The organism is Ornithinimicrobium sufpigmenti, from assembly GCF_004322775.1.
GTDB classification, from domain to species: domain Bacteria; phylum Actinomycetota; class Actinomycetes; order Actinomycetales; family Dermatophilaceae; genus Ornithinicoccus; species Ornithinicoccus sufpigmenti.
Map to the genome: position 1 here is coordinate 2,619,036 of NZ_CP036403.1, position 57,314 is coordinate 2,676,349.

Here is a 57,314-nt window from a genome sequence, read left to right on the forward strand (position 1 = left end):
CAGCCCGCTCACCTCGGCGAGGGCGTCGGCGGTGCCGGCGGCCCGGGCCAGGTCGCTGCTGACCAGCCGGGCGGGACTGCGCTGCGTGAGCGCCGCGGCGGCCTGGGCGGCCTGCTCCCGTCCGCGCACCGAGAGCGCGGAGTCCAGGTGCCCCTGGTAGACCCCCGCCGCGTTCTGCTCGGTCTCCCCGTGCCGCCAGACGATGACGCGCCGCATACCCCTAGGCCCGCTCAGCCGAGGTCGACACGACGCTCAGCCCACACCGGGCGCAGCAGCACCCGGCGCGGTGCCGTCCGCGTCGCCGTCCGGCAGCACCACGGGCGGGCAGTCCTTCCACAGCCGTTCCAGACCGTAGAACTCCCGGTCCTCGCTGTGCATGACGTGCACGACGATGTCGCCGAAGTCGAGCAGCACCCACCGGCCCTCACGCTGGCCCTCGCGGCGCAGCGGCTTGGTCCCGAGCTGGGCCAGCCGCTCCTCCACGGCCTCCACGATCGCGCCGACCTGCCGCTCGTTGGGGGCCGAGGCGATGACGAAGACGTCGGTCAGGGCCAGCTGGGCGGAGACGTCGAGGCCGACGACGTCGGAGGCGAGCTTGTCGTGGGCCGCGGCGGCGGCCGCCTGGGCCAGCTCGACGGCGCGGGGGGTGGCGCTCACGTGATGTTCTCCCGGTAGAGGTGGTGCTTGCCGATGTACTGGACGACGCCGTCCGGCACGAGGTACCAGACGGGTTCGCCGTCGTTGACCCGGTCGCGGCAGTCGGTGGAGCTGATCGCCATGGCGGGGACCTCGAGCAGCGTCACCCGGTCCTGGGGAAGCCCTGCGCCGGACAGCTCGTGCCCGGGCCGGGTGACGCCCACGAAGTGGGCCAGCCGGAAGAGCTCGTCGGCACCCTTCCAGGACAGGATCTCGGCCAGCGCGTCGGCGCCGGTGATGAAGTAGAGCTCGTCGTCGGGCCGCTCGGCGTGCAGGTCGCGCAGGGTGTCGAGGGTGAAGGTGGGGCCCTGGCGCTCGATGTCGACCCTGCTCACCGCGAAGCGCGGGTTGGAGGCGGTCGCGATCACCGTCATCAGGTAGCGGTGCTCGGCCGGGCTGACCCGGGTGACGTCCTTCTTGTAGGGCTTGCCGGTGGGCACGAAGACGACCTCGTCGAGGCCGAGGAGGTGCGACGCCTCGCTCGCGGCCACCAGGTGGCCGTGGTGGATGGGGTCGAAGGTCCCACCCATCACTCCGAGTCGCATCAGTGCGCGCTGGTGCCCCGGGCGGTGTCCGGGTCGTGCTGCCCCTCGGCCAGCCCGTGCGGGTCGAGGGCGAGGCTGTTGCGGAAGGACCAGAGCAGACCCAGCGCGGCCAGGAAGAGCACCAGGGCGATGACCCCGAACATGATCGGGGGGAACGGCAGCTGGTTGACGATCGCGTGGCCACCCTCGGCGGCGAACAGGCTCGGCTCAGACATGGGTGCCACTCTACCTGCCCTCAACGGATCTGCCCGTCCCCCTCCACCACCCACTTGGTGGTGGTCAGCTCCGGCAGCGCCATGGGTCCGCGCGCGTGCAGCTTCTGGGTGGAGATGCCGATCTCGGCGCCGAAGCCGAACTCCCCGCCGTCGGTGAACCGGGTCGAGGCGTTGACCAGGACCGCGGCGGCGTCCACCTCGGTGGTGAACCGCCGGGCGGCGGCCCGGTCCGCCGTGACGATGGCCTCGGTGTGCCCGCTGGTGTGCTCCTGGACGTGCGCGATCGCCGCGTCCAGGTCGTCGACCACCCGGGCCGAGATGTCCAGGGACAGGAACTCGGTGTCGTCGTCCTCGTCGGTCACCGGCACGTGGGCGGCACCCGCGGCCTCGGCGTAGCGCTGCATCTCCGCATCGCCGTGCACCGTGACCCCCGCGGCGGCCAGCTGGTCCATGATCGCCGGCAGGACCCGCTCCGCGGCCTCGCGGTGGACCAGGAGCGACTCGGCCGCGTTGCACACCGAGGTGCGGTGGGTCTTGGAGTTGGTGACGATCGACACCGCCATCCCGGTCTCGGCGCTGGCGTCGACGTAGACGTGGCAGTTGCCGGTGCCGGTCTCGATGACCGGCACCGTCGACTCGGTGACCACCGTGTGGATCAGCCCCGCTCCCCCGCGTGGGATGACGAGGTCGACCAGCCCGCGCGCGGTCATCAGCGCACGAGCGGCGTCGTGCCCGCCCTCCGCCAGCAGGTTGACCGCGTCCGGGTTGAGACCCTGCGCGGACAGGCCCTGGCGCATGACCTCGACCAGCGCGGCGTTCGTCGACGCCGCCGCGGAGCCTCCGCGCAGGATGACGGCGTTGCCGCTCTTCAGCCCCAGGCCGGCGGCATCGACGGTCACGTTGGGGCGGGCCTCGTAGATCATCCCCACGACGCCCATCGGCACCCGCACCTGGCGGAGCTGCAGACCGTTGGCGAGCGTCGAGCCGCGCACCACCTCTCCCACCGGGTCGGGCAGCGCCGCGACCTCGCGCAGGGCGCCCGCGACCGCGTGCACCCGCGCCTCGTCCAGCCGCAGCCGGTCGATCAGGTTGACGGGCAGGCCGTTGGTCTCGCCCCGCTCGATGTCCTCGCCGTTCGCGGCGACCACGGCCGCGGTGGCCGCGTCGATCGCGTCGGCCAGCGCGAGCAGCGCCACGTCCTTCTGCGCCCGGGTCAGCAGCGCCAGCTCGCGGGCGGCGACGCGGGCACGGCGGGCGACGGCGTGGACCTGGTCGACGACGTCGGGGGCGATGGTGCTCATCAGTACTTCTCCTCGTTCCAGCGGGTCAGTCTCAGGGTAGGTCGGGACCGGGTCAGAGAACGACCAGGTCGTCGCGGCGCACGACGGGCCGGGAGGCCGGTGCCCCCGCACGCAGCCCGGCGCCGCGCTCGAGCCGCTGGCCCACGAGCGGCCGCAGCTCCTCGGCGTCGTAGCTGACCAGCCCGCGGGCCACGACCGTGCCGCGCGGGTCGACCAGGTCGACGGTGTCCCCGGCCGTGAACCGGCCCTCCACCCGGGTGATACCCACGGGGAGCAGGGAGGTCTGCCGACGCACGACGGCCTCGACCGCGCCGTCGTCCAGGACCACCCGTCCGGAGGAGTGGCTGGCGTGCGCCAGCCACCGGCGACGGGCAGGGCTCTTGGTCCCGATCGGGGTGAACAGCGTCCCGACGTCCTCGCCGGCGAGCGCGAGACCGGCCTGCGCGGCACTGGTGAGCAGCACCGGGATGCCCTCGGCGACCGCCATCCGCGCGGCCTCCAGCTTGGTCTGCATACCCCCGGTGCCGACCGCAGAGCCCACCCTGGAGACGTCGACCCCGGTGAGGTCACCCGGGCCGCGGACCACCGGGACGCGCCGGCTCTCCGGGTCGGAGGGGTGCCCGGTGTAGAGGGCGTCCACGTCGGAGAGCAGGACCATGGCGTCGGCGTCGACCAGGTGCGCGACGAGCGCGGCGAGCCGGTCGTTGTCGCCGAAGCGGATCTCGTCGGTGGCGACCGTGTCGTTCTCGTTGATGATCGGCACCACCTCCAGCTCCAGCAGCCGCTCCAGGGTGCGGGAGGCGTTGACGTAGTGGCTGCGGCGGTGCATGTCGTCGGCGGTCAGCAGCACCTGCCCCACCTGCACCCCGTGCATGGTGAAGACCCGGGTGTATGCCGTCATCAGCGCCCCCATGCCGGTGCTCGCGGCGGCCTGCTGGGTGGCCAGGTCCTTCGGCCTGCGGGTCAGCCCGAGCGGGACCATGCCCGCGGCGATCGCGCCCGAGGAGACCAGCACCACCTGGGTGCCGGCCAAGGCTTTCTTGGCCAGCAGGTTGGCCAACGCCTGGAGCTGGTAGCCGTCCAGGCCGCCGGCCGGCCTCGTCAGCGACGAGGAGCCCACCTTGACCACGATGCGGTGGGCATCACGGATCGCGGACCGGTCAACAGGCATGGACGAATACTATTCCACGCGACCGCATACTCATGCATCCCTCCCCCGGGAAGGGGTCTCCGCACCCCGGGAGGCGGGGACCGCGCAGGTGCGGTCCTACTCCGGCTCGGTCCACTTGCCGGCGCGCCGCTCGGCCGCCATCTCCTGGCGGGCCCGCTCGGCCGCGGTCATCTTGTCGTGGAAGGCCTCGCGCTTCTCCGCCCGGGTGGGCCGGGTGCGCTCGTCGAGCCGCAGGTCGCTGCCGCGGGAACCCAGCAGCTCAGCACCCCCGGCCATCGTGGGCTCCCAGTCGAAGACGACGGCGTCGTCCTCGGGGCCGATGAGCACGGTCGAGCCGGCCACGGCACCCGCCTTGAGCAGCTCGTCCTCGACCCCGAGCCGGTTGAGCCGGTCGGCCAGGTAGCCCACGGCCTCGTCGTTGGCGAAGTCGGTCTGCCGCACCCACCGGGTCGGCCGGTCGCCCACGACGCGGAAGACCTCCCCGTCGGAGGTGTTCTCCCGCACCACCCTGAAGCCCTGGTCGTCGATCGCCTGGGGACGGACGATGACCCGCGCCGGCTCGATGACGATCTGCTCCTCGCGGGCCTTGCGGACGTGCGCGGCCAGGGCGTACCCGAGCTCCTTCAGCCCCTGGTGCGCGACCGCGGAGACGATGTGCACCTCGTACCCCTGCTCCTGCAGGTCCGGACGCACCATCTCGGCCAGCTCACGCGCCTCGGGCACGTCGGCCTTGTTGAGCACGACCACCCGCACGCGCTCCGCGAGGGGGATGCCGCCCAGCTGGCCGTGCGGCACGTACTCCGCCAGCTCGTGCTCGATGACCTCGAGGTCGGTGAGCGGGTCGCGGCCCGGCTCCAGGGTGGCGCAGTCGATGACGTGCACCAGCACGTGGCAGCGCTCGACGTGCCGCAGGAACTGCAGGCCCAGACCCTTGCCCTCGCTGGCACCGGGGATGAGCCCGGGCACGTCGGCCATCGTGAAGCGGTGGCCACCGGCGGTGACCACGCCCAGGTTGGGCACCAGCGTGGTGAACGGGTAGTCGGCGATCTTCGGCTTGGCCGCCGACATGACGCTGACCAGCGACGACTTGCCCGCGGACGGGAAGCCGATGAGGGCGACGTCGGCGAGCGTCTTCAGCTCCAGCAGGACCTCGACCTCTTCGCCGGGCTCCCCGAGCAGCGCGAAGCCGGGCGCCTTGCGCCGGGTGCTGGCCAGGGCCTTGTTGCCCAGGCCGCCGCGGCCACCGCGGGCCACGACATACTCTGTGCCGTCACCGACCAGGTCCGCGAGCACCTCCCCCGCCCGGGTGGTGACGACGGTGCCGCTGGGGACCGGCAGGACCAGGTCCTCCCCCTGTGCCCCGTGCCGCTCGCCGCCCTCGCCGGGCTTGCCGTTGGGCGCGGTGCGGTGCGGTCCGTGGTGGTAGTCGACGAGTGTGGTGACCTGGGGGTCGACCCGCAGGATGATGTCTCCCCCGCGCCCGCCGTTGCCGCCGTCAGGACCTCCGAGCGGCTTGAACTTCTCCCGGTGCACCGAGGCGACGCCGTGGCCGCCGTTGCCAGCGCGCAGGTGCAGCACGACGCGGTCGACGAAGTTGGCCATGGGGTGATCCTCTCAGGGACATGCGGGACTTGCGGGACATGCGGGGTATGCGGGACGTGCTCGGTATGCGGGAGGTGCGGGGGCCTGCGGTGCGGGGGCCTGCGGTGCCGTGAGCGCCGGCCGGCCGGGCCGGATGCTGCGCGGCGTGTCCATCGGCTCGGACAGACGACGACGCCGGTGGGGCAAGCCCCACCGGCGTCGTGCCTGTCAGTGTTGTGCGCGTCAGGCGTCGACGGTCGCGTCCGCCCCGACGATGTTCACGGTCTTGCGGCCGCGCTTGGAGCCGAACTCCACGACGCCCGGGACCAGGGCGAACAGCGTGTCGTCCTTGCCACGGCCCACGCCCTCGCCGGGGTGGAACTTGGTGCCGCGCTGACGGACGAGGATCTCGCCGGTGCCGACGACCTGACCGCCGAAGCGCTTGACGCCGAGGCGCTGTGCGTTCGAGTCGCGACCGTTCTTGGTCGAGGACGCACCCTTCTTGGTTGCCATCTACTGCCTCCTGGGCTCAGTCTCGGTGCGCCGGCGCTCAGGCGTCGATCGCGGTGATCTTGACCTGGGTCAGCGGCTGGCGGTGGCCCTGCCGCTTCTTGTACCCAGTCTTGTTCTTGTACTTCTGGATGATGATCTTGGGGCCCTTGGTCGCGCCCAGGACCTCGGCGGTGACCTTGATCTTGCCGAGGGCATCGGCGTCGGTGGTCACGGCGGAGCCATCCACCAGCAGGACCGGGGCGAGCTCGACGGTGTCGCCGGCCTGAACCTCGACCTTGTCGATGGTCAGCACGTCGCCGACGGAGACCTTTTCCTGACGGCCGCCAGCACGGACGATCGCGTACACGTTGAACTCACTTCCTACGGTCTGGGTGGGGTATGCAGCACCTGGTCGGCCAGGTGAGGGTCGAGCCGACGCATGCTGCGCCGTCTGCGAGACCCGCCTGTGGGAACCAGGGCGAACCGACGCACTAGCCTAGCGCGCCGACCGCCCTGGCACCAAACCGGCGGGGCCGGTGCCGAGAGGGGCTCCTACTCGCCCGTCGGCGGCCCGGCGGGGGCCACGACCCGGCCCCGGCGACGACGCCTGGGGGCGGGCTCCGGCTCGGCCTGCGGGGCAGGCGTCGGCTCCGCCTGGGCCACCGGCACCGGCTCGCTCTGCGGGGCGGGCTCTGCCTGGGCCTGCGGGGCCGGCGTGGGCTCGCTCTGCGGGGTGGGTGTCGGCTCCGGCTGGGTCACCGGGGCGGTGACTGCGGCCTTGCCCCGGCGGCGCCGGGCCGGTTTCGTCGGCTCGGGCCCGGGCTGGGCGGACGTCGCGGCCGATGCCGTGTCGCCAGCCATGCTCGTCGCCCCCTGCGTGGCGGTGTCGCCGTCGGCAGATGCGACAGCGCTGGTGACGACGTCCTCGGCCACCTCGTCGGCGACCGCCTTGGCCGTGTCGGAGCTGGCTCCCGCGCTGAGCGCGGCGGCGTGAGCGGCTGCGGCGATCTGGGCCGGTGTGGGGCCGTTGGGGTTGGGCGGCGGCAGGACGTTCTTGCCCTCCATCGAGGAGGCCGGGGTGGAGCCGCCGTTGCCGCGGCCGTTCTGGGTGCGGCCGCGCCCGCGGCGGGAGCCGCCGTTGGCGCCACCGGAGGGCTCCTCGGGGCTCCCGCCCTTGCCGACCGGCTCGGACTGGACGGTGATCCCGCGTCCGGAGCAGTGGGTGCAGGTCTCGGAGAAGACCTCGATCAGCCCGGAGCCGACCCGCTTGCGGGTCATCTGGACCAGCCCCAGCGAGGTGACCTCGGCCACCTGGTGCTTGGTCCGGTCCCGCCCCAGGCACTCCAGGAGCCGCCGGACCACGAGGTCACGGTTGCTCTCCAGGACCATGTCGATGAAGTCGATGACGATGATGCCGCCGATGTCGCGCAGCCGCAGCTGACGGACGATCTCCTCGGCCGCCTCGATGTTGTTCTTGGTCACCGTCTCCTCCAGGTTGCCGCCGGAGCCGGTGAACTTGCCGGTGTTGACGTCGACCACGGTCATCGCCTCGGTGCGGTCGATGACCAGCGATCCGCCGGAGGGCAGCCAGACCTTGCGGTCCATCGCCTTGGCGATGGCCTCGTGGACCCGGTGCACGGTGAAGACGTCGGTGGTGCCGGTGTACTTCTCGACGCGCTCTGCCAGGTCGGGCGCCACGTCGTCGATGTAGCGGCTGACCTCCTTCCAGGCCTGCTCGCCGGAGACGATCAGCTTGGCGAAGTCCTCGTTGAAGACGTCACGGATGACGCGGACCGTCATGTCCGGCTCCCCGTGCAGCAGCGCAGGGGCGTTGGCGGTCTTGGCCTTGGTCTGGATCCGTTCCCACGCCTTGGTCAGCCGCTCCACGTCCGCCCGCAGCTCGGCCTCGGACGCCCCCTCCGCCGCGGTGCGCACGATGACACCCACGTCGGCAGGGACGACCTCCTTGAGGATCTTCTTCAGGCGCGCACGCTCGTTCTCCGGCAGCTTGCGGGAGATGCCGGTCATCGAGCTGCCCGGCACGTAGACCAGGTAACGGCCCGGCAGGGAGATCTGTGAGGTCAGGCGGGCACCCTTGTGCCCGATCGGGTCCTTGGTCACCTGCACCAGGACCGACTCGCCGGACTTCAGGGCGTTCTCGATGCGGCGGGGCTCGTTGCCGACCAGTCCGGCCGCGTCCCAGTTGACCTCGCCGGCGTAGAGGACGGCGTTGCGTCCCTTGCCGATGTCGACGAAGGCGGCCTCCATCGAGGGCAGGACGTTCTGCACCCGGCCCAGGTAGACGTTGCCGGCCATCGTGCTCTGGGCGGAGCGGGAGACGTAGTGCTCCACGGGTACCCCGTCCTCGAGCACCGCGATCTGGGTGCGGTCCTCCAACCCGCGCACGACCATGACCCGCTCCACGCTCTCGCGCCGGGCCAGGAACTCCGCCTCGGTGATGATGGTGCGTCGGCGGCCCGCCTCGCGTCCCTCCCGGCGGCGCTGGCGCTTGGCCTCTAGCCGCGTCGAGCCCTTGACCGAGGTCACCTCGTCCTGGGCCGACCGCTCCGTCTGGCCGTTGCGGCTGCGACGGCGTCGCCGCCTCGTGGAGGACGCGTCGTCCTGCTCGCCCCCGGGCTGCTCGGTGCTGTCGGGGCCGCTGTCGTCGGCACGTTCCGTCTGCGCCTGGCCTGAGCCCTGGGCGCCGCTCCCGCTACTGCTGCCGCGTCCCCGGCGGCTGCGGGTGCGGGTCCGGGTGCCTGTGGACGAGCCGTTCTGGCCGCCCTCAGCCTGGGAGCCGGCGCCACCGGCGTCACCCTCCTGCGGCTGAGAGCCGTCCTCGCCGGCCTGCTGCACGTCGTCGTCGGCCTGGTCGGAGTCGGGCCCTCCGCGCGTGCGGCGGCCCTTGCCCCCACGGCGGCGGCGACGGCCGCGCGCGCCACCCTCACCGTCATCCTCGCCCTGGCCAGACCTGGTGTCAGCGTCGTCGTCGTCGACGTCCCCCTCGTCGACCTGTCGGTCACGCGGGAGGTCCTCGTCGGCGGGCCGCTCCACCGGCGTCACGGGCGCGGAGGTGGCCCGGCGGCTGCGGCGACGGGGCAGGTCGCTCAGGTCGGGTGCCTGGAAGACCAGACCGAAGGACGGCAGGGCCGGCGCCGCCGGGGCGGCCTCGTCCTGGTCGTCCTCGTCGTCCTCGTCATCCTCGTCGAACTCGTCGTCCTCGGACTGGTCGGACTCGTCGTCCTCGGACTGGTCGTCGTCATGGTCGACGACGGCGACGACCGGCACTCCACCCAGCTCGTCGGAGTCGTCGGAGTCGTCGGAGCCGTCGTTCTCCTCGTCGGCGCCGGCGGCTTCGGCACTCTCGGCGCTCTCGGCCGTGCCGCCGTCGCCGGTGTCGCCGGTGTCGTCGGTGTCCTCACCGAGGTCATCGCCGGTGCCGTCCCCGGCCGCGTCCTCCCCGTCCGCACTGCCGCGGTCTGCGTCGTCGGTGCTGCCCTGCCCTGCCCCGAACAGGGCCTGGGCCTCAGCCGCGAGCTGGGCGGCCCGCGCTGCGCGTTCCTGGGCCTCGTCGGTGGTGGTGCTGTCGTCAGACACGTGGTGTCCTTCCAGGCCCTACGGGTAGCCCACACCACGGGATCCGTATCGGATCCGCTACCCGCACGGCGGGTGCGTCGTCCGGGCCGGTCGGCCGGACGGAAGTCGTCCTGTCACCCGGGTCAGTTCGCGCGTCGCGCGGCACCGAGGGGTGCGGTGGAGCGGGCTCGACGCTCAGCGTGGGCGTCGCGCGTGCCGGCCGGAGGCCGCACAGCGTGGGACTCGCACCGGGCCGGGCAGCGGTGTGGCGTTCTGACCGACCACGATGAAGTATCGCACACGCCCCGCCTCTCACCCAGCCAGCGACGCGGCGACCTCCGCCCCCTGCAGGGGCCCTTGACGCAGCCGGGTGCTGACCGGTCGGCGCAGCTCCAGCCCCCCCACCTGGCGTAATGCACCCCAGATCTCCTCGGGCCGCACGGTCGGGGTGGTATGCCGAACGGTGGCCAGGACGACCACGTCCCCGGGCGCGGCGGGCACCTCGGGCGGCACGTCCCCGGGCACGGTCATCGCCAGGACCGCGCCGCGCACATCCAGCTCCCGCGGACCCTTCTTCATCATCCGCGTGACGTGCAGCTCCTCGGTGCCCAGGAAGGCCTGGACCGCGGACTCGACGGCGTCCCGCCCGGGCTCCTCCCCCGCCCCCCGGAAACGCAGTGCCCACAGGCTGCCTTGCAGGTGGTCGGCCAGGGCACCGGGCAGCTCCGCCGCGTCCGCCACCTCGACGACGTCCAGCCCCTCGGGCAGCGCCGCGTCCAGGTCCGCCCGCACCGACTCCGGCTCCACGGAGCTGGTCAGCGAGATCTCCACGTACTCCGCCTCGGACGCCGCCCCGGTCGGTGCCGCGTTGGCGTAGGAGATCTTGGGGTGGGGATGGAAGCCGGCCGAGTACGCCATCGGCAGCCCGGCCTTGCGCACCGCCCGCTCCAGCGCCCGCTGGAAGTCGCGGGTCGAGGTGAACCGCATCCGCCCGCGCTTGGCGTAGCGGATGCGCAGCTTCTGCACCGCAGGATCGGGTGCAGGCCCCTCGGGCACACGTCGAGATCCGACCATGGTCGGCACCCTAACCCGTCCCCCCACCCGGCCCTTCCCCCGCAGAACAGGCGACGGGGCCGCATCGAGGTCGCGGACCCGCCCACGCCCGACCTGGGGCAGGAGCACCCCGCACTTGACGGTAGGTTAAGGCGTCGTGCGCGTCTACAACTTCTCCGCCGGCCCTGCCACCATGCCCCTCGAGGTCCTCGAGCGAGCCCAGTCCGAGCTGACCGACTGGCGCGGCTCCGGTATGTCGGTGATGGAGATGTCGCACCGCAGCAAGGAGTTCGTCTCCATCGCGGCGCAGGCCGAGGCCCGGATGCGTTCCCTGCTCGCGGTGCCCGAGGAGTATGCCGTCCTCTTCCTGCAGGGCGGCGCGACCGGGCAGTTCGCCGGCGTCCCGCTGAACCTCGCCGCTCCCGGCGCGCCGGCGGCCTACGTGAACACCGGCTCGTGGAGCGCCAAGGCCATCGACGAGGCCAGCAAGTACGTCGACGTTCGCGTGATCGCGGACGAGAAGGAGTCCAACTACGCGACCGTGCCCGCCGAGGACAGCCTGGAGGTCCCGGGTGACACGGCATACCTGCACCTCACCCTCAACGAGACCATCGGCGGGGTGGAGTTCCCGTACATCCCGGACACCGGGGCGGTCCCGCTCGTCACCGACGCCAGCTCGACGATCCTGTCCCGCCCGCTCGACGTGTCGAAGTTCGGGGTGATCTACGCCGGTGCGCAGAAGAACCTGGGCCCGTCCGGGCTCGTGGTCGTCATCGTCCGGCGTGACCTGCTGGGCCGTGCCCGGCCCGAGGTGCCCGCGGCGCTGGACTGGACGGCGATGGCCAAGGCCGACTCGATGCTCAACACCCCACCGACGCTGGCCTGGTACCTCGTCGGGCTGGTGCTGGAGTGGGTCGAGGAGCACGGCGGGCTCAGCGCCATGGCCGAGCGCAACCGTGCCAAGAGCGAGCTGCTCTACGGCGCCATCGACGCCTCCGACTTCTACTCCAACCCGGTCCAGCCGGCCGCGCGGTCCTGGATGAACGTGCCCTTCCTCGTGCCGGACCCGGCCCTGGAGAAGCCGTTCGTCGCCGCGGCGCAGGAGGCTGGGCTCTCCGGGCTGGCCGGCCACCGCAGCGTGGGCGGCATGCGCGCCTCCATCTACAACGCGATGCCGATCGAGGGCGTACAGGCCCTCGTCGACTTCATGACCGACTTCGAGCAGGAGAACGGCTGACCATGAGCAACGGCAGATTCCCGATCCAGACCCTCAACGCCATCTCCCCGGTCGGTCTGCAGCGGCTCGACCGCGACATCTTTGACCTCGGCACGGACATCGCCGAGCCCCGCGGGATCCTCGTGCGCTCGGCGGACCTGCACGACCGCCCGGTCCCGCGGAGCCTGTATGCCGTCGCCCGGGCCGGTGCCGGGACCAACAACATCCCGGTGGACAAGCTGGCCGCCCTGGGCATCCCGGTCTTCAACACCCCCGGCGCCAACGCGAACGCGGTCAAGGAGCTGGTGATCGCCGGCATGCTGCTGGCGGCCCGCAACCTCTACCACGCGGCCGACTACACCCGGGACCTGGTCGCGACCCAGGGGCTGTCGGGCAAGGCCCTGGACGAGCAGGTCGAGGCCGGCAAGAAGCAGTTCGCCGGCTTCGAGCTGCCCGGCAAGACGCTGGGCGTGATCGGGCTGGGCTCGATCGGTGTGCTGGTCGCCAACGCCGCGCAGTCGCTGGGGATGAAGGTGCTCGGCTACGACCCCGCGGTGACGATCAAGAACGCCTGGCAGCTCTCCCCCAACGTCGAGCGGGTGGAGAGCGTGGAGGAGCTGTTCGCCCGCTCCGAGCTGATCACGCTGCACGTCCCGCTCGTCGACGGCACCAAGGGGCTGGTCAGCGCCGAGCGGATCGCGAGCATGCCCCGTGGTGCGGTGGTGCTTAACTTCGCCCGTGGGGGCGTGGTGGACGAGGCCGCCGTGATCGAGGCGCTCGACTCGGGCCACCTGCACGCCTACGTCAACGACTTTCCCACCGAGGCCGGTGCCGTCCACCCACGGGTGATCACCCTGCCCCACCTGGGCGCCTCCACCGGTGAGGCCGAGGACAACTGTGCGGTGATGGCGGTCGACCAGCTGCAGGACTTCCTGCTCAACGGCAACATCCGCAACGCGGTGAACTTCCCCGAGGTCGTCATGGCCCGGACGCCGGGCACCACCCGGCTGGGCATCTTCAACGAGAACAAGCCGAACATGATCGGCCAGATCACCGCCGTGCTGGCCGAGGCGGGCCTCAACGTCGCGGAGTTCACCAACAAGTCCAAGGGTGACTACGCCTACACCCTCGTGGACGTCGAGGGCGAGGTCCGCGACGAGCTCAAGGCGCAGATCCTGGCCATCGACGGCATCGTCCGGGCCCGCAAGCTCTGACCGGGCGGGCTACGCCGAGGCGTCGGCCTCGGCGCGCCCGGCGAGCCGGTCGACGGAGGACTGCAGCATGTCGGCCGTGGTGCTGCGTGCCCGGTCCATGCGGGCGGGGTCGGTGAGCCCGCTCCAGTCGTAGGTGTGCGTCACCCTGGTGGTGCCGTCCGCCTGCGGCTCGAGCGTCCAGCGCCACAGGTGACCGGCCGGAGGCTCACCCGGCGACGCGGGCTTCCAGGCCAGCAGGCGGTCCTCCTCGAACTCCACGACGTGGTTCTCCCGGGTCTTGCCGTTGGTCAGCGCCATCGTGAACACGTCGCCGACCTGGTGCACCCGCTGCCCGGCGGGTGCCTCGACGAGGTTGTCGTTGCCGTCCCACTCGGGCTGCCTGGCGGGGTCGGCGATCAGGGCGAAGATGGTGCGGGGCGGGGCGTTGACGTCGCGGCTCGCCTGGACGATCTGGGTCGTCGGATCCTGGTCTGCGTCCATAGGCCCATCCCATCACAGTGCGTGGGGCCAGGACGCAGGAGCGGCTCGGAGCGACCTCGAGCCTCAGGGCCGGCTCAGGAGCGGAGCACGGTCAGGGGCAGCAGCGTCTTGCCGGTGGGGCCGATCTGGATCTCGGTGTCCAGCTGTGGGCACACGCCGCAGTCGAAGCACGGGGTCCACCGGCAGTCCTCGACCTCACGCTCCTCGAGAGCGTCCAGCCAGTCCTCCCACAGCCACTCCTTGTCCAGCCCGGAGTCGATGTGGTCCCAGGGCAGCACCTCGTGCTCGCCGCGCTCGCGGGTGGTGAACCAGTCGACGTCCACGCCGGTGCCCTCCAGCCCCCGCTCCGCGGCCGTCATCCACCGCTGGTACGAGAAGTGCTCGCTCCAGCCGTCGAACCGGCCACCGGCGCGCCATACCTCCTCGATCACCGCGCCCAGGCGACGGTCGCCGCGCGAGAGGAGGCCCTCGACGATCCCCGGCTGGCCGTCGTGGTAGCGGAAGCCGATCGCCGAGCCGTAGCGCCGGTCCGAGCGGACGGCCTCGCGCAGCTTGGCCAGCCGTGCGTCGGTCTCCTCCCAGCCCAGCTGGGCGGCCCACTGGAAGGGGGTGTGCGGCTTGGGCACGAACCCGCCGATGGACACGGTGCAGCGGATGTCCCGCCGCCCGGAGACCTCGCGCCCGGTGTCGATGACCTTCTTGGCCAGGTCGGCGATCGCCAGCACGTCCTCGTCGGTCTCGGTCGGCAGCCCGCACATGAAGTAGAGCTTGACCTGTCGCCAGCCGGCCGCGTACGCGGCGGTGACGGTGCGGATGAGGTCCTCCTCGCTGACCATCTTGTTGATCACCTTGCGCATCCGCTCGCTGCCGCCCTCGGGTGCGAAGGTCAGGCCCGAGCGGCGGCCGTTACGGGTGAGCTCGTTGGCCAGGTCGATGTTGAAGGCGTCCACCCGGGTCGAGGGCAGCGAGAGACCGGTCTGGGTCCCCTCGTAGCGGTCGGCCAGGCCCTTGGTGATCCCGGCGATCTCGGAGTGGTCGGCCGACGACAGCGAGAGCAGGCCGACCTCGTTGAGGCCGGTCGAGCACAGCCCCTGCTCGACCATCTCGCCGATCCCGGTGATCGAGCGCTCCCGCACGGGGCGGGTGATCATCCCGGCCTGGCAGAACCGGCAGCCGCGCGTGCAGCCGCGGAAGATCTCCACGCTCATCCGCTCGTGCACCGACTCGGTCACCGGCACCAGCGGCGTCTTCGGGTACGGCCAGGCGTCGAGGTCCATCACCGTGTGCTTGGAGACCCGCCACGGCACCCCGTGCAGGTCGGCGCGCGGGGCGACCCGCTGGATCCGCCCGTCGGGCAGGTAGGAGACCTCGTAGAACGCCGGCACGTAGACGCCGCCGGTGCGAGCCAGCTCCAGCAGCAGACCCTGCCGTCCCTCGGGGCGGCCGGCGCGCTTCCAGGCGTTGATGATCCGGGAGGTCTGCAGCACCGCCTCCTCGCCGTCGCCCACGATCGCGGCGTCGATGAAGTCGGCGACCGGCTCGGGGTTGAAGCTGGCGTGCCCGCCGACCAGCACGATCGGATGCTCGTCGCCACGCTCGCGGCTGTGCAGCGGGATCCCCGCCAGGTCGAGCGCGGTGAGCAGGTTGGTGTAGCCCAGCTCGGTGGAGAAGCTGACCCCGAGGACGTCGAAGTCGGCGACCGCGCGGTGCCCGTCCACGGTGAACTGCGGCACGCCGCGCTCGCGCATGAGCTGCTCCATGTCCGGCCACACCGCGTAGGTCCGCTCGGCCAGCGCGTCCGGCTGCTCGTTGAGCACCTCGTAGAGGATCATCACGCCCTGGTTGGGCAGCCCGACCTCGTAGGCGTCGGGATACATCAGCGCCCACCGGGCGGTGCTCGCTCCCCCGCAGTCCCACTCCTTGACCTGGGAGTTCAGCTCACCGCCGATGTACTGCACCGGCTTGCTGACCTCCTCCAGCAGCGGCTCGAGGTCGGCGAGCAGCGACCGGCCGGGCGCGCGGACAGGGGTGACAGGTGCTGCGGACATACCCCCAGGGTATGCAGTGCGCCGCGGCCGACCCAACGGCGCCACGCGGCGCGGTGGGTCGGCCGGGCGGCTCAGGCGTCGGCGTAGAACTCGTCGAGCTTGTCGCGGTACTTCTCGGTGACCTTCTTGCGCTTGAGCTTCATGCTCGGGGTCAGGTCGCCCTCCTCGACGGAGAGGTCGTGGTCGAGGATGTGGAACTTCTTGATCTGCTCGTGCCGGGCCAGCCTGGTGTTGAGCTCGTCGACATAGCCCTGCACCATCTCGCGCGCCTTGTCGGAGGTGACGATCTGGGCGTAGGAGTCGCCGGCCATGCCGTTCTTGGCACCCCAGTCGGTGATCGAGTCGGGGTCCAGGGTGATGAGCGCGGAGACGAAGTTGCGGTGCTCGCCCTCGACGATGAGCTGGCTGGCGTAGGGACAGACGCCCTTGAACATCGACTCGATGTGCGAGGGGGCGACGTACTTGCCGCCGGAGGTCTTGAACAGGTCCTTCTTGCGGTCGGTGATCCGGACGTAGCCGTCCTCGTCGATCTCGGCGATGTCACCGGTGTGCAGCCACCCGTCCTGCAGGGCCTGCCCGGTGGCCTCCTCGTTGTCGTGGTAGCCGGTCATGATGCCGGGACCGCGCATGAGCAGCTCGCCGTCCTCGGCCACCTTGACCTCGGTGCCGGGCAGCGGCCAGCCGATGCTGCCGATCCGGTTCTTGGCGTGCTCGGGGCGGTTGACCAGGGAGGCCGCGCTGGACTCGGTGAGTCCGTAGCCCTCGATGATCATCAGGCCCATCGCGTCGAACCACCGGCCGATCTCGGGGTTCAGCGCGGCGGAGCCGGAGATGAAGAAGCGCACCCGCCCGCCGAACCGGTCGCGGATCTTGGACAGGACGAGCTTGTCGGCCAGCCGGTACTGGGCCGCGAGCAGCCCCTTGGGCTCGGCGCCGGTGGCCCGGACCTCCGAGACCCGCTTGCCGACCCCGCTGGCCCAGGTGAACAGCTTGGCCTTGATGCCGCCACCGTCGGCCATCATCGTGGTGATCCGGCCGTAGGCCTTCTCGAAGATGCGCGGTGCCGCGCCCATGAAGGTCGGCTGGACGACCGCCAGGTTCGGGACGATCTTGTCGACCCGGCCGTCGACGGCGGTGGCGAAGCCCATCTGCAGGGGCAGCATGAGCAGCAGCTTGCCGAAGACGTGCGCCAGGGGCAGCCAGAGGTACTGCAGGTCGTCCTCGGAGAGGATCTGCACCGCGTCGACCGCCGCGGCCTCGTAGGTCCACGCCGAGTGCGGCAGCCGCACGCCCTTGGGGCGTCCGGTGGTGCCGGAGGTGTAGATGATCGTCGCCAGGTGCTCGGGGGTGAGACCGTCGATCCGGGCGTCCACGATCCCCGGCTCGGCCTGCAGCCGGGCCCGGCCGAGGTCCTCCAGCTCGGCGAAGGTGATGACGTCCTGGTTGTCGCCCGAGGCGCCGTCGATCACGACGATCTTGAGCACGCCGCCGAGCTGGTCGCGGTGCTCGAGCACCTTCTGGACCTGCTCCTGGTCCTCGGCGATGACGACCCTGCTGTCGGAGTCGGTGACGACGAAGCGGACGTCCTCGGACAGCATGGTCGGGTAGACGGTGGTGGTCGCCGCGCCGGCGCACATCACGGCCAGGTCGGAGAGCACCCACTCCAGGCGGGTCGAGGAGGCCAGCGCGACCCGCTCCTCGGGCTGCACCCCGAGCTCGATCAGGCCCGCCGCCAGGGCGTAGGCCCGGTCCTTGGTCTGGGCCCAGGACAGCGAGGGCCACTGCTCGCCGTCGGGGTAGAGGAAGGCGTCTCGGTCGGGGCTCTTGGCCACGCGGTCACGGAACAGGTGACCTACGCTCGGCGCACGATTCTGCAGAATCGTCTCGTCGTAGGTCTCGTCGGCCAGTCGGGCCATCGTCAACTCCTTCGTCGGCAGGTCCTCGGTGCATCTTCTCAGGTGGTGGGGCGCGTTACCAAGCGCCACGCCCTCGGAAGGTGGGCTGCTGGGCGCAGGAGAGCAGTCCCAGCGCGAGCCAGCAGGCCAGCATGGAGGACCCGCCGTAGGACAGGAACGGCAGCGGCAGCCCGGTGACGGGCATCAGCCCGAGGTTCATCCCGACGTTCTGGAAGGTCTGGAAGGCGAACCAGCAGGCGACGCCGACCGCGACGAGACGTCCGAAGGGGTCCTCGCAGCGCAGCCCGACGAGCAGGGCCCGCACCACGAGGAAGCCGAGGAGGGCGACCAGCCCCAGGCTGCCGAGCAGGCCCAGCTCCTCCCCCGCGACGGAGAAGATGAAGTCGGTGTGCTGGAAGGGGATGAACCCGCCCTGCGTCTGCGGCCCCTGACCGAGACCGGTGCCGGACCATCCCCCGGAGCCGATCGCCAGGCGCACCTGGGTGGTCTGGTAGCCGATCCCTTCCGGGTCCAGCGCGGGGTTCTGGAAGGCGAGGAGCCGGTTGACCTGGTACGGGTCCAGCAGCGGCACCCTGACGGCGGCCACCACGGCCGCGACCGTGCCGCCGACCGCGGCGGCCGTCCACCGCCACGAGGCCCCGGAGGTGGCCACGACCCCGATCGTCAGCACGCCGAAGACCAGCGCGCTGCCGAGGTCGGGCTGCAGCATGATCAGCGCGACCGGGAGCGCCGCCAGCACCCACGCCAGCAGCACCTCCCGCCAGCCGGGAGGCCGGTAGGGGTCGTGCCCCTCGGCCAGGATCATGGCCAGCCCCACGACGAGGCCGATCTTGGCCAGCTCGGAGGGTTGCAGCGAGAACCCGCCGGGCAGGAACAGCCAGGACCGGGATCCGTTGACGGTCTCCCCCAGCGGGGTCAGCACCAGCAGCAGCCCGAACAGCCCTGCGAGGTAGACCCACGGCGCGAGCGCCCGCAGCCAGCGCACGTCGACCGCCGCCACCGCCAGGGCGAGGGTGATCCCGATGGCGGCGTTGACCAGGTGCCGGACGGCCAGCGCGCTGCCCGCCCACCCCTTGGTCGAGGACCAGATGAGCAGGGCGCCGACGACGGTGAGGCCGAGCGCGGCGACGAACGGGGCCCAGTCGGTGCGGGCGTAGCGCGCGCCGACGGTGCGGGCGCGGCTCGCCATACCGTCCTCGACCGTCCTCGACCGCTTCGCTCAGGCCAGCAGTGCGCGGGTGCGGTCCACGTCCTGCGCCATCTGCTCCATGAGGTCCTCGACCGAGGCGAAGCGCACATTGCCCCGCAGCCGCTCGACGAAGTCGACCCACACCACCTCGCCGTAGAGGTCGAGGTCGTCCCGGTCCAGGACGTAGGCCTCCACCGTGCGCCGCACCACGTCGTCGAAGGTGGGGTTGGTGCCGACGGAGATCGCGGCGGGCAGCCGACGGTCGGGGTGCCCGGGCGGCAGGGAGGGCCGCTCCAGCCAGCCTGCGTAGACACCGTCGGCGGGGACCATCCCCTCGCTGCGGGTGGACAGGTTGGCCGTCGGGTAGCCCAGCTCGCGGCCCCGCTTGTGCCCGTGCACCACCTCGCCGGAGACCCGGTGCTCGCGGGCCAGGATCTCGGTCGCCGTGTCCATGTCCCCGGTGGCCAGCGCCTCGCGCAGGGCGGTGGAGGACCAGGCCCGCCGCCCGCGCTCGAACTCTCCCTCGGTCTGCTGCACCACGACCTCGAAGCCGTAGCGCTCCCCCAGCTCGCGCATGGTCTCTACGTCACCGCTGTTGTGCAGGCCGAAGCGGGTGTCCTGGCCCACGACCACGACCTGGGCCCGCAGTCCCTCGACGAAGGTCTGGACCACGAAGTCCTCGGGCGTGAGCTGCGCGTACTCGCGGGTGAACTCGATGACCACCACGCCGTCGAGCCCGACCTCCTCCAGCAGCGCCAGCCGGTGCTCGAGCCCGACGATCGCCTCCGGCGCCCGCTCGGGGTGCAGGACGGCCACCGGGTGGGGGTCGAAGGTCACCGCCACGGCCGCCAGACCGCGTCCCGCCGCCAGGTCCACGACGGTGCCCAGCACGGCCCTGTGCCCGCGGTGGACGCCGTCGAAGTTGCCGAGGGTGGCTACGGTCGGACCGAGGTCGGTGGGGACGTCGTCCAAGCTGCTCCAGCGATGCACGGGCGTCACTCTAACCGCCGTCGGCGGGCGCAAAGACCACGAGCGCCCTGGCGAGAGGTTCGCGCTTTCGCGACTCGTCCAGCACGGCGACGAGCCGTCCGTCGGGGCCGATCGCGGCCACGGGACGGGGCCGGCCCGGCTGCTCGGCGGGGATCCGCTGGCCGTAACCCAGCGCGCGGGCCTCGGGCTCGGTGAGCTCGCGCACGGGCAGGGCGGCCCGCGCGGCGCTGGCCAGGTCGACCAGGTATGCCGTGGGGCCGGGCCCCTGCTCGGGGTCAAGTTGGTCGAGGGTGACCGCCGTGTCCAGGTCGAGGTCGCCGACCCGGGTGCGCCGCAGCGCCGTCAGGTGGCCGCCGACGCCGAGGCTGGCGCCCAGGTCCCGGGCGAGGGCACGCACGTAGGTTCCGGAGGACACCTCGACCTCGACGTCCAGGTCGACGACCGGGGTGCCGTCCGCCAGCTGCTCGTCGCGCCGCCGGAGCACGGTGAACCGGGAGACGGTCACCGGCCGGGCGGGCAGGGTGACGTCCTCCCCGCCGCGCACGCGGGCGTAGGAGCGGCGGCCGTCGACCTTGATGGCGCTGACGGCGCTGGGGACCTGCTCGATGGGTCCGGTCAGCGCCGCCACCGCCTCGGCGATCTGCTCGTCGCTGACCTGGCCGGCGGGCGTGGTCGCCGTGGCCTCACCCTCCGCGTCGTCGGTCAGGGTGGCCTGGCCGAGCCGCACGGTGGCGGCATACCCCTTGTCGTGGCCGACGAGGAAGGTGAGCAGCTTGGTGCCACGGTTCACGCCGAGCACCAGCACCCCCGTCGCCATGGGGTCCAGGGTGCCGGCGTGCCCGACCCGGCGGGTGCGGCACAGCCGGCGGACCCGCCCGACGACGTCGTGGCTGGTCCAGCCGGCCGGCTTGTCGACGACGAGGAGCCCGTCGCCGACGGGCGGCTCAGCGCTCATCCGGGGCGTCGGTCCCGCTGACGGACCCCGCCTGGGCGTCCAGCTCGTCCTGCCGGTCCAGCTCGTCCTGCCGGTCCTGCTCGTCCCGCTCGGCCCGCTCGTCCTCGGCCTGCTCGGCCTCGGTCCGCGGCTTGCGGTAGGGGTCGGGCTCGCCGGCGTAGCCCTTCTCCGCGCGGGCGGCCGCGAGCTCGGCATCCCGGGCGGCGACCTGGGCCAGCAGCTCGTCCAGGTGCTGGGCGTCCTCCGGCAGGGCGTCCAGGATGAACTCCAGGCTGGGCGTGAGCCGGATGCCCAGACCCTTGCCGACGAAGGAGCGCAGACGGCCGCGGTAGTTCTCGAGGATCTCCGCGGCGGTCGCCCGGTCCTCGTCGGTGCCAAGCACCGTGTAGAAGACACTGGCGTGCTGCAGGTCGCCGGTGACGCGGACGTCGGTGATCGTGATGAACCCCACCCGCTCGTCCTTGACGACCTGGGACATTCCCTGGGTCACCAGCTGCTTGATCCGCTCGGCAATCCTGCGGGCGCGTGCCTGGTCGGCCATGAGGTCCTCCTGTTGTCGTCGGGGCTTGTCGTCGGGGCTTGTCGTCGGGGCTTGCTCGTCGGGGCTTGCTCGTCGGGCTCGTCGTTGGTGCGGGTCCGCTCGGGAAGCCCGTCCATCCTACGGACGACGCGGCCGGCCCCACCTGAGCAGGTGGGGCCGGCCGGACGTCATACCTGCGATCAGCTGCGGGGGATCTCGCGCATCTCGTAGGTGGTGACGAGGTCATCGATCTGGAGGTCGTTGAACGACCCCAGGTTGATGCCGCACTCGAAGCCCTCGCGGACCTCGGTGACGTCGTCCTTGAACCGCCGCAGACCGGCGATCTCCAGACCCTCGGTGATGACGACGCCCTGGCGGGTGATGCGTGCCTTGGCGCCGCGGTTGATCGTGCCGCTGCGCACCAGCGCACCAGCGACGTTGCCGAACTTGGAGCTGCGGAAGATCTCGCGGACCTCCGCGGAGCCCGTCTGGTGCTCCTCGTACTCCGGCTTCAGCATGCCCTTCAGGGCGTTCTCGATGTCCTCGATGGCCTGGTAGATCACCGAGTAGTACCGGATCTCCACGCCTTCCTTGTCGGCGTAGTCGGCGTTCTGGCCCTCGGCCCGGACGTTGAAGCCCAGGATGATGGCGTCCGAGGCGACGGCGAGGTTGATGTTGTTCATCGTGATCGCACCGACACCGCGGTCGATGATCCGCAGATCGACCTCGTCGCCGACGTCGATCTGCAGGAGGGCGTCCTCCAGCGCCTCGACCGAACCGGACACGTCGCCCTTGAGGATGAGGTTGAGGGTCTCGACCTTGCCCTGGGCCAGGGCCTGGTTGAGGTCCTCCAGGCTGATCCGCTTGCGGGACTTGGCCAGCGCGGCCTGCCGGTCGGCTGCCTCGCGACGCTCGGCGATCTGCCGGGCGGTCCGGTCGTCCGGCGCCACCACGAAGGTGTCGCCGGCGCGGGCCACCGTGTCCAGACCCAGCACCTGCACCGGACGCGACGGGGTCGCCTCCGCCACGTTGTTGCCGTGCTCGTCGAGCATGGCCCGCACACGGCCGTGGCTGGCGCCGGTGACGATCGCGTCGCCGACCCGCAGCGTGCCCTGCTGGACCAGCACGGTCGCGACGGCGCCGCGACCCCTGTCCAGGTTGGCCTCGATCGCGACACCGCGCGCGTCCTTGTCGGGGTTGGCCCGCAGGTCCAGCGCGGCGTCCGCGGTCAGCAGCACCGCGTCGAGCAGCTCGTCGATGTTCTGACCCTGCTTGGCCGAGACGTCGACGAACATGGTCTCGCCGCCGTACTCCTCGGCGATCAGGTTGTACTCGGTGAGCTGCTGGCGGATCTTGGCCGGGTTGGCGCCCTCGACGTCGATCTTGTTGACCGCGACCACGATCGGCACGTCGGCCGCCTGGGCGTGGTTGAGCGCCTCGATCGTCTGCGGCATGACCCCGTCGTTGGCGGCGACCACGAGGATCGCGATGTCGGTCACCTTGGCACCACGGGCACGCATGGCGGTGAACGCCTCGTGACCCGGGGTGTCGATGAAGGTGATCGCCCGCTCGTTGCCCTCGTGCTGGGCGCGGACCTGGTAGGCACCGATGTGCTGGGTGATGCCACCGGCCTCGGCGGCACCGACGTCCGCGGAGCGGATCGCGTCCAGCAGGCTGGTCTTTCCGTGGTCGACGTGACCCATGACGGTCACGACCGGCGGGCGTGCCTCCAGGTCCTCGTCGGACTCACCCTCGGTCTCGGCATCCAGGTCGATGTTGAAGGCGTTGAAGAGCTCACGCTCCTCCTCCTCCGGGGAGACGACGCGGATGTCGTAGCCGAGCTCCGAACCCAGGACCGCGAAGGTGTCCTCGTCCAGCGACTGCGTCGCGGTGGCCATCTCGCCCAGGTGGAACAGCACGGTCACCAGCGCCGCGGGGTCGACGTTGATCTTGTCGGCGAAGTCGCTCAGCGACGCGCCGCGGCGGACCTGGACGACCTTGCCGTTGCCGCGAGGGACGTTGACGCCGCCGATGGCGGGTGCCTGCATCGCCTCGAACTCTGCGCGCTTGGCCCTCTTGGACTTGCGCCCGCGGACCTTCCCGCCGCCGCGACCGAACGCTCCAGCCGTGCCGCCACGGCCACGCGGACCACCGCCACGACCGCCGGGGCCACCGCGGAAGCCACCGGGGCCACCGGGGCCGCCGCCGGGAGCCCCGCCGGGCCCGCCGGGACGCCCACGACCACCGGGACGCGCAGGGCGCTCGCCGGGACGGGGCACGGAGGCCCGCTCGGGCATCATGCCCGGGTTGGGCCGGGGTCCGCCCGGACGGGGACCGCCGGGACCGGCCTGGCTGCCGCGGGTCCCGCCGGGGCGGGGCATGCCCTGGCTCGGTGCGAACGGGTTGTTGCCCGGACGCGGGGCACCGCCACCGCGCTCACCGCCCGGGGCGGGGCGGCGCTCACGCGCCTGGCCCATGCCCTGGCTCGGAGCGAAGGGGTTGTTGCCCGGACGCGGTCCCGGCTTGGCGCCCGGACGTGCCGGACGGGGACCGCCGCCGGGACGACCGGCGTCAGCCGGGCGCTCACGCCCGGGGCGCTCGGTGCCCGGACGGCCGGACGAGGGACGCTCCGCCGCCGGACGCTCCGGCTGGCGGGGACCCGGCTTGACGCCCGGGGCGGGGCGGGACGGCGCGGCCTCGGTGGGCTCGACGGCCGGCTCCGCGGCGCGGCTGGGCTCCGCCTGAGCCGGAGGCTCGGGCGTCGGCGCCGGCTCCGGCGTGGGAGCGGGCTGGGGCGTCGCCGCACCCTGCTTGGGAGCGGCCGGCCCGGGCGTCGGGGCTGCGGGCGACGGGGATGCGGGCCCGGGCGCCGGGGCAGTTGCCCCGGGCTTGGGGGCCGCGGCACCCGGCCTGGGCGCTGCCGGACCGGGCCTTCCGGGCTGGGCCGCGGGACGAGGGGCGGAACCCTTCTCGTCGGCCGCCTTGCTCTTGCCCTTGGCTGCGGCCGGGGGGTTCTCGCGAATCTTGCGGACGACAGGGGGCTCGATGGTCGACGATGCCGACCGGACGAACTCTCCCTGCTCCTTCAGGTGGGCGAGCAGCTGCTTGCTCTCGACCCCGAGCTCTTTGGCGAGCTCGTAGACCCTGAGTTTTGCCACGGTGTGGTGTCTCCTTGAAGGTTGCGCCACGACCGGGGCCCGCTCAGGGCACAGCCGTGACTAGTGCTGGTGGGTGCTCATTGCTGAGTACTCATCGGGTGCTCATCAGCGTCAAACCCGCTTCCGGTTCCTCGATGACAGGTCCCACGTCAGGACCCGCCCTGTGCTGACCGACCGGGTCGGGCGACCCGGTCTGCTGTGTCACGTGTGCTGCTGCGCCACCCACTCCTGCACGGCGTGCGAGTCGGGCTGGCTCCCCGCCGGGAGGCGGAGCGCTCGCCCGAAGGCGCGTCGTGCAATCGCGGTCTGCAGGCAGGCGGGGTCGGGGTGCACGTAGGCGCCTCGGCCCTGCCCACGCCGTCCCCCGTCGGGCTCGATGACCCACCGGCTGGTGGACCCGTCCCGACGTGCGACGACGCGCAGCAACACGGTCTGCTCGTCCCTCCCCCGACACCCCACACAGGTGCGCACGGGCGTGTGCCGTGGGCGTGGAGGGGTGGGGTCGGTCCGGACAGCGTCTACCATCCTACACCTCTTGGGCGCCGGCCCGGTGCTCTTCCTGCTCTTCGGTGTCGGCGCGGATGTCGATCTTCCAGCCGGTGAGGCGGTTGGCCAGCCGGGCGTTCTGCCCTTCCCGGCCGATCGCCAGGGACAGCTGGTAGTCCGGCACGACGACCCGGACCTGCTTGGTCCGGGTGTCGACGACGCGGGCGGACTGGACCTTGGCCGGCGACAGTGCCGCCGCGACGTAGCGAGCCGGGTCATCGTCGTAGTCGACGATGTCGATCTTCTCGCCCTGCAGCTCGCTCATCACCGCTCGGACCCGCTGGCCCATCGGGCCGATGCAGGCCCCCTTCGCGTTCACGCCCGGCACCTGGGTGTGGACGGCGATCTTGGTGCGGTGGCCCGCCTCGCGGGCCAGGCCGGCGATCTCGACGGTGCCGTCGGCGATCTCGGGGACCTCCAGGGCGAACAGCCGACGGACGAGGTTCGGGTGGGTCCGGGACAGGGTGATCTGCGGCCCGCGAGGTCCGCGCTTGGCGCTGACCACGTAGCAGCGCAGCCGCTGGCCGTGCGGGTAGGACTCACCTGGCACCTGCTCGGCGGAGGGGAGCTCACCCTCGACCGTGCCGAAGTCGACCAGCACCATGCGCGGGTCGCTGCTCTGCTGGATGATCCCGGAGACGATGTCGCCCTCTCGGGCGCGGAAGTCGCCCAGCACGGCGTCGTCCTCCAGCTCGCGCATCCGCTGGGTGATGACCTGCCGCGCGGTGGAGGCGGCGACCCGTCCGAAGCCCTGGGGCGTGTCGTCATACTCCGGTCCGGGCTCGCCGCGGGTGCCGTTCTCCAGCACCGGCGCGTCCTCGCGGGCCCAGACCGTCACGTGGCCGCTGCTGCGGTCCAGCTCGACGCGCGCGTGCCGGGAGTGTCCCTCGACGCGCTGGTAGGCGGAGAGCAGTGCCTGCTCGATCGCCTCCACGATGACGTCCATGGGGATCTCGCGCTCACGCTCCAGCAGCCGCAGTGCGGCCATGTCGATGTCCATCAGTCGTCCTTTCCGTCGCGCCGGTTGAACTCGACCTGCACGAGCGCCTTGGTCACCTGGGTGAGCGGGATCGGGGTATGCGGCGCCCCGGCCAGGGTCAGCAGGGCCGCCTCCCCGTCGCTCGCCACGGCGGTCAGCCGGTCGGTCGTGGTCGTGCCGTCGGTGCTGGTGATCTTGACCAGGCGGCCGACATTGCGGCGGAACTGGTCACGGGTGGTCAGGGGCCGGTCGAGGCCGGCGGAGCTCACCTCGAGGGTGTAGGGGTTCTCGCCCAACACGTCGGAGGGGTCGAGCGCGTCGGAGACGGCGCGGGTGGCCTCGGCGACCTCGTCCAGCGTCAGCGGCTCGACGGTGGAGGTGGTGTCGTCGTCCGGCAGCTCGCTGACGTCGCGGGCCAGGAAGATGCGGACGAGCCGGCGACGACCTGCCTGGTGCACCTCGACGGCGTCCACGACCACCTCCGTGCCGGCGAGTGCGTCGGCAGCCAGCTGCGTGATCGACTCGGTGGTGACCCGGGCGTCCATGCGGTGCTCCTGTCTTCTGCTGTAGACCGGGGGCGGGCACCGCAAGATGCCGGCCACGTCGGTCGGGGCGTCTACCCTACCCAATGAGATGATCCCCGTCATGCCTTCGACCGGACCGAGCCGCCGTGCCCTCCTGCGGGCCGGGCTGGTGGGGATCGCGTCGGCCGGTCTGCTGTCCGGGTGCAGCGGCGACCGGGTCCGCACGCCCTGGTCCCCCGAGCCGACCGTCGACGAGGCGGACGCGGCACGGCGGATGCCTGACGGCGACCTGCTGCTGCGGGCCCGTGAGCGCCTCGCCGGCCACCGTGCGGCCCTGTCGCGGGCCCAGGCCAACACCCCCGCGGTTCGGGCCAAGGCGCGGAGCACTGCGACGCTGTGGCAGACCCAGCAGGAGCGGCTGGAGCAGCTGCTCGCCCTGGGCGGGATCACCCTGCCCGAGCTCGACGTGCAGATCCTCACGCCATCCGCGGACGAGGCCGCAGAGGACGCAGACCGGGATGGGGAAGCGACGACCGGCGGGCATGACGGGGACGAGGCGACCGGCGACCACGGGGCCGCCACGACGGCGCCGGGCTCGGACGACGCCCGGCAGACCGCGGCCGGACCGGCCCCGCGCACCGTGGGTGAGGGCCTGCTCGCCGACCTTCCCGAGGTGCTCGAGGATCTCAGCCGCTCCAGCGCGCTCAACCGGGCGATGCTCGTCTCCCTGGCTGCCCAGCACGTCGAGTCCGCGCGCCTGCTCGGCGCGCCGGTCGAGTGGCCGCCGCTGGAGGGGCCGGTGGGCGCGGCCGCCGTGCCGGTGCTGGCACGTACCCGGCCGGCCGTGTTCGGGCTGGAGGTCGTCGCCGCCCGTTCTCGGGAAGACGAACGGCTCCGCTACGAGTCGGTGCTGGCCGCCGTCCGCTCCACGACCCGCGCCCTGACGACCCTCGCCGGTGACGCAGCTCCCCTGCCACCCTTGGGCTACGACCTTCCCGAGCCCCTGGAGGACGAGCCGGACCGGCTCGCGCTGGCCCGGGCGCTGGTGCACGACATCGAGCCGGCGGTCCTGTCGGTGGTCGACCGGGCCGGCAGCGACGTGGAGCAGCTGCGCTCGCTCGTCCGCCTGGTCGCCGAGACTCAGCAGTGGGCCCACGAGCTGGACGTCGACCCAGATCCCTTCCCCGGCATGACGCTGCCTGCGGCATGAACGCCGCCCAGCGGCATGACGCCTGTGCACCACGGAGATCGGGGCCCGATGGCAACCGGTGGGTCTGATGAGTTGGTCACTGACTTCTGAGGAGGTGCCGCCTCAGCTCGTGCGCGACCTCAGCGGGCGGCCCCTCGATCTGGAGCCGGACATCGGTCGGCACCCGGCCTCGGACCTCCGGCAGCCTCGCGGCCAGGACCGGGGCGGCACGTCGCGCGTCACCACGGCGCCACGCGTGGACGGGGACACCTGGCTCGCTCAGCTCCCGGCCACGGTGGGCGAGGCCATGGACCGCTGGCAGCTGGCCCGGGACCACTCGGCACCGCTGCGGTCCGGCTACACCGCGCTCGTCGTCCCGGTGCTGCGACCCCGGGGCGACGCGGGGGTGCTCAAGGTCGGCTGGCCGCACCCCGAGGCCGACCACGAGCACCTCGCCCTGCGGGCCTGGGCCGGCCGCGGGGCCGTCGAGCTGCTGGCGGCCGACCCCGCCTCCGCAACACTGCTGCTCGAACGCCTCGACGCCGACCGGGACCTCACTTCGGGCTCGGTGCTGGAGACGACGGAAGCGTTGGGCCACCTGGTCCGGGTGCTCGACCGGCCAGCCCCACCGTGGCCTCCGCCGCTGAGCTTGCACGTGGCCCGCATCGCCGACCAGCTGGACCGGTTCGGTGCCGGATCCGGAGCGGCCAAGGCGTTCCCCCGCCGGATGGTGCAGCAGGCCGCCTCGATCGCCCGGGACCTGCTCTCCGAGGGCGAGGCAACGGGCGGTCCGCGTAGCACGGGCGGGGCGCGGGACAGCGGTGGGCCGCGAGGCACCGGTGGGCCGCAAGGCACCGGTGGGCGGCGAGGCAGCGGGAGAGCGGGCAGCCCGCGTGGCGGAGAGGGCCTCCACCCGCTGGACGCGCGCCTGGTCCATGCCGACCTGCACCAGGGCAATGTGCTGTGGCGCCCGGATCCTGGCGAGTGGGTGGCGATCGACCCCAAGGCGATGGCCGCCGACCCGCACTGGGCCCTTGCCCCGGCACTGTGGAACCGGTGGGACGACGTGCGAGCTGCCCACGACGCTCGTGCCCACCTGCAGCTGCGGATCGGGCTCCTCTCCGACGCCGCGGGGCTGGACGAGGACCGCGCCCGCGCCATGACGATCCTCCGGCTGGTGCACAACGCCGTCCACGCCGCCCAGACCGGCGACCCCGACGCCGCCGAGTGGGCCGACAAGGCGGTCACCATCGTCAAGGCCGCCCAGCCGGGCTGACGACTTCCACCCGCATCCCAGCCACCTCCTCGCGCCGCCTCCCGGCCCTCTCCTCGTCCCACATACTCGGCCGCCTACTCGCGCCGCATCCCGGCCCTCTCCTCGTCCCACATACTCGGCCGCCTCCTCGCGCCGCCTCCCGGCCCTCTCCTCGTCCCACATACTCGGCCGCCTCCTCGCGCCGCACCCGGGCGCCCTTATCCCGACGCCCTGGTCTCCGCCACCGTTCGCCGCGCGCCGGCTCCTCGGGCCACCCCTCCCCTCCCGACCCAGCGCCTCCGACACCTGACTCGACCGAGCCGGCGGCGTGTCTGCACAGTGCTCACCGGCTCTGCGGCGTGTCGCACCCCCAGGCGTGCGAACCGCCACAAGCGAGTTGCCGCACGGGTGCTCCTTGTCGAGGTCCGGCCAGGTCGGCGGCACGGTCGGTGATCGAGCAGCCGGCCTAGTCCCCCAGGTCCACAGCCACCGAGATCCACAGCCACCGAGCGCAGCCATCTTGTCCACAGATCGGGCCCACGCTGCTACCCACGGTCGGCGCGAGGGTCTTGGCTCCAGACATGACGAAGAACGGCCGACCGACCTTTCCCGTGATCCCAGGACAACGAGGTCTCGCCACGAAGAGACAGCTGATGACCGCTGGCTTCAGCCGATCGACAGTGGACCACGCGCTGCGGCGTGACTGGCAGCTGCTCCTCCCCGGTGTGGTTGCGCCCCACCGGGGTCCGGTGGACGCCGATACCAGACTCGCCGCGGCCGCTCTGTGGGCCGGGCCTCACGCGGTGCTGACCGGAGGGGTGGCGATCGATCGATACGGTCTGCCAGGGGCCGACAGGAGCGAGGCGCTCTTCCTGGTTCCCGCCACCGCGCGGAACCGTTCCGTCGGCTCCGTCCGCTCGGTCCGCACGACGCGGGAGATACCCATAGCGCGGCACTCCGGCTGCGTGCAGATGGTCAGCCTGGAGCGGGCACTCGTCGACCACGGGCTCCGACAGGGGCCGACACCGCGTGATCTCAAGGCGCTGACGATCGCCGCCCTGCAGCGCGGCCTGAGCAGCCTGGAGCGGATGGAGGCCGAGCTCGACCATGCCTGGGCGCGCGGCACGGAGCCCGTCCGAGAAGGGCTGGACAGTTTCGCCAAGGGTGCCTGGAGCCTCCCTGAGGACGCCCTGGCCACCCTGTTCCGGGCTGTCCCAGAGCTCGCGAACGGGTTGTACAACCGGACGGTCAGCACGGTGGGCGGGGTAGTCATCGGGACCCCCGACGTCTTCTTCCCTGCCGCGGGTGTTGCCGGTCAGGTCCACTCCCGGCAGCACCACAGCGGCTACGCGGACGACGGCACCGATCTGTGGAGCCTCACGGTGGAGAAGGACGGCGTCTTCACCGACCACGACATCATCGTCATCGGAGTCACACCGCGGTCCTTGGCCATGCGTCCGCAGGCCGTGCTCGACCGGTTCCGCACCGTGGTGTCCCGCAACCTGGGCCGCGCCTACGGTCCGGTGGTGGTCGACGGCGAGACGCACGGTCTCGGGGCCCACGACCGCACGGACGTCGCTCAGTAGCGCCGGCCCCACCGGCCGGCTCGTGCCGGGTGACCAGCGCGCCGAACGCACGGCAGCAGGAACCGCCCGGCCCCTGCTGCGATGTGCTCGTGACGGTGCGCACGTGGGAGCGTGCGACACGCCGCAGCCCCCCGCCGCACCTGTGCAGACACGCGGGGGTCGCCCACGGAGTCGCAGACGAACGGGGACGCACGGCGGGCAGGCCGGCGGCCGGCGCGGGGTCGGGGACGAAGGACGGCGGCAGGCAGGCCGGCCCCGGGCATGGGAGGAAGGACGCCCGGCGGGCAGGCGGCATACCGTGGGGTGATGGCCAACCGTCTTGCCGCCAGCACCTCGCCGTACCTGCAGCAGCACGCCGACAACCCGGTCGACTGGTGGGAGTGGGGCGACGAGGCGTTCGCCGAGGCGCGGCGGCGGGGCGTGCCGGTGCTGCTGTCGATCGGGTATGCGGCCTGCCACTGGTGCCACGTCATGGCCCACGAGTCGTTCGAGGACGAGGAGGTGGGGCGGGTCCTCTCGGAGGACTTCGTGGCGATCAAGGTCGACCGGGAGGAGCGCCCGGACGTGGACGCGGTCTACATGACGGCGACCACGGCGCTCACCGGGCACGGCGGCTGGCCGATGACCTGCGTGCTGACCCCCGAGGCGGAGCCGTTCTGGGTGGGGACCTACCTGCCGCGGGAGAACTTCCTGCAGCTGCTCACCGCGGTCACCCAGCAGTGGCGCACCGACCGGGAGCGGCTGGAGCAGGGTGCCCGGCAGATCGTCACCGCACTGCAGGAGGCAGACAGGAGACCCGCCGGAGGAGCGGACGAGCCGGTGTATCCCGCCACCTCTGCGTCCCCGAGCACCGCCGCCTCTGCTCCCGCGATCGCGGGGCTGGCCGCGTCTGACGACACCGACCTGCCCGCCGTCGACCTCGGGCTGCTGTCCGACGCGACCCGCTCCCTGGCCGGCGACTACGACCAACAGCACGGCGGGTTCGGCGGTGCGCCGAAGTTCCCGCCGTCCATGGTCCTGGCGTTCCTGCTGCGCCACCACGGCCGCACGGGTGACCCCTCGGCGCTGGAGATGGTCCACGGCACCTGTGAGGCGATGGCCCGGTCGGGGACCTACGACCAGCTCGGCGGCGGCTTCGCCCGCTACGGCGTCGACCGCCGGTGGGTGGTGCCGCACTTCGAGAAGATGCTCTACGACAACGCCCTGCTGCTCGGGGTGTATGCCGATCTGGCCCGGACGGATGCGACCTCGCGGCCGTGGGCGGAACGGGTGGTCCGGCAGACCGTGGACTGGCTGCTCGACGAGATGTGGACCGAGCAGGCCGCCTTCGCCAGCTCCCTGGACGCCGACACCGACGGCGTCGAAGGGCTGACGTACGTGTGGACGCCGGAGCAGCTGCGCCAGAGCCTCGGTGAGGAGGACGCGGCGCGGGCCGCGACCCTGCTGGGGGTGACGCAGGAAGGCACCTTCGAGCACGGGTCCTCGACACTGCAGATGCGCGCCGACCCGGAGGATCCGCAGTGGTGGGCCTCCGTCCGCGAGCGGCTCCTGCTGCGCCGCACCCTGCGCCCGCAGCCGGCCCGTGACGACAAGGTGGTCACCGCCTGGAACGGCCTGGCCATCGCCTCCCTCGCCCACGCCGGCTGGTTGCTGGAGGAGCCGGACTGGGTCGACGTGGCAGCCCGCTGCGCCCGGTTCCTGCTGAGCACCCACCTCGTCGACGGCCGGCTGCGCCGCAGCTCCCGCGACGGTCAGGTGGGTGCCGCGCTCGGGGTCGCCGAAGACTACGGCAACCTCGCCGACGGCCTGCTCGCGCTGCACCGGGCGACCGGGGAGACGATCTGGCTGGAGCAGGCCGGTGTCCTGCTCGACCGCGCCGTCGACCTGTTCGGTGAGCCCGACGGTTCCTTCGCCGCCACCGGCCACGACGCGGAGCGGCTGGTGCTGACGCCCCGGTCACAGGGGGACAACGCCGAGCCGGGCGGGCTCTCGGCCATCGCGCTGGCCCTGGTCCGGCACGGTGTCCAGGCCGGCCGTGCGGACCACCTCGCCCGGGCCGGGGCGGCTCTGCGCAGCACCAGCACCCTGCTGCGTCAGGCCCCGCGCTTCGCCGGCTGGGCCCTGACCGCGGCGGAGGAGCTGGCGGCCGGCCCGGCCCTGGTGCGCCTCTCCCCCGCCCCCGCCGACGAGAGGGCGAGGAAGTGGCGGACCCAGGGTGGCGAGCACGCCCCGGACGGACACGCACCGCACGGACACCCACGGGACGGGCACGGACCGGACGAGCTCGGGCGGGCGGCACGGCATACCCCGGCAGGGACCCTGGTGGTGGACGGTGACGCGTCGATCTCGCCGGTGGGCGGGGCGCGGGCTGCGGTCGTCTGCCACGGCACGACCTGCGGGCTGCCCCGCACCGACCCGGGCGACCTGCCCCGGTTGGCGCGCGGGGGGGCCGGTCACGCACGATGAGCACCATGCGCTCTCGCCTGCTCCCTGCCCTGCTCGGCGGTCTCCTCGTGCTCACCGGCTGCTCCGGGGGCGATGCCACCGAGGAGGAGAGTTCAGCTCCCGTGGTGAGAACCTCGGACCCCGCACCAGCCGCGCCGACCACTGACGACGCCACCACGCAGACCGGCGCGCCGGGCGACGACGCCGCGAGGACGAGCGCCGCGCCCACCGCGACGGAGAACGCAGGTGCGACGGCCGACGCCACGGGCCAGTCGGGCGGGTCGGACGACTCAGAAGACGCGGACGACTCGGAGGAGGCAGCACCGGCCCTGCCCGAGGGCCCGGTCAACGTGCTGCTCATCGGCACCGACTCCCGCGATCCCGACTCGATGGACGGCAACGCGGACACCATCCTGCTCGCGCACCTGCCCTCGGACCGATCCTCGATCGGTCTCGTCTCCCTGACCCGCGACATGTGGGTGCCCATCCCCGGCGCAGGCGAGGGAAAGATCAACTCGGCCTTCCCGATCGGCGGCACCCCGCTGCTCACCGAGACCGTGAGCGAGCTGCTGGGCGGGCTCGACATCGACTACACCGTGCAGTCGAACATGAACGCCTTCGTCAACCTCACCCGTTGGCTGGAGGGGTTCGAGGTCGACAACCAGTACGCCACCGAGGTCACCGTCGAGTCCACCGGTCGCCGCGTCGTCTTCGAGGAGGGGCCGATCTGGCTGGAGAACACGGACGCGCTCATCTACGCCCGCCAGCGGCAGGGTATGCCGCTCGGTGACCTGGACCGGACCGAGCGGCAGCGCGCGGTGCTGGTCGGCATGATGCACCGGCTGCAGGAGCGACTCGAGGAGGACCCGGACGCCTTCCCCGAGCTGGTCGCCAACCTCTACGGCAATGTGCGGGTCACCGGCGAGCTCGAGGTCGAGGACCTGCTCACCCTCGCCCCGCTGCTGCGTGACCTGGACCCGGACGATGCCTACTCCCTCATGGTCCCGATCACCGGCTTCGACATGATCGGCGGCCAGTCGGTCAACGTCGTCGACCGCGAGGGCACGGCGGCCCTGGGTCGGGCACTGCGCGAGGACGACCTGGCGGGCTACGTGGAGCGCCACGGGACCAGCTACGCCCCGTAGACCGCGCTGCGCCGGAGACCGCAGAGGCGTCAGGCCCTGCGCGGCCATCCACCGCGCGTCGTCCGCAGCGCATCGGCGGTGGTGCCTACGCTGAGGACCATGCCGTTCCCGACCGGCCGCGCCCGTCTGGGCGCGCTGACCCTCATGCCCCTGCTCGTCCTCACCGCCTGCTCCGGGGACGACGGCACCACCGGCGCACCGTCGGGGACGCCGCCGGCGACCGCCACACGGGACGGCGCGGACGCCACCCAAGGCCCTGACGTCGCGGACCCCGCGAGGACCGCCCGCGACGAGGAGCTGCCCGGCGACGGGGACACCACTCACGACTCCGCCGCGGACGCCCCGGTGGCGATCACCATCGCCGCCAGCGGCGACGTCCTGCCCCACTCCTGGGTCAACGTCAGCGCGCGCATCTACGCCGGGTCCGAGGACCGCTCGATGTACCCGACGGACGGTGCCTCCTACGACTACACCCCGATGTTCGCCGACATCGCCGACCTGGTCTCGGGCGCGGACCTGGCCCTGTGCCACCTGGAGACTCCGCTGTCGCCCGACAACACGAACCTGTCCTACCCGAACACCCTGTCCTTCAACACGCCGCGCGAGATGGCCGACGCGCTGTCCGGCGCCGGCTACGACGGCTGCGACTTCGCCTCCAACCACACCATGGACCGTGGGATCCAGGGGGTGGCCGACACCGAGCAGGTGCTGCGCGGGGTGGGGATGGGGTATGCCGGACCCACCGCCCGCGAGGACCGCGCCGGGCGGGCGGAGGTCTACGAGGTGGCCACGGACTCGGGCGGCGTGGCGCGCGTGGGTCACCTCGCCTACACCTACACCTACCCCAACTCCGGCTCCCCCACGACCTACATCCCGCAGGAGGCGCCCTGGCTGGAGCAGGCCCACTGGCCCACCCTGGGCAGCGCCGGCATCCTGGAGCAGGCGCAGGCCGCGCGGGAGGAGGGCGCCGACTTCGTGGTCCTGTCCATGCACTGGGGCGAGGAGTACCAGGCGCAGCCCACCCGCCAGCAGCGCGAGCTGGCGCAGGACCTGCTGGGCTCGGACGCGGTCGACCTGATCCTGGGAACGCACGTGCACGTCATCCAGCCGTGCGAGCAGATCAACGGCAAGCACGTGATCTACGGCCTGGGCAACTCCCTCTCCAACCAGTCGCCCACCACGGCGGCCTCGCTGCGGCCAGAGACCCAGGAGGGCATGGTCGCCCTCCTCACCCTGTCCCGGGACGAGCAGGGTGCGGTCAGCTCGTCGATGGCCTACCAGCCCACCCGCGTGGAGATCCCGCCGGAGCTCGCCCCGGGCCACAACATCCGGCTGGTCTCGCCGCAGACCCACCCCGAGTCCTGGGAGCGCACGGTCGCGGCCGTCGACCTGCTCGGCGGGTGCGACGCCGAGCCGCTCGATCCCTCGAGCTCGTCCTGACCCACCCCGGCTGACCCACCCCGGCTGACCCGCCCCGGTCGACCCGGCCCGGCGGTCACCTCAGCTGCTGAGCTGCTGCAGGGTCTCCCAGCCGATGACGAGGACGAAGGCGCTCACCACGAGCACGAAGAAGAGGCGGACGAAGCGGCTGCCGCGGGCGACCGCCACCCGCGCGCCGAGATAGCCGCCGACGATGTTGCAGGCGCCCATGACCAGCCCGACCTCCCACAGGACCGCCCCGGCCGGCACGAAGACCACCAGCGCGGCCAGGTTGGTGGCCAGGTTCGCGATCTTGGCCTTCGCGCTGGCCTCGAGGAAGCCATAGCCCAGGGCGCTGACCAGGGCGAAGACGAAGAACGACCCGGTGCCCGGGCCCAGCGCCCCGTCGTAGCTGCCGACGAGCAGACCGATCACGACCGCGACCGCGAGGTGCCGCTTGCCGACCCGGCCGAAGCGCAGCCGCTGCAGCTGGCCCATCGTGGGCCTGGCCAGCGTGTAGCCGCCGACCAGGAGCAGGACCGCCAGGAGGATCGGGTTGAACATCTCCTTGGAGAACAGGAACGCCACGCTGGCCCCGCCCAGGCTGCCGACGAAGGCGGCGACGGCCAGCGGCAGGGCGGTGCGCAGATCAGGCCTGACCCGGCGAAAGTAGGTGATCGAGCTCACCGTCGTGCCGCAGATCGACCCCAGCTTGTTCGTCGCCAGCAGCTGCACCGGGCTGGCGCCGGGCAGGCCGAGGAGCAGGGCGGGCAGCTGGATCAGGCCGCCGCCCCCGACGACCGCGTCGACGAAGCCCGCGGCCAGCCCGGCGAGGGCCAGGAGGACCAGGATGCCCGGTTCGATGCCCTCCACGCCTCAGACGCCCGGCCGGTATGCCGTCAGGCCCGGGACCGCGCGGCTGCGGCCTCGGCGACCGCCTGCTCGCCGCGGACCTCCGCCAGCACCTGGGTCACCGCCTCGTCGACGGCGACCTCCCGGCGCTCGCCGGTGCTGCGGTCCTTGATCTCCAGCAGCCCGTCGGCGAGCCCCCGGCCGATGACCACGATCGTGGGCACGCCCAGCAGCTCGGCGTCCTTGAACTTCACGCCCGGGCTGACCTTGGGCCGGTCGTCGTAGATGACCTCCAGACCGGCCTCCGTCAGCTGGGTGACCAGCCCTTCGGCATGCTCGAAGATGGCCTGGTCCTTGCCGGTGGCGACCACGTGCACGTCGGCCGGGGCCAGCGCGCGCGGCCAGGCGAGGCCGAGCTCGTCGTGGGTCGCCTCGGCGACCGCGGCGACGGCGCGCGAGACGCCGACACCGTAGGAGCCCATGGTGACCGTGACCAGCTTGCCGTTCTCGTCCAGCACCTTCAGGTCCAGCGCCTCGGCATACTTGCGGCCGAGCTGGAAGATGTGGCCCATCTCGATGCCGCGGGCCAGGGTCAGGGTGCCGGCGCCGTCCGGGCTGGGGTCGCCCTCGCGGAGCTCGGCGGCCTGGATGGTGCCGTCGGCGGTGAAGTCGCGGCCGTGGACCAGGTCGAAGACGTGCTTGCCGTGCTCGTCGGCACCGGTGACCCAGGCCGAACCCACCGCGATCGAGGGGTCGAGCAGGTACCGGATACCGCTGCCGCCCCGCTCGGTCGAGGCCTCCCCCAGCATCGCCGGGCCGATGTAGCCCTTGGTCAGCATCGGGTACGCCGCGAAGTCCTTCTCCTCGAAGGGTGCCCACTCGGCCGGTGCCACCTGCGCCTCCAGCCGCTTGGCGTCGACCTCCCGGTCGCCCGGCAGCCCGATGGCCAGCGGCTCGCGGGTGCCGTCGGGAGAGGTGAGCATGACGACGACGTTCTTGAGGGTGTCCGCCGCGGTCCAGGCACGGCCGTCGCTGCGGGGGTGGAGCGCGTTGGCCTGCGCGACCAGGGTCTCGATGGTCGGGCTGTCCGGGGTGTCCTCCACGTGCGCGCCCGGGGTCGCGTCGACGACCGCCCGGTCCACCGGCGGCGCCTGGGGCATCACGACCGCCTCGACGTTCGCGGCATACCCGGAGGCCTCGCAGCGCACGAAGGTGTCTTCCCCGACCGGGCTGACGGCGAGGAACTCCTCGCTGGCCGAGCCGCCCATCGCGCCGGAGTCGGCGTGCACGATGACGTAGTCGAACCCCAGCCGGTCGAAGATGCGGATGTAGGCCTCCCGGTGCCGCCGGTAGGCGGCCTCGAGCCCGGCGTCGTCGATGTCGAAGGAGTAGGCGTCCTTCATCACGAACTCGCGGCCGCGCAGCAGCCCGGCCCGCGGACGCGCCTCGTCGCGGTACTTGGTCTGGATCTGGTAGAGCGTCAGCGGCAGCTCCTTGTAGGAGCTGTACATGTCCTTCACCGCGAGGGTGAACATCTCCTCGTGGGTGGGCCCCAGCAGCATGTCCACGCCCTTGCGGTCCTGGAGCCGGAAGAGGTTCTCGCCGTACTCGGTCCAGCGGCCGGACGCCTCGTAGGGCTCACGCGGCAGCAGCGCCGGGAAGCTGAGCTCCTGCCCGCCGATCGCGTCCATCTCCTCGCGCACGATCGCCTCGACCCTGCGCAGCACCTTCAACCCCAGCGGGAGCCAGGTGTAGACGCCCGGGGCGGCACGCCGGATGTAGCCGGCGCGCACCAGGAGCTTGTGGCCGGGCAGCTCGGCGTCGGCCGGGTCCTCGCGCAGGGTCCGCAGGAACAGGTTCGACAGGCGCGTGATCCGCGACACGAGGGGGCACTCCTTCTACCGGGCGTGGTCCCGTGGCACGGGGCAGAGGCATGCAAGGGGTATGCAGTGTGCAGTGGTGCGTCTGCCGTGCCGCGGGGTGACCGTCGCAGCCTACCCGCCGACCAGTGCAGGCTCGACCGAGTTCCTGACCGCGATCCCAGCCGCGTTCTCGGGCGAGAGCTCAGCGGAGCTCGCCGACCCCCTCGAGCAGGCGGTCGACCTCTTCCTGCGTGGTGTAGGGCGCCATACCCACCCGCACGCCTCCGGCAGGGCCGAGCCCCAGCCGGTGGCTGCAGTCCCACGCGTAGAAGTGCGAGGCCGGGGCGTTGACCCCGCGGGCGGCGAGGTGGCGGTGCACGGCGGCCGGCTCCACTCCCTCGACGGTGAACAGCAGGGTCGGGGTGCGGTGCAGGGCGCGCGAGTGCACGCGGACCCCGTCGATGGCCGCCAGACCGTCCTCAGCGCGGACCCGCAGGGCGTCCTCGTGCGCCTCCATCGCGGCGAACGACGCCTCCAGCCGTGCGCGTCGGGTGCCGTCCGTGCCCGCCAGGCCCGCGACGAAGTCGACGGTGGCCGTGGCGCCGGCGAGCAGCTCGTAGGGCAGCGTGCCCATCTCGAACCGCTCCGGGACCGTTTCCGGCGAGGGCAGCAGCTTGTCCGGGCGCAGCTCCTCCAGCAGGTCGGGCCGGCCGGACATCACCCCGAGGTGCGGGCCGAAGAACTTGTAGGGCGAGCAGGAGAGCAGGTCCGCCCCCAGCTGTTCCCGGGAGACGGCGGCGTGGGCGGCCAGGTGCACGGCGTCCACGTGCACGAGGGCCCCGACGGCGTGCGCCGCGGAGATGATCCGGGGCAGGTCCGGACGGGTCCCGATGAGGTTGCTGGCGCCGGTCACCGCGACCATCCGGGTGCGCTCGGTCAGCACCGCCTCCACCGCGCTGGGCGGCAGCTCACCGGTCTCCGGGTCCACCTCGGCCCACCGCACGCCTGCCCCGACCGCCTCTGCCGCGATGACCCAGGGCCGGATGTTGGCGTCATGGTCGAGCGAGGTGACCACGACCTCGTCGCCGGGGCCCCAGTCCCGGGACCGGGCCAGCGTGCGGGCGAGGTCCATGGTCAGGGCCGTCATGCTGCGCCCGAAGATCACCGTCGCAGGGTCGGTGTCCAGCAGATCACCCGTCGCGGCGCGCGCCTCGTGCACGATCCTCTCGGCCCGCTGCTCCGCGGCGGTGACCGTGCCGCGGTTCGCGATCGAGCTGGTGAGGGTGGTGGCGATCGCCTCCGCCACCACCGAGGGGGTCTGGGAGCCACCGGGCCCGTCGAAGTGGGCGGTGCCGGACGCGAGGGCGGGGAACTGGGCCCGGACCGCGGCGACGTCGAGGGTGGGGTGCGGGGACGGCATCGTCATGACCGGAGACTAACGAGCCGTCCTGCCGACCTACCCTGGGCCTATGCGCCTGGACCTTGCTGACCTGCTGCCCGTCCACTGCCCGGACGGCGACGACCACGGGGACCTGCGCTCCTGGCGCGACGTCGAGCTGCCCGGCCTGGGCCGCTCCGCCGAGATCTACGCCTGGCTCCCGCCCGGCTACGAGGAGCGGCCCGACGAGCGCTACCCCGTGCTCTACCTGCACGACGGGCACAACCTCTTCCTGCGCTCCCGCACCTTCGAGGGCGCCTCGTGGCAGGTCGGCCAGGCGATGACCCGGCTGGCCGCCGACGGCATCCCCGCGATCGTCGTCGGCATCCCCTGCCATCCCGAGCAGCGCAGCGAGGAGTACACGCAGTACCCCCACCCCGAGCGGGGCGGGGGACGCGCCGCCGACTACGCCGCCTTCCTCGTCGAGCACCTCAAGCCCGCCGTGGACAGCGTCCTGCGCACCCTGTCCGGACCCGAGCACACGATCGTCGCGGGCAGCTCCCTGGGCGGCGTGGTCAGCGCCTACCTCTGGCTGGAGCACCAGGACGTCTTCGGCGCGGCCGGGCTCTTCTCGCCGGCCTTGTGGTGGCCGGGTGAGCGGGCGCTGACCGACCTGGAGGAGGCGCTGGCCGCCGGGCGGCTGAGCGGCCGCGTCCACCTCGACGCCGGTGGTCACGAGCAGCCCGACGAGCCGGACATCGAGCGCGCCTACGTCGAGGACGCCGAGCGTCTGGTCCGTGCCCTGCGCGGGTCCGACGTCCACGTCCGCTACGTCTACGACTCGACCGCCTACCACTTCGAGACGGCCTGGGCCGACCGCTTTCCCGCCGCCGCGGCCTGGCTCCTGCGGGGGTATGCCGCGTCTGCCCCGTTCTTCGCCGAGGCGGAGCAGGCGGGCGACGGCTGACCCCCGCCGGTGGACGCACCGGTTGGTCAGCTGCTGGCCGAGCAGGCCTGGGTGTAGTCCAGCTCGCCGAAGGTGCTGCCCTCGTAGAACTCGGTGGTGGAGTCGATGCCCAGCGGGGCGTCCGGGCTGGGGGTCCCGACGATGAGGCCGGGCACGGCCACGTCCTTGCCCTCGCCGCCGTAGGTGATGTTCTGCGCCATCCCCTGGAAGTCGGCCTCCAAGCCGTCGACCACGGAGCGCAGACCTGCGCGGGTGAGGTCGCCGCTGGCCACGGCCTCCTCCAGCAGCGCGTGCATCGGGTAGCTCATCACCCAGCCGATGACGTAGCCGCCGTTCTCCGGCTCGGCGCCGTCCAGGGAGTCCTTCATCGCCTGCACGCCGGGGCTGTCCCCGTTCCACTGCTGGGTCGGTGCCAGGTGGTTGAACAGGCCCTGCAGCGCCGGGGCTGCGGGGCTCTCCAGCAGGGCCGGGTTCCAGGTGGGCAGGGAGCCCAGGAACCGCCCGGTGAAGCCGGAGGCGGCCAGCTTGCCGACGATCTCGGCGTTCTCCGCCGGGCCCACGGCGAGGAGCACCACGTCCGGCCCGGCCTGCAGGACCGCGGAGACGACCGCGTCCTGACCGCCCGTGACCTGGTTCGGGCCGGTCGGCACGACAGTCACCTCGGCGCCGTTGGCCTCTGCCCACAGCTGCGCGCCCGCCGCCGAGTCTCCGCCGTAGTCACCGGGGTAGCCGACCGCGGCGATGCTGGCCGGCTGGCTGTGGTTCTCGGTGAACCAGTCCAGCCCGACGACGGCCTCCACGCAGTAGGAGTAGCCGGTCTCCAGGATCAGGCCCTTGTCGTTCTCGGTGAAGTTGTACCCGGACCACCACGAGGCCGGGACGGCGACGATGTCGTTGGCGTCCATGTCGTCCAGCACGGCCTCGGTGTTCACCGTGCCCAGGCTCTGCGCCAGGGCCAGCACGTTGTCCGCGATCGCGTTGTACTGGGCGGCGTGCTCGGCCGGCTGGTACTTGGTATCGCGGGTGTAGGTGTCGATGTCGACGTCGAAGCCGCCGACGCCACCGGCCTCGTTGACCTGCTGCCAGTAGTTGCGCTGCGCGTCCGTGATCGGGACGGCGAGCGCCGCGAACGGGCCCTCGGTGAGGTCGGAGAGGATGCCCAGGTAGATGCAGCCGTTGTCCGGGTTGACGGCGTCGGGGCAGGCGTCCTCGGTGACGCCCTGGTCGAAGGTGACCTCACCGGCCACGGCCCCGTCGTCGGTGTCGTCGGCGTCGTCGGTCTCACCCGCCGCGTCACCGTCCGTCTCGCCCGCCGTGTCATCGGTGGTGTCGTCGCTGTCGGCAGTGGTGTCGGCAGTGGTGTCGGCTGTGGTGTCGGCGGTGGTGTCGTCGGCCGCCTGGTCGGCGGCGGTGGGCTCGTCGTCCTCGACGACGGTGCACCCGGCGAAGGCGAGCAGGCCCGCAGCGGTGAGTGCCGTGAGCCGTCGGGCTCGGGGCGGGGTGGTCGGACCGTGAGGCTTGGGGTGGGACATGGGCGTTCTCCTTTGTGCGGTGGGTGGGTCGGGTCAGACGTTCCTCGTGGTGCTCGGGTAGGGGGTCGGGTATGGGGTCGGGTATGCGGACCGGTAGGCGGACGGGTGACGTGACGGGTAGGGGGTCAGTAGCTGAAGGGCCAGGTTCTGAAGTAGGTGCGGACGCGGTGCCAGAGGCCGAAGAGCCCGCGTGGTTCCAGGACCATGAAGAGGACGATCATCGTGCCGAAGAGGATCGACTGGAGCTGGAAGACGTTGATGAGGCCGCCGCTGCCGGTGGAGATGAAGGGGAGCCAGTGGGCGGCCCACTCCAGCACGCGGGGCAGCAGGACGACGAAGGCAGCACCGAGGAGCGTGCCGGTCACCGTGGCGACGCCGCCGATGACCACGATGGCCAGCAGGTTGATGGCCATCAGGATGTTCCACTGCTCCGGTGCGACCCGGCCGATGAGCATGGACAGCAGCGCGCCGCCGATCCCGGCGTAGGCGGAGGAGAGGACGAACGCCAGGGTCTTGGCGCGCAGCAGGTTCACGCCCATCACCTCCGCCGCGACGTCCCGGTCGCGGACGGCGGAGAAGGCGCGCCCGGTGCGCGTGCGGGCCAGGTTGCGTGCCGCTACCCCGAGCGCGACCAGGAGCACCAGGCAGACGAGGTAAAGCGACACGTGCGGGGTCAGGTGGACCGGGCCGACGGCATACGTCTGGGTCAGGTCGTTGCCGAACAGGACGGGCCGGGCGCCCGCGCGGCCCACGCCGGAGCCGCCCGTCAGCGCGGCCCACTGCTTGAACAGCTGCTCCCCCAGCATGAGCAGGCCCAGCGTGAGCACCGCGAGGTAGAGCCCGCGCACCCGGGTGGCCAGGGGCGCGACCACCAGGCCGACCAGGGCCGGCACCAGCGCCGCACCGAGCAGGGCAAGCGCCAGGTCGAGCTCGTAGCCGAGGACCGTGCTGCCCGGGCTGCCGCCGATGACGGCGGCGGTGTAGGCACCCAGGGCCATGAAGAAGGGGTGGCCCAGCGAGATCTGCCCGGCGTAGCCGGTGAGCAGGTTGAGCCCGATGCCGGCGATCGCCATCGCGATCGCGGTCGAGACGAGGTGGGTCAGGTCGCGGCTGAGCACGAACGGTGCCAGGACCGCGACGGCGAGCGCGGCCAGGGTCCACCAGCGTTTGGCGGGGGTGTTGAGCAACGCCTGGTCGGCGGCGTACCGGGTGTAGAGCCGCGGCCGACCGCGCCGGGTCGACCGGTCGACCGTGCCGGACACCCCCCGAGGCGCCAACGTCTCCGAGACCCCGGACAGACCCTTCATACCCGGATCACCTCCTGTGTGCCGAAGAGCCCGTAGGGCCGCACGAGCAGGACCAGGATCATCACCACGTAGGGGACGACGTTCTCGAAGTTGGGGCCCAGCCACGGCGCATGGATCGGCTGCAGGGCCGCGGTGATCGAGGAGACCACCCCGATGATCAGCCCGCCGACCACCGCACCCTTGAACGAGTCGATCCCGCCGAGGATCAGCGCCGGCAGCGCGACCAGGGCGAACAGCGCGTCGTTGGCCTGGACGACCGAGCCCCCGGAGGCCAGCAGCACCCCGGCCAGGGCGGCGAGCGCCCCGCCGATGGCCCAGGACAGGGAGAACATCCGGCCGACCTCGACGCCCTGGGCGAGCGCGGCCTCCTGGTCCATCGAGGTGGCCCGCATGGCCAGCCCGACGCGGGAGCGGGAGAGCCACAGACCCAGCAGCCCGAGGACCACCATGGACACCACGAACCGGCCGATGGTGAAGTCGTAGACGGGCAGGGCGCACTGCACGCCTTCTGCGTCCTGCAGCAGGCAGCGGCGTGTCAGCTGCCAGGGGTCGTTGACGGTGCGGGCCCGGGCGGCGAAGAGCCGGAAGGCGACGATGAGCAGGATCGTGAAGAGCCCGACGGTGACCAGGGAGGTCGCGAAGACGGGCCGGCCGATCATCGGCCGGATCGCCACCCGCTCCGCGGCGACCGCCACCACGGCCACCAGGAGCATGCCGACGAGCGCCGAGAGCCAGAACGGCCAGGCCAGGTTGGTGGTCAGCACCGCCGTGAAGAAGGTGCCAAGGATGAGCAGCCCGGGCTGGGCGAAGTTCAGCACGCCCGTGGCGCGGAAGATGATGACGAAGCTCACCGCGATCAGCGCGTAGACCGCGCCGTTGCCGAGCCCGGCGAGGGTAGCCGTGGCCAGGGTCATCGTCACGGTCATCGCCTAGCCCTGCCTTCCCAGGTCTCGGCCGGCATACTCGCTGCCGCCCCCGTACATGTCCTCGACCAGCTGCGGGACGGTGTCCGCGAACGCCTGCCGCTTCAGCTTCTGGGTCGCGGTCAGCTCGCCGTCCTCGTGGTCCAGCTCCTTGTGCAGCATGCGGAACTTGCGGACCGACTCCACCCGGGCGAACCTGCGGTTGGTCTGCGTGACCACGTCGGCGATCAGCTCCACGGTCTCCGGCTTGGTCGCCAGGTCGCGGTAGGTGGTGTACTCGATGCGGCGTCGGGAGGCCCAGTCGGCGACGGTGTCGTACTCGATCCCGATGAGCGCGGTCAGGTAGGGGCGGCGGTCACCGATGATGACCGCCTCCTTGACGTAGGGCGAGGCCTTGAGCGAGTTCTCGATCTCGCTGGGTGAGATGTTCTTGCCGCCGGCGGTGATGATGATGTCCTTGAGCCGGTCCACGATCCGCAGGTAGTCACCCTCGACCCACTCCCCCACGTCGCCGGTATGCAGCCACCCGTCGGCGTCGACCGCCTCGGCCGTCGCCTCGGGCCGGTCCCAGTAGCCGGCGAAGGTGCCGGCGTGGCGGGTCAGCACCTCGCCGGTCTGCTCGTCCAGCCGCAGCTCGATGCCCGGCTGCGCCTGGCCGACCGTGCCGATCCGGGCCCGGCCGGGGTAGTTGGTGGTGGCGACCGCGGTGTTCTCGGTCATCCCGTAGGCCTCGTGGATCACCACGCCCAGCCCGAGGAACCAGGTCAGGACCTCCGGGCTGATGGGGGCCGCGCCGGACAGGGCGTGCCGGACCTTGGCGAGCCCCAGGTGGCGGCGCAGCTTGCGGTAGGCCAGCAGCCAGGCGAGCAGGGCGAGCAGGCGGGACAGCGGCGACAGGTGTCCGCCGTCCCGAAGGCGCTGCTGCGCCACGGTGCGCCCGAGACGGTCGGCCACGGCATACGCGGCCCGTTTGACGGGGGTGGCGTTGGCGGTCCTGATCGCCACCCCGGCCTGGATCTTCTCCCAGATGCGGGGCACCGCGAAGAGCACTGTCGGCTGCACCTCGGCCAGGTCGGCGGTGACCGTGTCGATGGACTCGGCGAAGTGCACCACGGTGCGGTTGCGCACCCCCGACCAGGTGCTCACCGCGCGCTCGACCACGTGCGAGAGCGGCAGGTAGGACACCAGCACGTCCTGCCGGGTCAGCCCCTGGTCGCCGAACATGCCCGGCGCGTGGGCGAAGGTGTCGGCCGCGAAAGCGATGTTGCGGGCGGTGAGCATCGCTCCCTTGGGCGGACCGGTGGTGCCGGAGGTGTAGATCAGCGTGACCAGGTCCTCGGGGGTGCGGCCGGCGTCGTGGGTGGCCAGCAGGTCGGGCTGCTCGGCGCGCAGGGCCTCGCCGAGGCGGACCATCTCGTCCACGGAGAGGAGCCGGGCGTCGTCCAGGTCGCCCAGGCCGCGACCGTCCAGGTAGACGACGCGCTCGAGGGTCGGCACCTCGTCGATGACCTCCATCGCCTTGTCGACCTGCTCCTGGTCCTCCGCGATGAGGACCTTGGCCCCGCTGTCGGCGAGCAGATAGCGGACCTCGGCCACCGGGTTGGTCGGGTAGAAGCCGACGATGACCGCCCGCAGGTGGTTGCTGCCCAGGTCGGCGTAGAGCCACTCCGGACGGTTCTCGGACTGGATGGCGACCCGGTCCCCCGGGCCGACGCCGAGCGCGGCCAGCCCGTAGGCCACCTTCTCCACCCGCTCCGCGTAGTCGGCCCAGGTGATGTCCTGCCACAGGCCGTCGCGCTTCTCCCGCAGGGCCACCCGGTCCGGCTGCTCCGCGGCCGCGGCCGCGAGGAGCCGAGGCAGGTAGGTCACCTCGTTCACGACGGCCTCCCCGCGGCCCGGTCCTCGGCCTGACCCTCGGCACATCCGCGAGCCCGGCCCTCGGCTCGGCGCTCGGTGCGGCCTGCGTCGTCGATGACGTCCTGCACCTCGTCCAGCACCTCCTGCGAGGCCCCGCCCAGGTAGGCGCGGATCACCTCGGGGTCCTGCTGGACCTGTTCCGGGGTGCCCTGGGCGATCGCCACCCCGAAGTCGAGCACCAGCACCCGGTCGGCGAGGTCCATGACCAGCCGCATGTCGTGCTCGACCATGATCATCGCCAGCCCGAGCTCACCGCGGATGTCGAGGATGAACCTGGCCATGTCCTCGGTCTCCTCGGCGTTCATCCCGGCCACGGGCTCGTCGAGCAGCAGCAGGTCCGGCTCCATCGCCAGGGCCCGGCCCAGCTCGATCCGCTTGCGGATCCCGTAGGGCAGGATCCCGACCGGCATGTGCCGGACCGCGGCCAGGTCGAGGAAGTCGATGATGTGCTCGACCGCCAGCCGCGCGGCATACTCCTCCGTGCGCACCCCCGGGAGCCACAGCATCGCCTGCCACCACGGCCGGGTGAGCCCCTGGTGGCGGCCCATGAGCAGGTTGTCCAGCACGGTGAGGTTGTCGAAGAGCTCGATGTTCTGGAAGGTCCGCGCGACCCCGAGGCCGGCGATGGCGTCGGGGCGCCGACCCAGCAGCGACTCACCGCGCAGGAGGATGTCGCCACCGTCGGGCCGGTAGACCCCGGAGATGCAGTTGAAGGTGGAGGTCTTGCCGGCGCCGTTGGGCCCGATGACGGCGAACAGCTCGCGCTCGGCGACCTCGAAGGAGACCCCGTCGAGGGCGGTGTGCCCGCCGAAGCGGAGGCTGACGTCGTGCACGGCCAGCAGCGGGGTGCCCTGACCTGAGCTCTGCAGGGCGCTCACGACAGCCACCGCTTGCGGCGCTTGTAGTGCTTGACGTCGCGCAGCGAGGCGGTCTGCCCCAGGCCCAGGTAGAACTCCTGGATGTCCTCGTCGGCGCGCAGCGTGTCGGCGGGCGCGTCCATCACCGTGATGCCGTTCTCCATCACGTAACCGTGATGGGCGATCGACAGCGCCATCGCCGCGTTCTGCTCGATGAGCAGCACCCCGGTGCCGGCGGCGTTGATGTCGACGATGAGGTCGCGGATCTGCTCGACCAGCTTGGGCGCCAGGCCGAGGCTCGGCTCGTCCAGCAGCAGGAAGCGCGGCTGCGCCATCAGCGCCCGGCCGATCGCCAGCATCTGCTGCTCGCCGCCGGAGAGGTAGCCGGCCCTGGCGCCGCGCCGGTCCGCGAGGACGGGGAACATCGCGAAGATGCGCTCCAGGTTCGCCGTCACGTCGGCCGTGGAGCCGGTGTGACCCCCGATCCGGAGGTTCTCCTCCACGGTGAACTCCACGAACACCCGGCGGCCCTCCATCACCTGGGAGACGCCGGCCCTGACCACCGAGGCGGCGCGGCGGGTGTCGAGCGGAGTGCCGTCGAGGGTGACCTGACCGCGGGTGATCTTGCCGCGGTGCACGTCCAGCAGCCCGGTCATCGCGCGCAGCAGCGTGGTCTTGCCCGCACCGTTGGCACCGAGCACCGCGACGATACGGTCCGGAGCCACGGCCAGGCTCGCCCCGCGCAGGGACCGCAGGACACCCTCGTAGACCACCTCGAGGTTGTGCACGGCGAGCATCAGGTCGGACCTCACGTCTTCGTCAAGGTTCGGGGGGAACGGCAGTCGGCGAGGGCGCCGTCGGGATGACCAGTCGGATGAGCAGTCGGATGAGCAGTCGGGTAGGCACTGGGGTGGCAGGGAGAACAGCGATGCCCGAGGACCACCGTTGGTCCTGGGCGAACGAGACGACATCCACGGGAAAGCAGTGACCGAAACGTAGCGGTCACCGCCCCATTGCGGCATAGATCACACCGGATCGTTACCGACCGGTGACCTTGCCCGTGATGGGGTGGAGCCCATGAGCACCGATGTGGACCCGTGGATCTGGCTGGAGGACGTCGAGGGTGACCGGGCGATGGGGTGGGTCCGCGAGCGCAGCGCCGCGGCTGAGGAGGCGCTCACCGGGCACCCTCTCTACCCGGACCTGCACGCCGGGATCCAGGACGCCTTGGAGGCACCGGACCGCATCCCGCTGGTCGGGCAGGCCGGCGAGCACCTCTACGGCTTCTGGACCGACGCAGAGCACCCGCGCGGGGTATGGCGTCGCACCAGCTGGGCGTCCTACCGCACCGAGGAGCCGCAGTGGGAGGTGCTGGTCGACGTGGACGCCCTCGCCCGGGAGGAGGACGTGCCCTGGGTGTGGCAGGGGGCCCAGCTGCTGCGGCCGCAGATGGACCGGGCACTGGTGCACCTGTCCCGGGGCGGGGCCGACGCCGGCACCACCCGGGAGCTGGACCTGACCACCGGGCGGTGGGTGTCCGCCCCCGAGGGTTTCGCCAAGCCCGAGGCCAAGGGCCGGCTGGTCTGGCGTGACCGCGACCACGTCTACCTCACCACCGCCGACGACCCCACCGGCGCGACCCGGTCCGGCTACCCGCGCACGGTGCGCCTCTGGCGCCGTGGCACGCCGCTCGCGGACGCGGCCGTGGTGCACACCATTCCCGAGGAGGACCTCGGGCTCTTCGTCGGCCACGACCAGCGCAGCGGCCGGACCGTGCTGCACCGCGGGCTGGCCTTCTACCGTGGCCAGACCCTGGTCCTGGACGACGCGAGCGAGCAGATCGAGGACGGGCAGGGCGAGGACGGCCAGGGCGAGGACAGCCAGGGCGAGGACAGCCAGGGTGGGGACGGTCGGGGCTCAGCCGCTCAGGGCGAGTCCCCAACGGGGCGGCCGGGGACAGTCCGGGCCCTCGACCTCCCCGTGACGGCGGAGGTCGACGTCCACCGCGACCACGTCGCCGTGCGGCTGCGGCACCCGTGGTCGCCGACGTCGGCGTCCTCGCCGTCCTCGCCGACGTCGTCGTCCCCCTCCCCCGACGGTCCCGAGCACCCAGCCGGCAGCCTGCTCGTCGCGCCGCTGTCCGCAGTGCTCGAGGACCCGGCGACGGCGGGATGGACCGCGGTGTTCACCCCGGACGACCGCTCCGCGCTGGTCGACCTCACCTGGACCAAGGACCGGCTGGTGACGACCGAGCTGGTGGACGTGCGGCATACCGTGCGCGTCCACGAGCGGGAGCCGGACGGCACCGGCTGGGTGAGCCGTGACCTGACCGAACTGCTCGACGTGGGCCTGCGCACGGTGAGCGTCTCGGCGGTCGACGACGACGAGAACGACGACCTGTGGCTGGTCACGACCGGCTTCCTCGACCCGATGACACTGTCCGTCGCCCGGCTCACCGACGGCGACAGCAACACTGTCGACGTCGAGACCCTGAAGGCGGCGCCGGCGCGGTTCGAGGCCGAGGGCCTGGTGGTCACCCAGCAGTGGGCCGTCTCGGCCGACGGCACCCGCGTCCCCTACTGGCAGGTCGGGCCGGCCGACCTGCCGATGGACGGCTCCACCCCCACCGCGGTCCATGGCTACGGCGGTTTCGAGCAGGCCCTGACCCCTGCCTACGACCCGATCGTCGGCCGTTCCTGGCTCGCGCACCGGCACGTCCACGTGGTCGCCGGCATCCGCGGAGGCGGTGAGTTCGGGCCGCGGTGGCACCAGGCTGCGCTGCAGGAGGAGCGGCACCGGGCCTATGAGGACTTCGTCGCCGTGGCACGCGACCTGGTCGCCCGGGGCGTGACCTCGGTGGCCCGCCTGGGCTGCACCGGCCGGTCCAACGGTGGCCTGCTGGTCGGCAACATGATCACCGGCTACCCCGAGGACTTCGCGGCCGTCGTCTGCCAGGTGCCGCTGCTGGACATGCAGCGCTACCACCTGCTGCTCGCCGGGGCCTCGTGGATGGCCGAGTACGGCGACCCGGACGACCCCGAGCAGTGGGCCTCCCTGCAGACCTTCTCCCCCTACCAGCGCTTCGACCCCGACCGCCCCACGCCGGCGGTCTACCTGGCCACCTCCACGCGCGACGACCGCGTGCACCCGGGGCATGCCCGCAAGATGGCGGCGCTGCTGACCGAGCACGACCGGGACGTCACCTACTGGGAGAACACCGAGGGCGGCCACGGCGGCGCCTCGACCCCCGAGCAGTGGGCCACCTGGCACGCGCTGGCCTGGGCGTTCCTGCACCACCGGCTGACCTGACGGCACCAGCGGTCACGCCAGCCCCACCTGCAGCCCACTGGTCATGCGTGAGCCGGGAAGAACCGGCTCACGCATGACGAGGCGGCTCAGGGTGTGCTCAGGGTGTGGCTGCTGCGAGCGGTGCAGCTAGAGCAGGACGGTGGCGAAGGTGCCGGTCTGCTCCATACCGACCCGCCGGTAGGTGGCGACCGCGCGCTCGTTGAAGTCGTTGACGTAGAGGGTCACCACCGGCGCGACGTGGGCGATGGTGTGCTCGACCACGGCCGCCATCGCCGGGGCCGCCAGCCCCTCTCCCCGCCGGTCCGGGTGCACCCAGACGCCCTGCACCTGGGCCACGCCGAGGGCGACGGAGCCGAGGTCGGCCTTGAAGACGACCTGGCCGTCCTCGACGCGGACGAGGGAGTGGCCCTGCTCGACCAGGGCGGCCACGCCTCGGCGGTATGCCGTGCCGTTGCCGCGGTAAGGGGGGTAGCCGATCTCCTCGGTGAACATCGCTGCCGCCGCGGGCACCAGCAGGTCCAGGTCGTCCATCGTCGCCACCCGCACGGCCGGGTCCACGGGCATGCCCGCCGTCGAGGGCGGGATCCTGGTGGTCATCACCAGCTGCCTGGCCCGCACCTCCCGCGGCTGGCCCCAGTGCCGCTCGAGCCGGCCCCACAGGTCCAGCACCTGGTCGGCCGGGCCGAAGACCGAGCTGGCGGTCGCCCGGCGCTTGACCACCTTGGCCGCCAGCGCCCCCATCGCCTTGGGGCTCGCCTGGACCGGCACCACGTTGGCCGAGCACCACACCAGCGCCTGGTCCTCCCCGGAGGTGTAGGCGAAGAGCGGGCCGCGGGTGCCGACCAGACCGGACTCCAGGATCCGCGCGGCCACGAAGACGTTGTTGACGGGGTCCTGCGCACAGATCTCCAGGGCGCGCTCGACGTCTGCCGGCCCGTAGGCCCGCACCGGACCCAGGCTGCGCAGCATGTGCCCAGCCTGCCGCACCCCCCGCACCGCGGCCACACCGGGACGCCCCACCAGCGCAGGCTCTGGGGTGGCGCCGCCGACAGCCCCTGCTCTCGCGCGTCAGCCGTGCATGCACAAGGATGTGGGCAGCGAGAGGAAGGGGTGGCCATGCAGCCACGCGCGCTGACCGGCCGCAGCCGGGACGAGGCCCTGCGCATCCTGCGGGAGAGCGCGGCGGGCGGCGAGCCGGTCGACGTGCTCGTCGTCGGCGGCGGGGTGACCGGCGCGGGGGTCGCGCTCGACGCCACGACGCGGGGCCTGACCACCGTGCTGGTCGAGGCGGAGGACTGGGGCGCGGGCACCTCGCAGTGGTCCACCAAGCTGGTGCACGGGGGCTTGCGCTACCTGCAGATGCTCGACTTCAAGCTGGTGCACGAGGCGCTGACCGAGCGCGGCCTGCTGCTCAACACGCTGGCCCCGCACCTGGTCAAGCCGATGCCCTTTCTCATCCCGCTGGAACACCGGCTGTGGCAGCGCGCCTACTACGGGGCCGGTGTCACCCTCTACGACGTGCTGGCCAACCTCATGCCGGGCCGGCGGGCCCTGCCCATCCACCAGCACCGCACCCGCGCGGGGCTGCAGCGCGAGTTCCCGGCCCTGCGCCACCGCACCGCGATCGGGGCGGTGAAGTACTGGGACGCCACCGTCGACGACGCCCGCCTGGTCGCCACGCTCGTGCGCACCGCCCACTCCTACGGTGCCCACCCCGCCAGCCGGACCCGCGTGACCGAGCTGGTCAAGGACGAGGACGGCCGGGTCGTGGGCGCCCGGCTGCTGGACCGGGAGTCGGGCGAGGAGCTGGAGTGCCGCGCCCGGCACGTCGTGGCCGCCGCCGGCGTCTGGACCGACGACGTCCCGAAGCTCGCGGACGTCGAGGGCGGGCTGCGGGTGCTGGCCTCCAAGGGTGTCCATCTCGTCGTGCCGAGGGAGAAGATCGACGGCTCCAGCGGGCTGTTCCTGCAGACGGAGCGCTCGGTGCTCTTCTTCATCCCCTGGGCCCGGTACTGGATCATCGGCACGACCGACACCCCGTGGGGTCTGGACCGCCGCAACCCCGTGGCCACCGCCGCCGACGTCGACTACCTGCTCGAGCAGGCGAACGCCGTGCTGACCACCCGGCTCACCCGGGACGACCTGGTCGGCTGGTATGCCGGGCTGCGTCCGCTGCTGCAGCCGGGCACCAGGGAGGGGACGGACTCGGCGAAGGTGAGCCGGGAGCACACGGTGGCCAGCCCGGCGCCGGGCCTCACCGTCATCGGCGGCGGCAAGCTGACCACCTACCGCGTCATGGCCAAGGACGCCGTGGACTTCGCGCTGGCCGACGAGCCCGGGGCGCTGGGCAGCATCACCGACCAGATCCCGCTGGTGGGAGCCGTCGGGGAGACGGCGATGCGCCGCCGCATGCCTGCGCTGCGACGCCAGTTCGGCTGGAGCGAGCAGCTGACCGACCACCTGCTGCACCGCTACGGCTCGCTGATCGAGGAGCTGCTCGAGCTCATCGAGGAAGACCCCTCGCTCGCCCGCCCGCTGCAGCACGCCCCGGCCTACCTGCGGGCCGAGATCGCCTACGCCTGCATCAGCGAGGGGGTCCTGCACCTGGAGGACCTGCTCATGCGGCGCACCCGGCTCGTCTACGAGGCACCCGACCAGGGCCGTTCCGCCGTGCCGGAGATCGCCGAGATCGCGGAGCAGTGGCTGGGGTGGGACCACGACCGTCTCGCGCACGAGATCGAGGCCTACACGGGGTGGGTCCGCGGTGTGTGCGCCGCGGCCGAGGAGGACACCGACGAGGCCGCGCTCGCGGCCTTCCACGCCGAGCAGGGCGCGGAGACGACGCAGAGCAGACGGTGAGCAGCCGGCAGTGAGCAGCCGGCAGTGACCAGCAGACCGTGACCAGCAGACCGTGACCAGCAGTGGGTGAGGAGCAGAGGGTGAGCGAGCAGTACGTCCTGGCCATCGACCAGGGGACCACCAGCACCCGGGCGATCGTCTTCGACCGACGGGGCCGGATCCGCTCCGTGGGCCAGCGGGAGCACGAGCAGATCTTCCCGCGGGCGGGCTGGGTCGAGCACGACCCCGTGGAGATCTGGGACAACACCCGGGAGGTGATCGGCCTGGCCCTGGGCCGGGCCAACGTCACGGGCGGCGGCCTGGCCGCGATCGGCATCACCAACCAGCGCGAGACCACCGTGGTCTGGGACCGCAGCACCGGGGAGCCGGTGCACCACGCGATCGTCTGGCAGGACACGCGCACCTCCGACCTGGTCGCCGAGCTGGGCGGGGAGCACGGGCCGGACCGGTTCAAGCCGGTCTGCGGGCTGCCGCTCGCCACCTACTTCGCCGGGCCGAAGGCCCGCTGGATCCTGGACCACGTCGAGGGTGCCCGGGAGCGGGCCGAGGCCGGCGAGCTGCTCTTCGGCACCATCGACTCCTGGCTGGTGTGGAACCTCACCGGCGGACCCGAGGGCGGCATCCACGTCACCGACGTCACCAACGCCTCCCGGACGATGCTCATGGACCTGCGCACCCTGTCCTGGTCGCCGGAGCTGTGCGAGGCGATCGGGGTCCCGCAGGCGATGCTGCCCGAGATCCGGTCCAGCTCGGAGGTCTACGGCCACAGCGACAAGCTGGACGTGCCCATCGCCGGGATGCTCGGCGACCAGCACGCCGCCACCTTCGGCCAGGCCTGCTTCGAGCGTGGGATGTCCAAGAACACCTACGGCACCGGCAACTTCATGCTGCTCAACACCGGCACGGAGATCGTGCCCAGCGAGAACGGCCTGATCACCACCGTCTGCTACCAGCTCGGCGACCAGGACCCGGTCTACGCCCTGGAGGGCTCGATCGCCGTCACCGGCTCGCTCGTGCAGTGGTTGCGGGACAACCTCGGTCTCATCTCCGACGCGGCCGAGGTCGAGGAGCTGGCCGCGCAGGTCGACGACAACGGTGGCTGCTACATCGTGCCCGCGTTCTCCGGGCTGTTCGCGCCCTACTGGCGCGACGACGCACGCGGCGCGGTGGTCGGGCTGACCCGCTACGTCAACAAGCACCACATCGCCCGCGCCGCCCTGGAGGCCACCGCCTACCAGACCCGTGAGGTCCTGGACGCGATGCGGGCCGACTCCGGCGTGCAGATCACCGAGCTGCGGGTCGACGGCGGCATGGTCGCCAACGAGCTGCTCATGCAGTTCCAGGCCGACCTCCTCGACCTGGACGTCGTGCGCCCCGAGGTGGTCGAGACCACGGCCCTCGGCGCGGCCTACGCCGCCGGGATCGCGGTCGGCTTCTGGGAGGGTCAGGAAGAGCTGACCGAGCACTGGTCCGTCGACCGTCGCTGGAGCCCGCAAATGCGCACGGAGGAGCGCGAGCGGCTCTACCGGACCTGGAAGAAGGCGGTCACCCGCACCTTCGCGTGGGTCGACGAGGACACCGCGGCGGTCGAGGAGGAGGTCGCCGAGCAGGCGGCGGCCGAGCAGCAGGACGCCGCCGGCTGACGACCTCCGGCCTACCCGGCCTCGACCAGCGCCTTGAGCCGGCGCAATCCCTTCTCCAGCTCCCGGCCGACGAGCCGGTCCATCGGCAGCACGCGCGCCAGCGTCCGCATCAACCCCGTGGGCACCCCGGTCACCGTCCAGGACACCACGCAGGCCCGCCCCCCGCTCTCCGGGTCGAGGTCGAAACGGAGGTGGTTCTCCGCCGGGAACGGCTCGTGGAAGTGCAGGTCCAGCTCGACCCGCGACCCCTGGTCGAGGGCGACCATCACGCTGCCGGCCCCCGAGTCCTTGTTCCCCGACCACGCGTAGCCGGCGCCGACCCCGCGGTCCGGTCCGGTGTAGCTGCGCTCCAGGTGGTGGTCGTCGTCGCTGCCCTCCCAGGGCGACCAGTCGGCCCAGCGGCGCAGCTCCGTCACGTGGGGGTGGACCGCGGCGGGCGGGGCCTCGATCCGGATCGTGCGGGAGACACGGTATGACGTGTACATGCGTGACACGCGCCTCATTCTCCCACCCCCAGCGACCGAGGATCAGCCCGCACGCGTCACTGGTCGAACCACTGCGGCTCGTCGGGGTCGGGCACGATGAGCTCGGGCCGGGACAGGTCCGTGTTGTCCACGATCCAGGTCGGCGCCCAGGTGCGGGCCTGGAGCCGGTAGAGCCGCTGCCCCTCGACATACCGGGCGTTGGAGGGGTGCTCGGGGTCGTCCTCCCCGGCCATCCGTCCCCGTTCCCGCCCCTGCCCCTGCCCCTGCCGCGCGTTGCCCCGCGCCACCGTGACCTCCAGCGGGGCGGTGACCAGGCAGGTCGCGTCCCACTCCCCCCGCAGCTCGGGGCGGCGCAGGAAGATGCCCTCCACCAGCAGGAGCGCATCCTCGGGCAGCTCGACAGGGTCCGGCTGCAGCCGCTGGTCGGTGTCGACGTCGTGGACCGCCGGGACGATCTCACGCCCGGCCCGGAAGGGACGCAGCACCTTGCTGCGGAGGGCCTCGTAGTCGTAGGAGTCGGCGTAGAAGGTCTCCCCGGTGCTCCCCCGGGCGTGCCGCACGACCCGTGGGTGGTGGAATCCGTCCACCGACACGGAGTGCACCGCGCGACCCGCCACGTGCGGCGCCAGGGCGACCAGCTCGCCCACGAGCCGGGTCTTGCCCACCCCGTCCGGCCCGTCGACGGCGATCACCGCCCGCTCCCCGGGGTGGACCGCGACCATGAGGGAGAGCAGGTCGACCAGCACCAGCTGGCGGACGGGCAGGAATCCGGCGCTCATCGGGCCAGGGTAGGCGCCTGCCCCGACCACTCCAGGTAGACCCCGTCCTCGAGCAGGGTCACGTCGGCCGGCGTCGGTTTCTCCACGAAGCCCATCGACCGGTAGAGGCTGCGGGCCCCCGTGTTGTCCGCACTCACGTCGAGCCACACCCGCCGGACCTCGGGGCTGGCGAGGGCGTGCTCCAGCAGCTGACGCAGCAGGAGTCGACCCAGGCCCTGGCCCCGCCCCTCCGGGGCGACGACCATGCGGCGGATCTCCACGGTGTCCGGTCGGGACAGCCCGGCCAGGATGCCGAAGGCCACCACCCGGTCGAGCCGGTCGACGAGCACCCAGTGCTCCATGTCGGGGTCGGTCAGGGCGCGCTCGTGCCAGTCCTGGCCACCCTGGCCGAGGAAGGGCTGCGTGTCCGGCTCCTGCTCGAAGGAGACCACCGCCTTCAGGTCGCCGTGGCGGGTACGGCGCAGGTGGCTGCCGACCACCGGACCGGACCGGTCGCGCGCGAGGGGGCGTGAGCCTCGGCGACGGCCCGAGTCGGCCACCCGCGGGGAGCTGACCACCAGCAGACGCAGCTCCTCGCGCCCGTCGTTACGCACCTGGTGCCTGGTGCCGGCCGGGACCTCCACCCCGCTGCCCTCCGTGACCCGCACCTCGCGCGGCCCCAGGACCATGGTCGCCTCCCCGGCCAGGACGTAGAAGAACTCCCGGGAACGTGCGTGCTGGTGCGGCCTCCCGCCGGCGCCAGGGGGCACGACCTCCTCGACGACACCGAGGTCGGTACGGTCCACCAGGTGGTAGGCGTCACAGACGTCGTCCCAGACGGAGTGCCGTGCCGTGCTGCGGCCGATCGGATCCGGGCTCATGTGCTGACGTTACCGGGCGGCATCCGCTCAGGCCGTGCTGCGCCATACCGGGCTCCGGCGTGCCGCTAGGGTTCCTCCGATGGGGCACGCTTCTTTCCGCCGACCACCGTCCTCGAGGCTCTCGCCGGCCGCGGCCGCAGCGGCGCTCGTGGCGGTGGGTGTGCTGGGTGTCCTCCCCGCGTGCAGCCAGACCTCAGCGAGCACGACGCCCGACCCCTCGACGGCCGGGACTGCGACCGATCCCGCTGCCGCCAGCGCGACGACGGACGCACCCACCACGAGCACGGCACCGCGCCCGGACGACCAGTGCCGCGAGACCGTGGACTCACTCACCCGCCCCACCCGGCTGACCGACAGCGGTCCGGGGTGCGACTACGCCG

The 57,314-nt window shown here is 72.3% G+C and carries 48 protein-coding genes (2 of these 48 cut by a window edge); 13 read left to right on the forward strand and 35 right to left on the reverse strand.

Features of this window, described 5'->3' with window-relative positions; all coding sequences use genetic code 11:
- The 11 genes from ESZ52_RS11990 to ESZ52_RS12040 all read right to left on the reverse strand — a co-directional run.
- Positions 1-216, reverse strand: the 5' end (the start) of a protein-coding gene (locus ESZ52_RS11990) for a histidine phosphatase family protein (RefSeq protein WP_131105130.1). 420 nt of this gene lie to the left of the window's left edge; only the first 216 of its 636 coding nucleotides appear in the window; its start codon is at positions 214-216; the stop codon falls past the left edge of the window.
- 36 nt (positions 217-252) lie between these two features.
- Positions 253-657, reverse strand: a complete 405-nt coding sequence (rsfS, locus tag ESZ52_RS11995) for a ribosome silencing factor (RefSeq protein ID WP_131105131.1) — start codon at positions 655-657, stop codon at positions 253-255.
- Positions 654-1,241: a nicotinate-nucleotide adenylyltransferase gene (nadD, locus tag ESZ52_RS12000; RefSeq protein ID WP_131105132.1), complete on the reverse strand. Its 588-nt coding sequence runs from the start codon at positions 1,239-1,241 to the stop codon at positions 654-656. Before nadD ends, rsfS begins: the two co-directional genes overlap by 4 nt.
- Complete coding sequence (locus tag ESZ52_RS12005; protein ID WP_131105133.1) at positions 1,241-1,456, reverse strand: hypothetical protein; 216 nt, start codon at positions 1,454-1,456, stop codon at positions 1,241-1,243. The genes nadD and ESZ52_RS12005 overlap by 1 nt, the downstream gene beginning before the upstream one ends.
- 20 nt (positions 1,457-1,476) lie before the next feature.
- The gene (locus tag ESZ52_RS12010; RefSeq protein WP_238154538.1) at positions 1,477-2,757 is read right to left on the reverse strand and encodes a glutamate-5-semialdehyde dehydrogenase; all 1,281 of its coding nucleotides are present in this window, start codon (positions 2,755-2,757) and stop codon (positions 1,477-1,479) included.
- 52 nt (positions 2,758-2,809) lie between these two features.
- Positions 2,810-3,928 carry a glutamate 5-kinase gene (proB, locus tag ESZ52_RS12015; protein ID WP_131105134.1) on the reverse strand — a complete coding sequence of 373 codons (1,119 nt, stop codon included), beginning with the start codon at positions 3,926-3,928 and terminating at the stop codon, positions 2,810-2,812.
- A 96-nt stretch (positions 3,929-4,024) separates the two neighbouring features.
- A complete protein-coding gene (gene obgE / locus ESZ52_RS12020) occupies positions 4,025-5,530 on the reverse strand; it encodes a GTPase ObgE (protein WP_131105135.1) in 1,506 nt (501 codons plus the stop codon).
- Between the two features lie 222 nt (positions 5,531-5,752).
- On the reverse strand, positions 5,753-6,022 hold the full coding sequence (rpmA, locus tag ESZ52_RS12025; RefSeq protein ID WP_131105136.1) for a 50S ribosomal protein L27: 270 nt from the start codon (positions 6,020-6,022) through the stop codon (positions 5,753-5,755).
- Between the two features lie 37 nt (positions 6,023-6,059).
- Positions 6,060-6,368: a 50S ribosomal protein L21 gene (gene rplU, locus ESZ52_RS12030; RefSeq protein WP_131105137.1), complete on the reverse strand. Its 309-nt coding sequence runs from the start codon at positions 6,366-6,368 to the stop codon at positions 6,060-6,062.
- 185 nt (positions 6,369-6,553) lie between these two features.
- A complete protein-coding gene (locus tag ESZ52_RS12035) occupies positions 6,554-9,598 on the reverse strand; it encodes a ribonuclease E/G (RefSeq protein WP_238154537.1) in 3,045 nt (1,014 codons plus the stop codon).
- Positions 9,599-9,889: 291 nt separating this feature from the next.
- Positions 9,890-10,651 carry a TIGR03936 family radical SAM-associated protein gene (locus tag ESZ52_RS12040; protein WP_131105138.1) on the reverse strand — a complete coding sequence of 254 codons (762 nt, stop codon included), beginning with the start codon at positions 10,649-10,651 and terminating at the stop codon, positions 9,890-9,892.
- 136 nt (positions 10,652-10,787) lie between these two features.
- Between ESZ52_RS12040 and serC the strand changes: the two genes are divergently transcribed.
- Positions 10,788-11,867, forward strand: a complete 1,080-nt coding sequence (gene serC, locus ESZ52_RS12045; protein WP_131105139.1) for a 3-phosphoserine/phosphohydroxythreonine transaminase — start codon at positions 10,788-10,790, stop codon at positions 11,865-11,867.
- A gap of 2 nt (positions 11,868-11,869) precedes the next feature.
- On the forward strand, positions 11,870-13,060 hold the full coding sequence (locus tag ESZ52_RS12050; protein WP_131105140.1) for a phosphoglycerate dehydrogenase: 1,191 nt from the start codon (positions 11,870-11,872) through the stop codon (positions 13,058-13,060).
- Between the two features lie 9 nt (positions 13,061-13,069).
- Here ESZ52_RS12050 and ESZ52_RS12055 read toward each other — a convergent pair whose 3' ends face one another.
- The 11 genes from ESZ52_RS12055 to ESZ52_RS12105 all read right to left on the reverse strand — a co-directional run bounded on the left by ESZ52_RS12055 (position 13,070) and on the right by ESZ52_RS12105 (position 26,386).
- The gene (locus tag ESZ52_RS12055; RefSeq protein WP_131105141.1) at positions 13,070-13,540 is read right to left on the reverse strand and encodes an SRPBCC family protein; all 471 of its coding nucleotides are present in this window, start codon (positions 13,538-13,540) and stop codon (positions 13,070-13,072) included.
- A 74-nt stretch (positions 13,541-13,614) separates the two neighbouring features.
- On the reverse strand, positions 13,615-15,588 hold the full coding sequence (locus ESZ52_RS12060) for a TIGR03960 family B12-binding radical SAM protein (RefSeq protein ID WP_131105142.1): 1,974 nt from the start codon (positions 15,586-15,588) through the stop codon (positions 13,615-13,617).
- 71 nt (positions 15,589-15,659) lie between these two features.
- The gene (locus ESZ52_RS12065) at positions 15,660-17,504 is read right to left on the reverse strand and encodes an AMP-dependent synthetase/ligase (RefSeq protein WP_202865332.1); all 1,845 of its coding nucleotides are present in this window, start codon (positions 17,502-17,504) and stop codon (positions 15,660-15,662) included.
- Positions 17,505-17,559: 55 nt separating this feature from the next.
- Positions 17,560-18,693, reverse strand: a complete 1,134-nt coding sequence (gene rodA, locus ESZ52_RS12070; RefSeq protein ID WP_131105144.1) for a rod shape-determining protein RodA — start codon at positions 18,691-18,693, stop codon at positions 17,560-17,562.
- A gap of 30 nt (positions 18,694-18,723) precedes the next feature.
- On the reverse strand, positions 18,724-19,683 hold the full coding sequence (locus ESZ52_RS12075) for a bifunctional riboflavin kinase/FAD synthetase (RefSeq protein WP_131105145.1): 960 nt from the start codon (positions 19,681-19,683) through the stop codon (positions 18,724-18,726).
- A 10-nt stretch (positions 19,684-19,693) separates the two neighbouring features.
- A complete protein-coding gene (truB, locus tag ESZ52_RS12080) occupies positions 19,694-20,638 on the reverse strand; it encodes a tRNA pseudouridine(55) synthase TruB (protein ID WP_131105146.1) in 945 nt (314 codons plus the stop codon).
- Positions 20,628-21,179 carry a 30S ribosome-binding factor RbfA gene (gene rbfA, locus ESZ52_RS12085; protein ID WP_131105147.1) on the reverse strand — a complete coding sequence of 184 codons (552 nt, stop codon included), beginning with the start codon at positions 21,177-21,179 and terminating at the stop codon, positions 20,628-20,630. The genes truB and rbfA overlap by 11 nt, the downstream gene beginning before the upstream one ends.
- Positions 21,180-21,358: 179 nt before the next feature.
- On the reverse strand, positions 21,359-24,316 hold the full coding sequence (infB, locus tag ESZ52_RS12090) for a translation initiation factor IF-2 (RefSeq protein WP_131105148.1): 2,958 nt from the start codon (positions 24,314-24,316) through the stop codon (positions 21,359-21,361).
- Positions 24,317-24,517: 201 nt separating this feature from the next.
- Positions 24,518-24,841, reverse strand: coding sequence for a YlxR family protein (locus ESZ52_RS12095; RefSeq protein ID WP_131105149.1), 324 nt, complete (start codon positions 24,839-24,841; stop codon positions 24,518-24,520).
- Between the two features lies 1 nt (position 24,842).
- Positions 24,843-25,862 (reverse strand): transcription termination factor NusA, encoded by a 1,020-nt coding sequence (nusA, locus tag ESZ52_RS12100; protein ID WP_131105150.1) that lies wholly within the window; start codon positions 25,860-25,862, stop codon positions 24,843-24,845.
- A complete protein-coding gene (locus ESZ52_RS12105; protein WP_131105151.1) occupies positions 25,862-26,386 on the reverse strand; it encodes a ribosome maturation factor RimP in 525 nt (174 codons plus the stop codon). The genes nusA and ESZ52_RS12105 overlap by 1 nt, the downstream gene beginning before the upstream one ends.
- Positions 26,387-26,474: 88 nt before the next feature.
- On the opposite strand from ESZ52_RS12105, the gene ESZ52_RS12110 reads away from it, so the two are divergent.
- From ESZ52_RS12110 to ESZ52_RS12135, 6 genes are all read left to right on the forward strand, one after another.
- Positions 26,475-27,575, forward strand: a complete 1,101-nt coding sequence (locus tag ESZ52_RS12110) for a DUF4439 domain-containing protein (protein WP_131105152.1) — start codon at positions 26,475-26,477, stop codon at positions 27,573-27,575.
- A 67-nt stretch (positions 27,576-27,642) separates the two neighbouring features.
- Positions 27,643-28,830 (forward strand): aminoglycoside phosphotransferase family protein, encoded by a 1,188-nt coding sequence (locus ESZ52_RS12115; protein ID WP_131105153.1) that lies wholly within the window; start codon positions 27,643-27,645, stop codon positions 28,828-28,830.
- Positions 28,831-29,774: 944 nt separating this feature from the next.
- Entirely contained in the window at positions 29,775-30,395 is a 621-nt protein-coding gene (locus ESZ52_RS12120; RefSeq protein WP_131105154.1) for a hypothetical protein, read from the forward strand.
- A gap of 306 nt (positions 30,396-30,701) precedes the next feature.
- A complete protein-coding gene (locus tag ESZ52_RS12125; RefSeq protein WP_131105155.1) occupies positions 30,702-32,861 on the forward strand; it encodes a thioredoxin domain-containing protein in 2,160 nt (719 codons plus the stop codon).
- Positions 32,862-32,866: 5 nt separating this feature from the next.
- A complete protein-coding gene (locus ESZ52_RS12130; RefSeq protein ID WP_181009979.1) occupies positions 32,867-33,985 on the forward strand; it encodes an LCP family protein in 1,119 nt (372 codons plus the stop codon).
- Positions 33,986-34,084: 99 nt separating this feature from the next.
- Complete coding sequence (locus tag ESZ52_RS12135; protein ID WP_131105157.1) at positions 34,085-35,425, forward strand: CapA family protein; 1,341 nt, start codon at positions 34,085-34,087, stop codon at positions 35,423-35,425.
- A gap of 60 nt (positions 35,426-35,485) precedes the next feature.
- Here ESZ52_RS12135 and ESZ52_RS12140 read toward each other — a convergent pair whose 3' ends face one another.
- From ESZ52_RS12140 to ESZ52_RS12150, 3 genes are all read right to left on the reverse strand, one after another.
- Positions 35,486-36,277 (reverse strand): TSUP family transporter, encoded by a 792-nt coding sequence (locus ESZ52_RS12140; protein WP_131105158.1) that lies wholly within the window; start codon positions 36,275-36,277, stop codon positions 35,486-35,488.
- Between the two features lie 26 nt (positions 36,278-36,303).
- Complete coding sequence (locus tag ESZ52_RS12145; protein WP_238154535.1) at positions 36,304-38,139, reverse strand: proline--tRNA ligase; 1,836 nt, start codon at positions 38,137-38,139, stop codon at positions 36,304-36,306.
- 181 nt (positions 38,140-38,320) lie between these two features.
- A complete protein-coding gene (locus ESZ52_RS12150) occupies positions 38,321-39,544 on the reverse strand; it encodes a cysteine desulfurase-like protein (RefSeq protein WP_181009978.1) in 1,224 nt (407 codons plus the stop codon).
- A 43-nt stretch (positions 39,545-39,587) separates the two neighbouring features.
- Here ESZ52_RS12150 and ESZ52_RS12155 point away from each other — a divergent pair, with 43 nt between their 5' ends.
- The gene (locus ESZ52_RS12155; protein WP_131105159.1) at positions 39,588-40,463 is read left to right on the forward strand and encodes an alpha/beta hydrolase; all 876 of its coding nucleotides are present in this window, start codon (positions 39,588-39,590) and stop codon (positions 40,461-40,463) included.
- Positions 40,464-40,489: 26 nt separating this feature from the next.
- On the opposite strand, the gene ESZ52_RS12160 is transcribed toward ESZ52_RS12155, so the two are convergent.
- From ESZ52_RS12160 to ESZ52_RS12185, 6 genes are all read right to left on the reverse strand, one after another.
- Positions 40,490-41,995: an ABC transporter substrate-binding protein gene (locus ESZ52_RS12160; protein WP_181009977.1), complete on the reverse strand. Its 1,506-nt coding sequence runs from the start codon at positions 41,993-41,995 to the stop codon at positions 40,490-40,492.
- Positions 41,996-42,120: 125 nt separating this feature from the next.
- Positions 42,121-43,302, reverse strand: a complete 1,182-nt coding sequence (locus ESZ52_RS12165) for a branched-chain amino acid ABC transporter permease (protein ID WP_131105160.1) — start codon at positions 43,300-43,302, stop codon at positions 42,121-42,123.
- Positions 43,299-44,228, reverse strand: a complete 930-nt coding sequence (locus ESZ52_RS12170; RefSeq protein ID WP_131105161.1) for a branched-chain amino acid ABC transporter permease — start codon at positions 44,226-44,228, stop codon at positions 43,299-43,301. The genes ESZ52_RS12165 and ESZ52_RS12170 overlap by 4 nt, the downstream gene beginning before the upstream one ends.
- A 3-nt stretch (positions 44,229-44,231) precedes the next feature.
- Entirely contained in the window at positions 44,232-46,103 is a 1,872-nt protein-coding gene (locus ESZ52_RS12175; RefSeq protein WP_202865333.1) for an AMP-dependent synthetase/ligase, read from the reverse strand.
- Positions 46,100-47,020 carry an ABC transporter ATP-binding protein gene (locus tag ESZ52_RS12180; protein ID WP_238154534.1) on the reverse strand — a complete coding sequence of 307 codons (921 nt, stop codon included), beginning with the start codon at positions 47,018-47,020 and terminating at the stop codon, positions 46,100-46,102. The genes ESZ52_RS12175 and ESZ52_RS12180 overlap by 4 nt, the downstream gene beginning before the upstream one ends.
- On the reverse strand, positions 47,017-47,811 hold the full coding sequence (locus tag ESZ52_RS12185; RefSeq protein WP_238154533.1) for an ABC transporter ATP-binding protein: 795 nt from the start codon (positions 47,809-47,811) through the stop codon (positions 47,017-47,019). The genes ESZ52_RS12180 and ESZ52_RS12185 overlap by 4 nt, the downstream gene beginning before the upstream one ends.
- Positions 47,812-48,076: 265 nt before the next feature.
- Between ESZ52_RS12185 and ESZ52_RS12190 the strand changes: the two genes are divergently transcribed.
- On the forward strand, positions 48,077-50,308 hold the full coding sequence (locus ESZ52_RS12190; protein ID WP_131105163.1) for a prolyl oligopeptidase family serine peptidase: 2,232 nt from the start codon (positions 48,077-48,079) through the stop codon (positions 50,306-50,308).
- Between the two features lie 126 nt (positions 50,309-50,434).
- On the opposite strand, the gene ESZ52_RS12195 is transcribed toward ESZ52_RS12190, so the two are convergent.
- Complete coding sequence (locus ESZ52_RS12195; RefSeq protein WP_131105164.1) at positions 50,435-51,277, reverse strand: GNAT family N-acetyltransferase; 843 nt, start codon at positions 51,275-51,277, stop codon at positions 50,435-50,437.
- Positions 51,278-51,424: 147 nt separating this feature from the next.
- Here ESZ52_RS12195 and ESZ52_RS12200 point away from each other — a divergent pair, with 147 nt between their 5' ends.
- Both ESZ52_RS12200 and glpK read left to right on the forward strand, forming a co-directional pair.
- Positions 51,425-53,167: a glycerol-3-phosphate dehydrogenase/oxidase gene (locus tag ESZ52_RS12200; RefSeq protein ID WP_131105165.1), complete on the forward strand. Its 1,743-nt coding sequence runs from the start codon at positions 51,425-51,427 to the stop codon at positions 53,165-53,167.
- Positions 53,168-53,247: 80 nt separating this feature from the next.
- Positions 53,248-54,810, forward strand: coding sequence for a glycerol kinase GlpK (glpK, locus tag ESZ52_RS12205; protein WP_131105166.1), 1,563 nt, complete (start codon positions 53,248-53,250; stop codon positions 54,808-54,810).
- Between the two features lie 11 nt (positions 54,811-54,821).
- Here glpK and ESZ52_RS12210 read toward each other — a convergent pair whose 3' ends face one another.
- From ESZ52_RS12210 to ESZ52_RS12220, 3 genes are read right to left on the reverse strand one after another with little or no spacing between them, the layout of a single operon-like run.
- The gene (locus ESZ52_RS12210; protein ID WP_131106612.1) at positions 54,822-55,295 is read right to left on the reverse strand and encodes an SRPBCC family protein; all 474 of its coding nucleotides are present in this window, start codon (positions 55,293-55,295) and stop codon (positions 54,822-54,824) included.
- 56 nt (positions 55,296-55,351) lie between these two features.
- The gene (locus ESZ52_RS12215) at positions 55,352-56,074 is read right to left on the reverse strand and encodes a nucleoside/nucleotide kinase family protein (protein WP_238154532.1); all 723 of its coding nucleotides are present in this window, start codon (positions 56,072-56,074) and stop codon (positions 55,352-55,354) included.
- Positions 56,071-56,934 carry a GNAT family N-acetyltransferase gene (locus ESZ52_RS12220; RefSeq protein WP_131105167.1) on the reverse strand — a complete coding sequence of 288 codons (864 nt, stop codon included), beginning with the start codon at positions 56,932-56,934 and terminating at the stop codon, positions 56,071-56,073. The genes ESZ52_RS12215 and ESZ52_RS12220 overlap by 4 nt, the downstream gene beginning before the upstream one ends.
- A gap of 79 nt (positions 56,935-57,013) precedes the next feature.
- On the opposite strand from ESZ52_RS12220, the gene ESZ52_RS12225 reads away from it, so the two are divergent.
- Positions 57,014-57,314 carry the 5' end (the start) of a hypothetical protein gene (locus tag ESZ52_RS12225; protein WP_131105168.1) on the forward strand. The gene runs 1,061 nt beyond the window's last position, so the window shows 301 of its 1,362 coding nt (coding positions 1-301); it begins with the start codon at positions 57,014-57,016; the stop codon falls past the right edge of the window.

Coding starts and splice junctions, on each gene's coding strand:
- nadD (WP_131105132.1), bottom strand. CDS start 1,241: ATGCGACTCGGAGTGATGGGTGGGACCTTCGACCCCATCCACCACGGC.
- ESZ52_RS12005 (WP_131105133.1), bottom strand. CDS start 1,456: ATGTCTGAGCCGAGCCTGTTCGCCGCCGAGGGTGGCCACGCGATCGTC.
- ESZ52_RS12010 (WP_238154538.1), bottom strand. CDS start 2,757: ATGAGCACCATCGCCCCCGACGTCGTCGACCAGGTCCACGCCGTCGCC.
- proB (WP_131105134.1), bottom strand. CDS start 3,928: ATGCCTGTTGACCGGTCCGCGATCCGTGATGCCCACCGCATCGTGGTC.
- obgE (WP_131105135.1), bottom strand. CDS start 5,530: ATGGCCAACTTCGTCGACCGCGTCGTGCTGCACCTGCGCGCTGGCAAC.
- rpmA (WP_131105136.1), bottom strand. CDS start 6,022: ATGGCAACCAAGAAGGGTGCGTCCTCGACCAAGAACGGTCGCGACTCG.
- ESZ52_RS12040 (WP_131105138.1), bottom strand. CDS start 10,651: ATGGTCGGATCTCGACGTGTGCCCGAGGGGCCTGCACCCGATCCTGCG.
- ESZ52_RS12050 (WP_131105140.1), top strand. CDS start 11,870: ATGAGCAACGGCAGATTCCCGATCCAGACCCTCAACGCCATCTCCCCG.
- ESZ52_RS12055 (WP_131105141.1), bottom strand. CDS start 13,540: ATGGACGCAGACCAGGATCCGACGACCCAGATCGTCCAGGCGAGCCGC.
- ESZ52_RS12060 (WP_131105142.1), bottom strand. CDS start 15,588: ATGTCCGCAGCACCTGTCACCCCTGTCCGCGCGCCCGGCCGGTCGCTG.
- ESZ52_RS12065 (WP_202865332.1), bottom strand. CDS start 17,504: ATGGCCCGACTGGCCGACGAGACCTACGACGAGACGATTCTGCAGAAT.
- rodA (WP_131105144.1), bottom strand. CDS start 18,693: ATGGCGAGCCGCGCCCGCACCGTCGGCGCGCGCTACGCCCGCACCGAC.
- truB (WP_131105146.1), bottom strand. CDS start 20,638: ATGAGCGCTGAGCCGCCCGTCGGCGACGGGCTCCTCGTCGTCGACAAG.
- rbfA (WP_131105147.1), bottom strand. CDS start 21,179: ATGGCCGACCAGGCACGCGCCCGCAGGATTGCCGAGCGGATCAAGCAG.
- ESZ52_RS12095 (WP_131105149.1), bottom strand. CDS start 24,841: ATGGTAGACGCTGTCCGGACCGACCCCACCCCTCCACGCCCACGGCAC.
- nusA (WP_131105150.1), bottom strand. CDS start 25,862: ATGGACATCGACATGGCCGCACTGCGGCTGCTGGAGCGTGAGCGCGAG.
- ESZ52_RS12105 (WP_131105151.1), bottom strand. CDS start 26,386: ATGGACGCCCGGGTCACCACCGAGTCGATCACGCAGCTGGCTGCCGAC.
- ESZ52_RS12110 (WP_131105152.1), top strand. CDS start 26,475: ATGATCCCCGTCATGCCTTCGACCGGACCGAGCCGCCGTGCCCTCCTG.
- ESZ52_RS12115 (WP_131105153.1), top strand. CDS start 27,643: ATGAGTTGGTCACTGACTTCTGAGGAGGTGCCGCCTCAGCTCGTGCGC.
- ESZ52_RS12125 (WP_131105155.1), top strand. CDS start 30,702: ATGGCCAACCGTCTTGCCGCCAGCACCTCGCCGTACCTGCAGCAGCAC.
- ESZ52_RS12130 (WP_181009979.1), top strand. CDS start 32,867: ATGCGCTCTCGCCTGCTCCCTGCCCTGCTCGGCGGTCTCCTCGTGCTC.
- ESZ52_RS12135 (WP_131105157.1), top strand. CDS start 34,085: ATGCCGTTCCCGACCGGCCGCGCCCGTCTGGGCGCGCTGACCCTCATG.
- ESZ52_RS12150 (WP_181009978.1), bottom strand. CDS start 39,544: ATGACGATGCCGTCCCCGCACCCCACCCTCGACGTCGCCGCGGTCCGG.
- ESZ52_RS12155 (WP_131105159.1), top strand. CDS start 39,588: ATGCGCCTGGACCTTGCTGACCTGCTGCCCGTCCACTGCCCGGACGGC.
- ESZ52_RS12160 (WP_181009977.1), bottom strand. CDS start 41,995: ATGTCCCACCCCAAGCCTCACGGTCCGACCACCCCGCCCCGAGCCCGA.
- ESZ52_RS12165 (WP_131105160.1), bottom strand. CDS start 43,302: ATGAAGGGTCTGTCCGGGGTCTCGGAGACGTTGGCGCCTCGGGGGGTG.
- ESZ52_RS12170 (WP_131105161.1), bottom strand. CDS start 44,228: ATGACCGTGACGATGACCCTGGCCACGGCTACCCTCGCCGGGCTCGGC.
- ESZ52_RS12190 (WP_131105163.1), top strand. CDS start 48,077: ATGAGCACCGATGTGGACCCGTGGATCTGGCTGGAGGACGTCGAGGGT.
- ESZ52_RS12195 (WP_131105164.1), bottom strand. CDS start 51,277: ATGCTGCGCAGCCTGGGTCCGGTGCGGGCCTACGGGCCGGCAGACGTC.
- ESZ52_RS12200 (WP_131105165.1), top strand. CDS start 51,425: ATGCAGCCACGCGCGCTGACCGGCCGCAGCCGGGACGAGGCCCTGCGC.
- ESZ52_RS12210 (WP_131106612.1), bottom strand. CDS start 55,295: ATGTACACGTCATACCGTGTCTCCCGCACGATCCGGATCGAGGCCCCG.
- ESZ52_RS12215 (WP_238154532.1), bottom strand. CDS start 56,074: ATGAGCGCCGGATTCCTGCCCGTCCGCCAGCTGGTGCTGGTCGACCTG.
- ESZ52_RS12220 (WP_131105167.1), bottom strand. CDS start 56,934: ATGAGCCCGGATCCGATCGGCCGCAGCACGGCACGGCACTCCGTCTGG.